The organism is Magnetospirillum sp., from assembly GCA_027532905.1.
Taxonomy (GTDB): Bacteria; Pseudomonadota; Alphaproteobacteria; order CACIAM-22H2; family CACIAM-22H2; genus Tagaea.
This window is the reverse complement of record JAPZUA010000004.1, coordinates 147,672-202,510: the sequence shown is the minus strand read 5'-3', so window position 1 is coordinate 202,510 and position 54,839 is coordinate 147,672. Positions and strand designations below refer to the sequence as shown.

Genomic DNA, 54,839 nt, shown 5'->3' with positions numbered 1-54,839 from the left:
GCCAAGCTGCAGGGGCTCATTCGCAAATTCACGCCCGCACGAATCGTGTGCCTCGGCGACTCGTTCCACGATATACGCGCCGAGGCGCGCATGGCGGCGAACGACGCCGCGTTGCTCAAACGCCTTGTCGCCGCCCACGATTGGGTGTGGGTCGTGGGCAACCACGATCCGGCGATCCCGCCTGCTTTTGGCGGGCGCGTCCTGTCCGAAGTCGTCGAAGACAAGCTTGCTTTGCGCCACGAGCCCGCGGCGCCAAGCGGCTTGGCGCCGGGCGAAATCGTCGGGCATTTCCACCCCAAAGCCGCCGTTTCGACGCAAGCCGGGCGAATCGCGGCACCCTGTTTTGCGCTCGACGGGCGGCGCATGGTGCTGCCGGCCTTCGGCGCCTATGCGGGCGGGCTCGATGTGCTGGACCCCGCTATCGCACGGCTGTTCGGCCGTGCGCGCTTCCGCGTGCTAATGCTGGGGGGCGAACGCCTGCATTTGTTCGGTCGGGAGCGTTTGCTTCCCTTTGCGGCGCACCCGGATACCGCCAAAAAGTCCAATCGGTGATCCATGATGGGGCGGGAAGCGTAAACCCCTCGAAGCCACTTCAAACAAACGGTCTTTCCCGAAAAACAATGTCAGCGGCGCCGATACTCGTTTGGTTTCGTCAGGATCTGCGCCTGACCGACAATCCGGCCCTCGCTGCTGCGGCGGCGACCGGGGCGCCCGTCATTTGCGTCTATATCCGCGACATTGGCGGCGAGGGCGCTTGGGCGCCGGGGGCTGCGTCGGATTGGTGGCTGCATCATTCGCTGGCCTCGCTCGGTGCTTCGCTTGCCAAAATCGGCAGCCGCTTGATCCTGCGCGCCGGTGCGGCCCAAGTTGTGCTCGAAGCACTTGTCGCCGAGACGGGGGCGCAGGGCGTTTATTGGAACCGGCGCTACGAGCCCGCCGCGATCGCGCGCGACTCTGCGATCAAGGCGTCGTTCGAAGCAGGCAACGTTGCCGCCAAAAGCTTCAACGCAAGCCTGCTGTTCGAGCCTTTGACGATCCGCAACAAAAGCGGCGGGCCCTATCGCGTATTCACGCAATTCTGGAAAACATGCATGGCGGGAGATGCACCCCCGCTTCCCATGCCTGCCCCGAAGAAACTCGCGGCCCCATCCGCGTGGCCGATATCGGACGCGCTTGCGGCCTGGAACCTCACGCCGCGCAAACCCGATTGGGCTGCCGGCTGGCAGGATCTGTGGCAGCCCGGCGAAGCAGGGGCCAGTGCAAGGCTCAAGCGGTTTTTGGCCCACGCCGTCGCGGGCTACAAACAAGACCGCAACCGCCCCGATCTCGAAGCCACGTCGCGCCTGTCCGCACATCTGCATTTCGGCGAGATCGGGCCGCGCCAATGTTTCCATGCCGCCCAAGCCGCGGCTGGCGGTACGGCGGGTGCGGACACGTTCCTGTCCGAACTCGGCTGGCGCGAATTCGCGCACCATCTGCTGTTCCAGCATGCCGATCTGCCGGAAGCGCCGTTGCGCGCCGATTTTCGCCTCTTTCCCTGGGCTGACGACGCGGCGAAGCTGCGTGCTTGGCAACGCGGCCAGACGGGCTATCCGATCGTCGATGCCGGCATGCGCGAGCTGTGGCAGACCGGCTGGATGCATAATCGCGTGCGCATGATCGTGGCTTCGTTCCTGGTCAAGCATCTGCTGCTGCCCTGGCAGCAGGGCGAGGCGTGGTTCTGGGACACGCTTGTCGATGCCGACCTCGCCAACAATGCGGCAAGCTGGCAGTGGGTCGCGGGCTGCGGGGCGGATGCCGCGCCCTATTTCCGGATCTTCAATCCGATCCTGCAGGGTGCCAAGTTCGATCCCGATGGCGCTTACACCCGCCGCTTCGTGCCCGAACTCGCCGAGCTGCCGACCGAATATTTGTTCGCACCCTGGGAGGCGCCCGCTTCCGTGCTGACGAAAGCGTGCCTGCGTCTCGGCACCGACTATCCGCTGCCGATCGTCGATCACGCCAAAGCGCGCGCCCGCGCGCTTGCCGCTTTCCAAACGCTGAAGGCGGCGGCTTAGCATGGAGCGCCTCAACATCGCCGTCGTCGGCTCCGGCATTTCGGGTTTGAGTGCGGCCTGGCTGCTCGCCAAGCGCCATCGTGTGACCTTGTTCGAAAAGCAGGATCGCCTCGGCGGCCACACCAACACGGTGCACACAAAAGCGCGCGCCGAAGACGGCTCGGTGCGCGACGTCGCCGTCGATACCGGCTTCATCGTCTACAACGATGCGACGTATCCCGACCTCATCGCGCTGTTCAAGCATCTGGGCGTTGCCGCACGCCAATCGGACATGTCGTTTGCGGCCTCGATCGACCGTGGGCGCATCGAATATTCGGGCGGCACGCTTGCAGGGCTCTTCGCGCAGAAGCGCAACATTCTGCGCCTCGACCATTGGCGCATGCTGCGCGACTGCATGCGCTTCTTCCGCGAGGCGACCGCGTTGTGTGCGGCCGAAACCGACGATCCGCGCGATCTCGGCACGTTCTTGGCGCAAGGCGGCTACAGCCGCGCCTTCGTCGAAAACCATCTGCTGCCGATGGCGGCAGCGATCTGGTCGTGCCCAGCCAAGGCCATGATGGATTTTCCGGTCGTGAGCCTGGCGCGCTTCTTCCGCAACCACGGCCTGCTGCAGATTTTTGACCGCCCGGCCTGGCGCACGGTGCAAGGCGGCAGCCGCACTTACATCGGCAAATTGCTCGAAGATGCGGGCAGCGCTTTGACGCTCGCCCCCGGTGCGGCCGCGATCGAAGCGGGCTCCGACGGCGTACAGGTGCGCGACGCGAACGGGCAGCGTCATCGCTTCGATCGCGTGGTCTGTGCGGCGCATGCCGACGAGACCTTGGCGCTGCTCGCCAACGCCACACCTCTCGAAAAAGAGATTCTCGGCCGTTTCCGCTTCCAGTCCAACCGGGCGATTTTGCATCAGGACGATTCGCTGATGCCCAAGCGTAAGGCCGCGTGGTCGAGCTGGAACTATCTCGCCGAACGTCGCGGTCGCGGGCTCGACGGCGAAATGGCCGTATCGGTCACCTATTGGATGAATCTCTTGCAGGGGCTCGATGCGGCCGTGCCGCTGTTCGTGTCGCTCAATCCGCTGGCACCGCCGGCGATGGCCAAGACGCTGGCGACGTTCGACTACATGCACCCGGTGTTCGACGAAGCGGCGATGGCCGGGCAAAAGCGCTTGGGCGAAATACAGGGCAAGCGCGGGCTTTATTTCTGCGGTGCTTGGACCGGCTACGGCTTCCACGAAGACGGCTTGCGTTCGGGCCTCGATGTTGCAGAATCGCTGGGCGTCAAGCGGCCCTGGGCAACAGCCCAGGCAAACGCGGCCGACTGAAAGAGCCCGGGGAAATGCCAGAAAACTGCCTCTATTTCGGCAATGTGTTGCATGCGCGGCTGCGGCCGTTCCGGCATCGCTTTGCCTACGGCGTTTTCTCGATGCTCGTCGATCTCGATGCGCTGCCGACCCTGGCGCGCGGCTCGCGCCTGTTCGCCTACAACCGGCCCGGCTTGTTCGCGTTCTACGACGCCGACCATGGCGCGCGCGACGGCAGCAAGGTACGCGAATGGGTGCAAGCGCATCTGGACAAGGCGGAGCTCGGGGCGGCGGGTGCCAAAATCTACGCGCTGTGTTTTCCGCGCGTGCTCGGTTACGTGTTCAATCCGCTTACGGTCTATTTCTGCTACGCCGCCGACGGCCGTTTGGCGGCGATGCTGTACGAGGTCAAGAACACCTTCGGCGACCAGCACGGCTATCTCATCCCCGTCGCGGCCGACCGTGCGCCGACCGCACCCGTGGTGCAGCAGGCGGCCAAACATTTCCACGTGTCGCCCTTCATCAACATGGCGCAGCTCTACCGTTTTCGCGTCGCCGAGCCTGAGGAAAAACTCACGCTGCTGATCCGCGAAGACGCCGCCGACGGCGAGTTGCTGGTCGCAAGCCAGACCGGCCGGCGCGTTGCATGGACCGACCGCAATCTATTCCGCGCCTTCGTGCGCTATCCGCTGCTGACGTTCAAAGTGATCGGCGCTATCCATTGGGAAGCGCTGCGCCTTTGGCTGAAAGGTGCCCGCTACCATGCAAGACCAGCCGCTCCCGCAATCCCTGTCGAAATCGTCGTTCGCCATGCTGAAATCTGAAATTCCCGGCCTTGCCCTGCGCACGCTGCTCGCGGCCGGCGAGCATATCGAGATCGGCTGCCTGACCGTGACCTTGCCCGACGGTTCGCAGCGCGTGTTTCGCGGGCCGAAGCCCGGCCCGCAAGCCGAGCTTGCGATCCGCACGAACCGGGCGGCGCGCCAGATCCTGTTCGGCGGCAATGTGGGGTTTGCCGAGGCCTATATGGACCACGGCATCGACTCGCCCGACATGGCGGCGATGCTCGAGCTTGCCGTGCTGAACGAGACGGCGATCGACCCGATCCATTATGGTACCGCGAGCCGCATCGGCCCCATCGTCGGCTATGTGCGCCGCCTGTGGCACGCGCTGCGCGCCAACACGCGCGCGGGCTCGCAGCGCAACATCGCCTACCATTACGATCTCGGAAACGCGTTCTATGAACGTTGGCTCGATCCTTCGATGGCCTATTCCTCGGCCGTCTATCCGACGGGCGTGGCCGATCTCGAAGCCGCCCAGCAAGCCAAGTTCAAGCAGATGGCCACGATGATGGCGGTAACGCCGGGCCAAAAAGTGCTCGAAATCGGCTGCGGCTGGGGCTCCTTCGCGGCATATCTCGCCAAGGAATACCAAGCCAAGGTGACCGCGATCACGGTCAGCCGCGAGCAGCTTGCCCACACGCAAGCCAAGGTCCAGGCCGAAGGGCTCGGCGATCTCGTCGAGACGCGTTTCGTCGATTATCGCGACGTCGAAGGGCGCTACGACAGCATTGCGTCGATCGAAATGTTCGAGGCGGTCGGCGAGAAATACTGGCCTGCCTATTTCGGCAAGCTGCACGATTGCCTGCAGCCCGGCGGGCGTGCGGCGTTGCAGATCATCACGATCGCCGACCAGTGTTTCGAGCGCTACCGCAACGGCGTCGATTTCATCCAGCGCTACATCTTCCCGGGCGGCATGCTGCCCTCGCCCACCGCCCTCAAGCGCGAATACGAGGCGGCGGGCTTGCGTCTCGAGAAGCAGAGCAATTTCGGCGAAGATTACGCGCGCACGCTTGCCGAGTGGAATCGCCGCTTCCAGGCCGCATGGCCCGAGATCGAGCCGCTCGGCTTCGACGGGCGCTTCAAGCGCATGTGGGAGTTCTATCTCGCCTATTGCGAGGCGGGCTTCCGCGGCCGCTCGCTCGACGTCACACAGGTCGCCCTTGTCCGCGCGTGACGACAAAAAACTTCCTGCCTCGCTGCTTGCCGCCTATGCATTGCCGGCATTGCCTGCGGCGATGCTGGGCTTGCCGCTGCTGATTTTTCTGCCCGCCTACTATGTCGAAACCACGACCCTGAGCTTGACCGCCATCGGCGCCGTGCTGCTGGTCGCACGGCTGTGGGACGTCGCCGTCGATCCGGCCATCGGGGCGCTCTCCGACCGCACGCATACGCGCTTCGGGCGGCGCAAACCGTGGATTCTTGCGGCATTGCCGTTCGTGCTTGTCGGCAGCTTCATGCTGTTCGATCCGCCGACGGAGGCGGGGGCGGGCTATCTGCTGCTGTGGCTGCTCGTCGTCTATCTCGGCTGGTCGATGGTGCAGATCCCGCACCAGGCGTGGGGGGCCGAGCTTTCGAGCGACTATGCCGAGCGCAGTCGCATTGCCGCGTGGCGCGAGAGCCTTACCGTCGTCGGTGTGGCGATCGCAGCGTCGCTGCCCACCGTGGCGGTGCAGACCGGGCTCCTGCATCCTGGCGATTCGCCGGAAGGGTTTGCGCTGCATGCGCTCGTCGTTGCCTGCGCCATCCTGCTGCCGATCGCGGCGTTTGTGCTGCTGCGCTATGTGCCCGAGCCCAAGGCCGTTGCGGCCGCTAGCGGTTTCGATTTGCGCGCGGGCTGGCACTTGCTGCGCGACAATGGCCCGTTCCGCCGCCTTGTCGTTGCATATCTGGTGAATGGCGTTGCCAACGCGCTGCCCGCCACGTTGTTTCTGCTCTATGCGGGCAGTGTGCTGGGAGCGGGCGACCAGTCGGGCGCTTTCCTGCTCGTCTATTTCGTGAGCGGCATAGCCGCCGTGCCCTTGTGGCTGCGCGCGGCTAAATTGTGGGGCAAACATCGCGCCTGGAGTGCGTCGATGGTGGCCGCGTGCGGCGCTTTCGCATTCGTGCCGTTTTTGGGCAATGGGGACACTGCGGCGTTCCTTGCGATTTGCCTGCTCACGGGCCTGTGCTTCGGTGCGGACTTGGCCTTGCCCGCCTCGATGCAGGCCGACGTCGTCGATGTCGACACGGCCGGCGGCGGGGGCCAGCGCACCGGGCTCTATTTCGCCATTTGGTCGGTCGCGACCAAGCTTGCGTTGGCCCTCGCACCAGCCTTGGCGTTTCCGGCCCTCGATGCGGCAGGGTTCGTCGCGAACGATCCAACAAGCCCTGGGCATGTTATGCTGGCATTTCTTTATGCGGGCGTGCCGGTCGTTTTCAAGCTCGGGGCCGCCTATCTCATTTGGAATTTCCCGCTCGACGCAGCTGCGCAAGTGCAGTTGCGTGCGCGCATTGCCGAAAGGGTCGGTGCGAGATGATCCGCCGTTTTCTTGTATTGCTAGCGACGACGCTGGCGTTGATGGGGTGCAGTGGCATGAAGATCGAAGATTTCGCGGGCAAGACGCCCGTCTTGAAGATCGACGAGTATTTCCTCGGCCGCACGCGCGCCTGGGGCATTTTCGAAGACCGCTTCGCCAATCTGCGCCGCGAATTCACGGTCGACATCGAAGGCAAGTGGGAGGGCGACGAATTCGTCCTCGACGAGCACTTCGATTATGCCGACGGCGAGAAGGACCGCCGCGTGTGGCGCTTGCGCCGCGTCGGCTCCGATCGCTGGGAAGGGCGCACCGAAGACGCGATCGGCGTGGCTTTGGGCCACCAAGTCGGCAACGCGTTCAGTTTCAAATACAACATCAATCTCAAGATGGGCGAACGGCGCTTGGCCGTGCATTTCGACGATTGGATGTATCTGCAGCCCGACGGCCTGTTGCTCAACCGCGCCTACGTGACCAAATGGGGTTTCGATATCGGCTCGGTCACGCTCGCCTTCAGGAAGGTACCTTGAGGCGAGCCTGGACGAGGCGGACGAGCCAGCCGATGACGGGCAGCTTGGCGTAGACCTCGCGGCTCGCGTCCCAATGGTCGATATGGGCGCAAATACGCCCGTCCGGCGCGAAGCGGATTTCGCTCATGCCGTCGAACGCAAAGCCGTTTCCCTGGTCGTAGTGCCATAGGAGATAGGCGCCTGCGGCCCCGCGCGCTTTGTCGCGCACCGTGAAGCGCGGCATGCCGTGGTCGAACGCCATGGCGAGGGCCGCGCGCATCTTGTCCACACCGGTCACGTCGTTGAACGGATCTTTGAAGCGCACGTCCGGTGTGACGAGGGCGTCGAGCGCATTGAGATTGTCGCGTCGGATGGTTTCGAAAAACGCGACATAGGCGTCGAGTCTGTCCATCACGCGCCCGTCATGCGCCGCACGAGTTTGAAATAGAGCCCGTAGGGCAGCATGCGCAGAAATTTGAGCAGGATGGCAAAGCGGCGCGGGAACACGATTTCGAAGCTGTTGCCGGCAAGGCCTGCCACGAACGCATCGATCGCGTCGTCGATCTCCATCAAGAACGGCATCGGGAAGTCGTTTTTGTCTGTGAGCGGTGTTCGCACAAAACCCGGGTCGACGAGCTGCAGCTTGATGCCGAGCGCATCGCATTCGAGCTTCAGCCCTTCGCACATATTGATGAGGGCGGCTTTGGTGGCCCCATAGGCCGAGGCGGTCGGCAGGCCCGAATAGCCCGCGACGGATGCGACGACCGCGATATGGCCGCGCTTGCGTGTGCGCATGGCGGCAAGCGTGGGGGCGAGCACATTGACCGTGCCCATGAGATTGATCTCGACGAGTTGGCGGAACGGGGCCACGGCAAAGTCGGCGGCCCCCATCGGCAGATGCGTGCCCGCGTTGAACACGGCAAGTGCGAGCGGCCCGATCTCGGCCTCGATCCAGGCGACGGCGTTTTCGCAGGCGTCTTTGTCGGTCGCGTCGAGGGCAAGCGGCACAATGTTCTTGCCGCCCTCAGCGGCCAGCGCGTCGAGGGCAGATTGATTGCGCGCCGACGCCACGACCGTGCGGCCCTCTTTGGCCAAGCGCAAAGCAAGGGCGCGGCCGATCCCCGACGATGCCCCCGTGATCCAGACGATTTCGCTCATGTCAGGCTTTTACGCGCAAACTGCCGCGACCGCCATCCACCCCGACGATCTGGCCCGTGATCCAGCCCGCTTTGGGGCCGAGCAGAAAGGCGCCGAGATTGGCGGCATCCTCGGGCGCGCCGATGCGGCCCAGCGGATGCATCGCATCCATGGCTTTTTCGAGCGACGGGTTCGACAGAAACGCCGCCGCCATCTTGCTGCGGGTGAGGCTGGGCGCGATGCAGTTCACGCGCACATTGGGGGCGAGTTCGGCCGCCAGCGACAGCGCAAGCGCTTCGACCGCCCCTTTGGCCGAGGCGATTACGCTGTGCTGCGGAAAACCTTGGCCGGCCGCCACGCTCGAGAACAGCAGCACGGATCCTTTGGCCTGCGCCAACGCCGATTGCGCTGCTTTGGTCGCAAGCGCTGGCCCGATCACGTTGAGGCGGTAAGCGTCGGCGAAATCGGCGGCGGAAGCGCGTGCCAGCGGCTTCAGCACGATCGAGCCCACGCACCAGGCAAGTCCGGAAATCCCGGAGCCATCGGCGGATGCAGCCGCAACGGCACCGGCGATGCTGGCATCGTCGAGCGCGTCGAACGGGCTCGTCGGCGCGTTCAGTTCCTGGCCAAGGGCGGCGAGAGCGGGGGCGTCGCGCGCAGCCAGATGCAGGCGTTGGCCGTCGGCCGCAAGGCTGCGCGCCAGCGCCTGGCCGATGGCGCCGGTGGCACCGAAAACGAGAATGGGAGCTTGGTTTGTCATCCCAATTACATGGCGTGGCGGGCTGGAAAAACCATGGGTTTGGCGCTATAGTGTTGCGCATGGAAAAGACCCGTCGCGCCTTTTTGTCGTGTGCCGCCGTTGCGGCGACCGCAGGCTTGGTTGCCCCGCGCCAGGCCCTCGCTTTACGCGTCGAAGATCTCGATGTGCCGCGCCAGCGCCTGATCCTCGATGCGTGCGAAACGCGCAACGCCCATCAGCGCGTATTGGCCGACCTGATGGCCGAGCTCGAAGGGCGGGGTGTGGGCGAGGTGCAGGCGCGCGAAACCGCCCAGCAGATGAATTGCCCGTTCTGCGGCTGCGGGCTTGCGGCTGCCGTCGCCGGCGAATTGCCGGACGCGCAGACGGCCCCGCGTTTTTAACCTCGGCGCGTTTCTAATTCCGTCGTTTTAGGGTTCAGCGCTCGCGCGGTCGGCCGGCATAGGTGCCGGTCTGCGGCCAGATCATTTCGAGGCCGATCGGCTGGTCGCCGGGCAGCTTGCGCAAGATGGCCTTGAGGCCGATCGCGTCGGCGTAGCGCTCGGCTTCCGATTCCGCGTGGCCGCGAATGCGCCGGCGCGTGGCTCCCGGCAGCCGGTCGAATGCGGTGCGCGCAAGCTCGAAATTGAACGGGCTTTCGTCGTCGGCAGCCGTGCGGATCGCGCGCGCCACGTGATGGTCCGGCCCCAGCAATTCGCCGACCGATTTGGACAGGATGAAAATTGCACGCACGCGTTCGCGCGGGCGGCCAGCTTGGGAATGGGCGGCGGAAGCTTGGGCGCGGGGGGCTGCGGGAAGTTCTGCCATCGGACGGATCGCCTTGTTGGGCCGGTCCTGCGGCAGTTGCCGTCAGGCCCGGGTCAGTTGAGTTCTGCGCGCAGCTTCTGGCGCAACACGTCGATGGGCACGCGCCGCCCGTCCATGTTGGCGCACCAGAAGGTCCACCCGTTGCATGCCGGCGCCCCCATCACGGCCGCCCCAACCTGGTGGATGGAGCCGCGATGGTCGCCCGACGCGGTCGACGCGGAGAGCGTGCCGTCGGCCCGGATGCGCGCCGACCAGCGACCGCTAGCATCGCTTAGAACCTCGCCCGACCGCAAGAGGCCTCGTTCCACGAGCCAACCGAACGGAATGCGCGGCTCCTCGCGTTTGGCGCGCACATTGAGGAAATCCGGATCGTCGGGCCGCGTGTCGCGGATGCGCGACGTCGCCACGTCCACATAGGTTTCGTCGCGCTCGAAGCCGACGAAACGGCGGCCGAGGCGCTTGGCGACAGCCCCCGTCGTCCCGCTGCCGAAGAACGGATCAAGTACCGTTTCGCCGGGGCGCGTGGACGAGAGCACAGCGCGATACACAAGCGATTCGGGCTTTTGCGTCGGGTGCGCCTTTTTGCCGTCGGCCCCTTTGATGCGCTCCGGGCCGCCGCAGACCGGGATCAGCCAGTCCGAGCGCATCTGGAGCTCTTCGTTGAGCGCTTTCATGGCTTCGTAGTTGAACGTGTATTTGGATTTCTCCGAGCGGGCGGCCCAGATCATCGTCTCGTGCGCGTTGGTGAAACGCCGGCCGCGGAAATTCGGCATCGGGTTGGTCTTGCGCCACACGATGTCGTTGAGGATCCAGAAACCGAGATCCTGCAGCATCGCACCCACGCGGAAGATGTTGTGGTAGCTGCCGATGACCCAGATGGCCCCGTCGGGCTTCAGCGCTTTGCGCGCAGCCGAAAGCCATGCGTGGCTGAATTCGTCGTAGGCGCGAAAATCGCCGATCTGGTCCCAGGCGTCGTCGACCGCGTCGACCTTTGAGTTGTTTGGCCGATGCAGATCGCCCTTCAGCATCAGATTGTAGGGCGGGTCGGCAAAGACCATATCGACCGAGCCCTCGGGCAGCTCGGCCATCTGGGAAATGCTGTCGCCGACGCCGATCAGGCCTTCGGGGAATTCGATGCGCTTGGGCTTGTTCATGGGGCCGCATCCTGAGTCAATGCGGATTCCCGGGTCAACAGATAAACGAATCAGAGGCTTAGTTGGCCCTGCGCCAGGGGCGCGAAACTCAATCGGTGGTGGGGCGAGGGGCCGACAGCCACAATGGATTCGAGGTGGGTTTTGGCGCCGTAGCCCTTGTTGCTGGCCCAGCCATAGGCGGGATAGCGCCGGTCGAGCTTGGCCATGATGCGGTCGCGCACTACTTTGGCGAGAATCGAAGCCGCCGCCACCGACAAAGATTTGCCGTCGCCGCCCACAAGACCCTGCATGCGGCACGGCCAGTCGCGCGGGAGTTGATTCCCGTCGATAAGCGCCGCGTCGGGCATGAAGGGCAGATGGGCGAGTGCGCGGCGCATGGCCAGATGCGTGGCGCGCAGAATATTGAGCCGGTCGATCTCGTGCACGCTGGCGGCCCCGATGCCGAAGGCAAGGTGCCCCAGATGGCGCTGTACGCGCAATTCGGCAAAGGCCGCCTCGCGCTTTGCCTCGCTCAGTTTTTTCGAATCGTCGAGCAGGCCCGAAAGGGCGGGCGGCAGGGCCGTACCCGCAAACGCGACAGCGGCCGCGACCACAGGCCCTGCCAACGGCCCGCGCCCCGCCTCGTCGATGCCGGCCACGCGCCCGCCCAGTTTGCGTTCGTATCGAAGATCCGGCACGTCGAGTCTCTGCCTCCTTGCTTGGCCCGCACTATACGCCGAACAGCCTTTTGGCGATCGCGGTCGAATGTCGACGCGATGGAGTTTTGAAAAGGGCGCTACGCATCGCCGGGCGTGCCTTTGAGCGCCAAGTCGATGCGTTGGTGGCGGCTTTCGTTGGCGCGCGGATTGGCGGCCCCCCAGCGCGTGGCGCGGCGGAAATCGCGGAAGCGCTCGATATCGAGCGGGATTGTCGGCGCCACGCTGCGCATCTTGCCGTCGGCCCCTTCGAAAGCGACCGTGCGGCCGGCAAGGAAGGCTTCGAGCCGTTCGGTCGAGCCGGTGCCGAATTGGTGCAGATGGCAGCCAAACTCGATCTGGCCGCGCAGGCTGCGCGCGAATTTGGCGGCCCCGGGGCTTGCCGTCGCAATCACGCGGCGCACGGCGAGGCCAATGCGCACAAGCTTCAGCCGCTCGAAACGCGCGAGGATTGCGGCCGCCCCAGGCCACGCCAGCAGGCGCATGCCGATGCGCTCGGCCTGCGCGCGTTCGGCTTTGTTCATCTTCTCGGTTGTCTTTGCGAACAGTCGCTCGATATCGACGCGCACGGCAGGGGCGTCGGGCCCAGGCGTATCGAGATCGAGCAGGCGGGCGCGCGCAAAAGCCGCGAGGTTCACGCGCAATTCGGCCTGCTGGCTCAGATCCATCTGCAGGCGGCCGAGCGACAGGCCGCTCGCCCCATTGTCGAGTGCCACGGCCTGGCCAGCCCGGCCGCCCTCGGCCAACGCCAAGGTCGGCTCGAGCCAGCGCACAAACAGCGGATGCAGGCCGATCCGCGGGTTGGCGCTGCTCGAATTCGTGTTTTGTTCGAAAATACGATCGCCACTGCCGTGGCTGGCGCCATAGGGGCCAATTGGCCCCGGCGGACGCTGTCCGCGATCAATCCGGGCGATGAGATTTGCTTCGACTTTGTTGGTTTCTTTTGCCACAATGTTCTCCTAATTTGATATACAGAAAAATATCCGATCTAGGATTAACAATCAAATTATTTTTGTGAAAAGTGGGCAAAGAGTTTTGACCCGCTGCAGGGCGGCCTATATAAATCGTGCCATTCGCACAATTCGGTACGCCTCGGTTCGATTTGCCATGGGATTGCGTCCTGGCAGACAGGGTCGATTTTTGCGTGCCGCCGCCAGGAGACTTCCGATGTCGTTGCCCTTGATGCCCAAAGCCACCGCCGTGTGGCTGGTCGAAAACACCGCGCTGAGCTTCGAGCAGATTGCCGAGTTCTGCGGCATGCATTCGCTCGAAGTGCAGGGCATTGCCGACGGCGAAGTGGCGATGGGGATCAACGGTCTCGATCCGATCGCCAACAACCAGCTCACGCGCGAGGAGATCACGCGCGCGGAAGCCGACCCCGCCGCCCGCCTCGAACTGCTGAAGGTCGATCTGCCGATGCCGGTGCAGCGGCCGAAGGGGGCGAAATACACGCCCGTGTCCAAGCGTCAGGATCGCCCGGCCGCGATCGCGTGGCTGCTGCGCCACCATGCCGAACTCGGCGATGCGGCGATCGGCAAGCTCGTGGGCACCACGAAGCCGACGATCCAGAAGATCCGCGACCGCAGCCATTTCGACATGGCCAACATCAAGCCGACCAATCCGGTCGTGCTCGGCCTGTGCAGCCAGGACGCGCTCGACGAAGCGATCGGCCGTGCGGCCCGTTCGGCCGAGCGCGCGCGCAAAGAGCAGGAACGTGCGGCCAAGCGTGCGGCCAAAGCCGCAACCGACGCGGCTGCCGCGAAGGCCGAAGCGTAAGCTTCAGACTTCCTTCGCGTAGCCTGCGTTTTTGAGGCTCGCGCGGATTTCGTCCAGGATTGCGGGATCGTCGATCGTCGCGGGCGGCTTGTAGCTCTGCGCGTCGGCGATTTTCTGCATCGTCCCGCGCAGGATTTTGCCCGAACGCGTTTTGGGCAGGCGCTTGACGATCACAGCCTGCTTGAACGCCGCGACGGGGCCGATCTTGTCGCGCACGAGGGCGACGATTTCGGCGGTGATCGCAGCGTCGGGTTTGTTGACGCCCGATTTGAGCACGACGAAGCCGAGCGGCACTTGGCCCTTCAATTCGTCGGCAACGCCGATCACGGCGCATTCGGCGACGTCCGTGTGGCTTGCCAGCACTTCTTCCATCTGCCCGGTCGACAGGCGATGGCCCGCCACGTTGATCACGTCGTCCACGCGCGTCATTACGTAGAGATAGCCGTCTTCGTCGATATAGCCGGCATCGCCGGTTTTGTAGCAGCCTGGATATTCGACGAGATACGCATCGATAAAGCGCTGCTCGGCGTTCCACAAAGTGGGGAACGTGCCCGGCGGCAGCGGCAGGCGGCATACGATGGCGCCGATCTCGCCGGCTGCCAGCGCATGTCCGTCGGTGTCGAGCACGGCCACGTCCCAGCCAGGGACGGGCTTGGTCGGCGAGCCGGGCTTGATCGGGAAGAGGGCCCCCGTACCGGTCGGAATGCCGAGGCAGTTGGCGGCGATGGGCCAGCCGGTTTCAGTCTGCCACCAATGGTCCACGACCGGGCGCTGTAGCTTCTGCGTGGCCCAGTCGAGGGTGGCCGGATCGCAGCGCTCGCCCGCGAGGAAAAGTGCGCGAAAGCCCGATAGATCGTATTTGGGGATGAGCAGCCCCTCGGGATCCTCTTTGCGGATCGCGCGGAACGCCGTGGGGGCCGTGAACAAGGTTTTGACGCCGTGGCTCTCGATCACGCGCCAATAGACGCCCGCGTCGGGCGTGCCGACCGGTTTGCCTTCGAACAGCACGGTGGTGCAGCCCGCGAGCAAGGGTGCATAACAAATATAGGAATGGCCGACGACCCAGCCGACGTCCGACGCGGCCCAGAAAACCTCGCCGGGCTTCATGTCGTAGATCGCTTGCATCGAATAATGGAGGGCCACCGCGTGCCCGCCATTGTCGCGCACCACGCCCTTGGGCGCACCGGTGGTGCCCGATGTATAGAGGATATAAAGCGGGTCGGTCGCGAGTACGGGCACGCAATCGGCCGGTGCGGCGGCGGCGACCGCCTCGCTCCAATCGCGGTCGCGGCCTTCAACGAGGGTGCAGGCGAGTTGCTTGCGCTGCAGGATGAGGCAGGCGGCTGGCTTATGCTTGGCGATCGCGATCGCCGCGTCGAGCAGCGGTTTGTAGGGCACCACTTTGGCACCCTCGATGCCGCACGAGGCCGACAGAATGGCCTTGGGCGTGCAATCGTCGATTCGCACGGCAAGCTCGTTTGCCGCAAAACCGCCGAACACGACCGAATGCACCGCACCCAGGCGCGCGCAGGCCAACATCGCTACCAGCGCTTCGGGCACCATCGGCATATAGACGATCACGCGGTCGCCTTTGGCGACACCCGCTTCTTTGAGCGCACCCGCAAGGGCGGCGATTTTCGCCTGCATCTCGGCATAGGTGAAACGCGCGATCGTCCCGGTCACGGGGCTGTCATAGATCACGGCAAGGCGCTCGCCGTTGCCGGCGGCGACATGGCGGTCGATCGCGTTCCAGCATGTGTTGAGTTCGCCGCCCGGAAACCAGCGTGCAACCGGTTTGGCATCGGCATCGAGCACGCGGGCGGGCGGGCGAATCCAGTCGATGCCTTTGGCGATCTCGCCCCAGAATCCTTCCGGATCGCGTCGCGAACGGCTGTGGATTTCCGCATAGGTCGCCATCGGTCGCGTCTCCCTCGTGCTTTTGTGCGCTTTCTTGTTTTGCGTCTCGAACCTTGCCCGGAACTGCCGCAATTGGGAAGGGCCGGGCTGCCCCCCGAAATCGAGGTGCGGCATAGCGCCGCAGGGGGTGCGCAAAAGCGCGGTTTTTGCCTTGTTTTCTGCGGTTTGGCGCCCGGATCGCCGCGATCGGTGGGCACCCAAGCGGGGGGCCGTATGCGCTGTTGAGATTGCCACGCTATGTCGTGTACGTTGACCCCGGTTCGTGGGGAGTCCGGTTCGCCGGTGCCTTGCGGCCAGAACGCAAAAAAAACGTCGATCCGGCACTCATCCGAAACAATAGGCAGGCCATGTTCTCGACCGCTTCGATCCGATCGCGCGCCGCTCGTCTTCTTTTGCCGCTTCTGCTGCTGGCATTTCCGGCCGAAGCGAGCCAGCCGCTGCCCTGGCAGCTCGGCATGCAGCCGGCCGCCACGCCGGTCAAAGAATTCATCGGCTCGTTCCACAACATGCTGCTCGTGATCATCACGCTGATCACGATTTTCGTTTTGGCGCTGCTGCTCTACACGATCGTGCGTTTTCGCGCCTCGGCCAATCCCACGCCGTCCAAGACCACGCACCACACGATGCTCGAGGTCGCCTGGACGCTGGTGCCGGTGCTGATCCTCGTCGTGATCGCGGTCCCGTCCTTCCGCCTCATCTATTTCGCCGACAAGGCGCCCAACGCCGACTTCACGCTGAAGGTGACGGGCCACCAATGGTACTGGAGCTACGAGTATCCGGACCACGGCGCGTTCCAGTTCGACAGCTACATGGTGGCCGACGCCGACCTGAAGCCGGGCCAAGCGCGCCTTCTCGAGGTCGACAACCGCACCGTCGTGCCGGTGGGGGCCACGGTGCGCGTCGTGATCGCGGGCGCGGACGTGATCCACTCCTGGTTCGTGCCGGCCCTCGGCGTGCAGAAATACGCGATGCCGGGGCGTTTGAACGAAATCTGGTTCCGCGTCGACAAGCCCGGCGTCTATTACGGCCAGTGCAACCAGATCTGCGGCGTGAACCACGCCTTCATGCCGATCGCCGTCGAGGCAGTCGATCCCCAGACTTTCGAACGCTGGGCAGCCGAAGCCAAGCGCCGCTTCGCCGACAGCGGCCTGCCGCCTTTGTCGGTGGCCGACGTTCTGGCCCTCGAAGCGCCGCGCATGGCGCTGAACCAAGCCAAGTAAGCCTCGTCTTTCTTTTCGCCTCTCGAACTCTCGCGCCAAGGACACCATTGCAATGAGCGCAACCGCACACGCAGCTGGACACGACGACCATCACGACCACACCCCCACGGGCTGGCGGCGCTGGGTCTATTCGACCAACCACAAAGACATCGGGACGATGTATCTGTTCTTCTCGATCGTGGCGGGTCTCCTCGGCGGGGCAGCCTCGATCCTGATGCGTCTCGAGCTTGCACATCCAGGCGTGCAGTACGTGGCCGACGGTCACCAATGGAACATGATCATCACCGCGCACGGCCTGATCATGGTGTTCTTCGTCGTGATGCCCGCCTTGATCGGCGGGTTCGGCAACTGGCTGATCCCGATGATGTGCGGGGCCCCCGACATGGCCTTCCCGCGCATGAACAACATCAGTTTCTGGCTGCTGCCGCCCGCCTTCCTGCTGCTGATCGGCTCGGCCGTTCTGGGCGGCGGTGCGGGCGTGGGCTGGACGATCTATCCGCCGCTGTCGAACGCGCAGTACCATCCGGGTGCCGCGATGGACATGGCGATCTTGAGCCTGCACGTGGCGGGCGCTTCCTCGATCCTGGGCGCGATCAACTTCATCACCACGATCTTCAATATGCGCACGCCGGGCATGACGATGCACCGCATGCCGCTGTTCTTGTGGGCGATGCTGCTGACGGCGTTCCTGCTGGTGCTGTCGCTGCCGGTGTTGGCCGGTGCCATCACCATGCTGTTGACCGACCGCAATTTCGGCACGCATTTCTTCGATCCGGCCGGCGGCGGCGATCCGGTGCTCTTCTTGCACCTGTTCTGGTTCTTCGGCCACCCGGAAGTCTACATCATGATTTTGCCGGCCTTCGGCATCATCAGCCACGTCGTGTCGACCTTCTCGAAGAAGCCGATCTTCGGCTATCTCGGGATGGCCTACGCGATGACGGCGATCGGCGTGGTCGGCTTCGTCGTTTGGGCGCACCACATGTACACGGTCGGTCTCGACGTCGATACGCGCGCCTATTTCACGGCCGCGACCATGGTCATCGCCGTGCCCACGGGCGTCAAAATCTTCTCGTGGATCGCCACGATGTGGGGCGGGTCGATTGAGTTCAAGGTGCCCATGCTGTGGGCCGTGGGATTCATCTTCCTGTTCACGCTGGGCGGTGTGACGGGCGTGGTGCTGTCGAACGCAGGTGCCGACATCGCACTCCACAACACCTACTACGTGGTGGCGCATTTCCACTACGTGCTGTCGCTGGGCGCCGTGTTCGGCATCTTCTGCGGCTTCTATTATTGGTGGCCCAAAATGACCGGGACGATCTTCCCGGAAAGCTGGGGCAAGCTGCATTTCTGGCTGACCTTCATCGGCGTGAACCTCACCTTCTTCCCGCAGCATTTCCTGGGTCTCGCGGGCATGCCGCGCCGCATTCCGGACTATCCGGACGCGTTCGCGGGCTGGAACCTCGTGTCGTCGTGGGGCTCCTACCTTGCCTTCGGCGCCACGCTGATGTTCGTCGTGATGACGATCATGGTGCTGCGCTCGGGCAAGCGCGTCACGGAAGCCAATCCGTGGGGGCCGCATGCCGACACGCTCGAATGGACGGTGCCGTGCCCGGCCCCGCACCACACGTTCGAGGAGCTGCCGAAATTCAATCCGGCAAGCACGCACTAAGCAACGGACAGGGAAAACACGGCAATGTCCGCAGACGGTGGCTACGAAGCAACGCTGAATCCGGCGCTTGACGCGCCCGGGCTTGGCGCGTCCACCGCTTCGGGCGGCGTTGCCGATTTCGTGGCGTTGCTGAAGCCGCGCGTGATGAGCCTTGTGGTGTTCACAGGCCTCGTCGGGCTGATGCTGGCACCACCGAGCCTGCACCCGTTTGAAGCTGCGGTTGCGGTCGTGTGCATCGCGGTTGCCGCCGGAGCGGCCGGTGCGATCAACATGTGGTACGACGCCGACATCGACGCGTTGATGCGGCGAACATCGACCCGGCCCATTCCGGCGGGCCGCGTCGATCCGTCGGAAGCCTTGGCCTTCGGCGTGGTGCTTTCGATCGCCTCGGTCGTGACGATGATCTTGGCGACCAACTTGGTCGCGGGTGCTTTGCTCGCAGGCTCGATCGCGTTCTACGTGTTCATCTACACGATGTGGCTAAAGCGCAGCACGCCGCAGAACATCGTGATCGGCGGGGCTGCCGGCGCCTTCCCGCCGATGATCGGGTGGGCGGCTGCGACCGGCGACGTGACCCTCGCCCCCATCGTGCTGTTCGCGATCGTGTTCATGTGGACGCCGCCGCATTTCTGGGCGCTCGCTTTGTTCGGCTGCCGCGACTACGCGAAGGCTGGCGTGCCGATGCTGCCCGTCGTCGCGGGCAAACCCGAGACGCGCCGCCAGATCGTGATCTATTCGGTGTTGATGGCCCCGCTCGGCGTCGCACCCTATGCGCTGGGGCTGGTCGGCCCGATTTATGCGGCGGCCGCAACCGTGTTGGGGCTCGTTTTTGTCGCCGGTGCCTTCGCCGTGTGGCGCGACGGCAAAGCCGACGGTGCCGACGCGCCGGATTTTGCCGAGCCAGCCGCACGCCGCCTGTTCGGCTATTCGATCGTCTATCTGTTCTTGCTGTTCGGCCTCATGATCTTCGACCGCGTTCCCTACGCGAACGGGAGCTTCTGATGGACGAAGCGCCCAAGGTCGCCCCCGATTTCGAAAAGCGCCGCCGTGCCAAGAACGTCGCGATTGCGCTGACGCTCGCCGGCTTCTGCGCGCTGTTCTACGCCATCACCGTCGTCAAGATGATCAAATGAGCACCGAACCCGTCCCCGGCACTGCCGCCCAACAGCGTCGCGCGACCGGCCTTGCCGTCGCCGGCATCGGCCTTGGCATGCTGGCGCTGGCCTTTGCGGCCGTTCCGCTCTACCGGCTGTTCTGCCAGATCACCGGCTTCGGCGGCACGCCGCTGGTTGCGACCGCAGCCCCGGCCCAACTCGGCACGCGCCAGGTGACGGTGCGCTTCGACGCCAATGTGATGGGCGGACCGCAGGCTTTGGGCTGGCGCTTCCAGGCACCCTCGTCGGTCAAGGTCACGACCGGCGAAGAGCATCTGATCTTCTACACGGCCGTCAATCGCGGCGCTGAAACCACGACCGGCACGGCGACGTTCAACGTGACGCCGCTGAAAGCCGCGCCCTATTTCCAGAAGATCGCGTGTTTCTGCTTCACCGAACAGACGCTCTCGCCCGGCGAAACGATTTCCATGCCGGTGTCCTTTTTCGTCGATCCGGCGATCGAAACCGACGTCAATATGCGCGACGTGACGACCATTACTTTGTCCTACTCGCTGTACCGCGCGGCCGACCAGGCGAAACTGGCGGCAGCGACACCCAACTGAGGAACCACGATCATGGCCCAGACCTCCGCACACGGGAGCAAGCACCCCTACCATCTGGTCGAACCGAGCGGCTGGCCGGCCTTCGGCTCGCTGTCCGCCCTGGTGCTCGCCGTCGGCGCTTTGCTTGTGATGCATCCCGACCTGTTCGGCGCAAGTTCGGAGGCCTTCTTCAAGGCTTTGGGCCCGTGGAAGCTGGTGCTCGGCTTCGCAATGGTGCTGTTCACGATGTACGGCTGGTGGCGCCAGGTCATCCACGAAAGCATGACCAAGGGCCTGCATTCGCCGGTCGTGCGTTTGGGCCTGCGCTACGCGATGGTGCTGTTCATCGCGTCGGAAGTGATGTTCTTCGTCGCGTTCTTCTGGTCCTACTTCCACTTCTCGTTCTATCCGGCCCTGCACACGATCGGCGGCGTGTGGCCGCCTAAGGACATCATCACGTTCGATCCGTGGGATCTGCCGTTCCTCAACACGCTGATCCTGCTGGCCTCGGGTGCGACAGTCACCTGGGCGCACCATTCGCTGATCGAGGGCAACCGGCAGGGTCTGATCTGGGGTCTCGTTGCGACGGTGGCGCTCGGCATCGCGTTCACGGCCTGCCAAGTCTACGAATACAGCCACGCCGCCTTCTCGTTCGACGCCAACATCTATTCGTCGGTGTTCTTCATGGCGACGGGCTTCCACGGCTTCCACGTGCTCGTCGGTACGATTTTCCTGGCCGTGTGCCTCGTGCGCGCGATCAAGAACCAGTTCACGCCCGAGCGCCATTTCGGCTTCGAAGCGGCGGCTTGGTACTGGCACTTCGTCGACGTGGTGTGGCTGTTCCTGTTCGCGGTCATCTACGTGTTTGGCGAAGGTCCCGTCAGCCTGCCGGGCCACGGCCCGTGGTCGAGCTGATCGGCCTGCTCGCCGCTCGCAGCCTAGGCGTCGTCGATGTTTGACCGGTTCTTCGCCGGCTTCCAGCCGCGCCTGGTGCCGACTCTGCTGAGCCTGCCCGGCGTGGTGATCCTGTTCGGACTCGCGGGCTGGCAGTTCTCGCGCCACATCGAACGCGGGGCCGAAAACGATTTTCGCGCGACCCGTCTTGCTTTGGCGGCCGTCGACGTCGATGCCGCCATGGCCGATCCGGAGGCCCATCGCTTTCGCCGTGTGACGGCCGAGGGAACTTTCGCGCACGACAAGGAACTCTATGTCTATGCGCGTTCGCAGCGCGGCAACGAAGGCTTCTATGTGGTGACGCCGCTGCTGCGCGAGGGCAAGCAAGCCGTGCTCGTCAATCGCGGCTGGGTTCGCAAGGAACTGCGCGATGCGTCCCTGCGGACTGCGGGCCAGCTCGGCGGCGTGCAGCGCATCGAGGGCATTCTGCGCGACGAGCCGCGCCGCGGCCCCTGGATGCCCGACAACGAAATCGCCTCGAACCAGTGGTTCTGGTTCGATCTGCCGGCGATGCAGAAGGCGGCGTCTTTGCCCGCCATGCTGCCCGTCTATGTCGAGGCCGATCTTGAGCCGCGCAATCCCGGCGGCTGGCCGCGCGGCGGTCAGACCCAGACGCAGTTGCCGCGCCCGCATCTGCAGTATGCGTTCACGTGGTTCTGCCTCGCGATCGCCTTGGCGGCGGTCTATCTCCTCTCGCAAAGGCGCAAGCCGTGAACGCGTACGCGCATCTCGAAGCGCGCTTCAAACGCATGAATCTGGTGCGTGACGCGATCGCGATGCTGGAATGGGACGCCGCCGCCATGATGCCGGACGGCGGCTCGGACGCGCGCGCCGACCAACTCGCGGCGCTCAAGCTCGTCGTACACGAGCAGGCGACGTCGCCCGCCCTTGCCGAATGGCTCGATGCAGCCGGCGAAGGGCAGGGGCTCGACTTGTGGCAACGCGCAAATTTGCGCGAGATGAAGCGCAGCTTCGTGCACGCGACGGCTTTGCCTGCAGATCTCGTGGAGGCGCAGTCGCGCGCGGTCTCCACATGCGAGATGCGCTGGCGCACCGCACGCAAGGAAAACGACTTCAAAGGCCTGCTGCCGGATTTGCAGCGCGTGCTCGATCTTGCGCGCGAGGAAGCGCAGATCAAGGCGCAGAAATTCGGCTGCAGCCTCTACGACGCCTTGCTCGACGCCTACGAGCCCGGCGGCAAGTCCGCCGCGATCGACGCGATCTTCGCCGATCTCGCGGCGTTCCTGCCGGGCTTCATTGCTGCAGCACTCGAGCGCCAGGCGCGCAAGCCCGCCCCCATTGCTTTCGACGGGCCGTTCCCGGCGGATGCGCAGAAGAAGCTTGCCGCCGAGCTTATGGCGGCCGTCGGTTTCGATTTTGCGCATGGCCGCCTCGACACGAGCCACCATCCGTTTTGCGGCGGCGTGCCGGACGACGTGCGCCTCACCACGCGCTGGGACGAGGCGGATTTCGCCAAGGGCCTGATGGGCGTGATGCACGAAACCGGACATGCGATGTACGAGCGCGGCCTGCCGCTCAAGTGGCGCCATCAACCGGTGGGCTTTGCGCGCGGCATGAGCGTGCACGAGAGCCAATCGCTGCTCGTCGAAATGCAGGCCGCGCGCAGCGACGCGTTCCTGGCTTACCTCGCCCCCAAGGCGGCGGCAGCCTTCGGCAAATCGGGTCCGGCTTGGACGGTCGAGAATTTCGCGCGCGTCTATCGCCGCGTACAGCGCGGCCTCATCCGCGTGGATGCCGACGAGGCCACGTATCCTGCACACGTGATCCTGCGCTACCGGCTCGAGCGCGCGATGATCGAGGGCCGCTTGGCGCTCCGCGATCTGCCGGGGGCGTGGAACGACGGCATGCGCGAACTCGTGGGCACCGTTCCGCCCGACGACCGCGACGGCTGCCTGCAAGACATCCATTGGCCCGGCGGTGCGTGGGGCTATTTCCCGACCTACACGCTGGGAGCCATGACGGCCGCCCAATTGTTCGACGCCGCCAAGCGCGCGGACTTGGATATCGTGCCGTCGATCGGCAAGGGCAATTTTGCGCCGCTGATGGCGTGGCTGCGCAAAAACGTGCACGAACAAGGCTCGCATCTCGACACCGATGCGCTGCTCGTGAAGGCCACCGGCAAGACGCTGGACGCCGAAATCTTCAAAGCGCACCTTAAGGCGCGCTATCTCGACGCCTGACGCGCGCCTTATCGACGGAGACGAAAAAGCTCGTGCGCTACATTTCGACCCGCGGCCAAGCGCCTTCCCTTGCTTTCGACGACGTGCTGCTCGCAGGCCTCGCGCGCGACGGCGGGCTATACGTGCCGGAAGCCTGGCCGCAATTCTCGCAAAGCCAATGGCGCGCGTTGCGCGACCGGCCTTATGCCGAGATCGCGGCTGCCGTGCTGCGACCGTTCGTCGGCGGCACCATTGCCGACCGCGATCTTGAGCGCCTTGCAGCCGAGACCTATGCGGGCTTTGGCCATCCGGCGGTCGCCCCCTTGAAGCAGCTTGGCCCCGGCCTGTGGACGATGGAATTGTTCCACGGGCCCACGCTTGCTTTCAAAGACTATGCGCTGCAACTCGTCGGCCGCCTGTTCGACCATGTGCTGGCCGCCAAGGGAACGCGCGTGATGGTCGTGGGGGCCACGTCGGGCGATACGGGGCCCGCAGGCATTGCCGCGTGCATGGACCGGGCGGCCGTCGATATCGTGATGCTGCATCCCAACGGGCGCACCTCGCCCGTGCAGCGCCGCCAGATGACGACGGTGCTGTCGGCCAATGTGCGCAACATTGCACTCGAGGGCACCTTCGACGATTGCCAGGACGCGGTGAAAGCCCTGTTCAACGATCTCGAATTCCGCGACCGCTACAATCTCTCGGCCGTCAATTCGATCAACTGGGCGCGCGTGGCCGCCCAGATCGTCTATTACGCGCATGCGGCGTTGTCGCTGGGCGCACCCGATCGCGCCGTCGATTTCTGCGTGCCGACCGGCAATTTCGGCAATATGCTGGCGGCCTATGGCGCCAAGCGCATGGGTCTGCCTGTAGGCCGCATGATCGTTGCGACCAACCGCAACGACATCATGGCGCGCACGGTCGCCACGGGCCGCATGGCGCTTGAAGCCGTCGCCCCCACCGTATCGCCATCGATGGACGTGCAGATCTCGTCCAATTTCGAGCGGCTGATGTTCGAACTCAACGCGCGCGACGGGGCCGCCACCGCCGCCATGATGGCGAAGTTCCGCACCGACGGACGCTTGGAATTTGCCCCCTCACAGCATGCCGATCTTGCCGCCGAGTTCGACGCCGGGGCCTGCGACGAAGCGGCCACGCTTGCCGAAATCGGCGAAACCTATCGCACCACGGGCGAACTCATAGATCCGCACACGGCCGTTGCGCTGCATGTGGCGCGCAAGGCCAAACGTTCCGACAACCCGGTCGTGGTCGCCTCGACAGCACATCCGGCGAAATTTCCCGATGCGGTCGAGCGTGCGGCCGGCGTGCGCCCGGCTTTGCCGCCGCGTTTGGCCGATTTGTTCGAACGGCCCGAACGCGTCGAAGTGCTGCCCAACGATCTTGCGCGCGTCAAACAGGTCGTGGCCGATCTCGCAGCGAGGGCACGATGAGCGTACGCGTCGAAAGCCTTGCCAATGGCCTGCGCGTGGCGAGCGACCGCATGGATCAGGTCGAAACCGTTTCGGTCGGCATCTATGTGGGTGCCGGAACGCGCCACGAGCCGGCGGCCTTGAACGGTGTCGCGCACATGCTCGAGCATATGGCGTTTAAGGGCACGGCCCGGCGCGACGCCAAGGCGATCGCCGAAGAGATCGAAAATGTCGGCGGCTTTATGAACGCGCATACGGGGCGCGAGCAGACCGCCTATTACATCAAATGCCTCAAGCAGGATTTCGACCTCGCCCTCGACATCCTCGCCGACATTTTCCTGAACTCGTCCTACGACCCGGCCGAGTTCGAACGCGAGCGCGGCGTGATCCTGCAGGAGCTCGGCCAAGTCGAAGACACGCCCGACGACGTGATCTTCGACCGTTTCCAGGAAACGGCTTATGCGGGCCAGGCGCTTGGCCGGCCCGTGCTGGGGACGGCCGATATCATCCGCAAATTGCCGCGTGCGGCCGCCCTCGATTGGCGTGCGGCGATCTATGCGCCGAGCAATGTGGTGCTCGCAGCAGCGGGCAATTTCGACCCCACCCATCTCGCCAACCGTGCCGATGCGCTGCTGGGCGCTTGGCGTGCGAACGGTGCCGCCCTCAACGAAGTGGCGCGCTACACCGGCGGCGAGTTCCGCGACGACAGCGATCTCGAGCAAGCGCATCTGGTGATCGGTTTCCCCGGCGTGGGTTTTGCGGATCCCGACTATTGGGCCGTGCAGGTCTTGGCGACGATGCTGGGCGGCGGCATGTCCTCGCGTCTGTTCCAGGAGATCCGCGAAAAGCGCGGCCTGTGCTATTCGATCTCGGCGCATGCCGCCTCGTTCGCCGACGGCGGCATGTTCGATATCTATACAGGGACCGGCGAAACCGAGATGGCCGAACTCATTCCGGCCCTTGTCGACCAGCTGCGCGGTGCACGCGCCAAGGCCAGCGACGCTGAATTGCGCCGCGCCAAAGCGCAGATGCGCGCAGGTCTGCTCATGTCGCTCGAAAGTACGAATGCGCGCATGGATGCGCTCGGCGCCAATCTGCTGATCTTCGGGCGCGACATCACGCCCGAGGAAGTGACCGCAAAGGTCGAGGCCGTCGCGCACGAGGATCTGATGCGCGTGGCCGCGCGCATCTTCGCCGGCCGCCCGACCTTGGCGGCTTTGGGGCCGCTCGCCAATCTCGAAAGTCTCGAAAAAATCGCGGCCCGAATCGCCGCGTAAGATTCTAGGCGTGGCCCGCTTCGCCCGAGAGGCGGCTCAAATCCACACCGAGCCGACCGATCGCGCGCTGCCACAGCGTGTCGAGCCCCTGGTCGAAAACGAGATCGGCATCGGCCGGCACGGTGAGCCAGCCATTGCGCTGGATCTCACCTTCGAGCTGGCCTGCCGACCAGCCGGCACAGCCCAGGGCCAGCAGCGAACGCTGCGGCCCGTCGCCGATGGCGAGCGCTTTCAGAATGTCGATCGTCGCCGTAAGGGCGATGCCCGGCATCACACGCATCGAGCCGTCGTGCATGTAGTCGTCCGAATGCAGCACGAAACCGCGGCCCGATTCGACCGGCCCGCCCGAGCGCAGCAGGATTTGGCGCGTGCGCGGGCTGCTCGGGATTTCGAGCTGCTCGAGCAGGTCGGGGAAGCTCATCTGTTCGAATGGCCGGTTGATGACGAGGCCCATGGCGCCGTCGGGATTGTGCGCGCACATGTAGATGACCGAGCGCTCGAAGCGGGAATCGGACATTGAGGGCATCGCGACCAGCAGGTGCCCCGCGAAGAAGGTCGGAATCTCGATGCGTGTGCGCGCCATATCCAATATAGAATAGCACAGCTTCGGGCGAATTTGCAGGCTTGCCGAGGGACTGAATTGACGCGTTTCAGACTGTGGATATTGCTGGCTCTTTCGCTGCTCGCACACCCCGGTGCGGCGTTTGCGGCTGCGTCCGATTGGGTGCGCCATCCCGAGATCGCTTTGCGTCTAGTTGCCGCCAATTCGGGCACGGGCACGCAAGGCGCCGTCGGTTTGGGGCTCGAGATGCAGTTGGCTCCGGGCTGGAAAACCTATTGGCGTTCGCCTGGCGATGCCGGTCTGCCGCCGACAATCGACTGGGCGGGCTCGGACAATCTCGCGAACGCGGCACTGCGCTTCCCCGTGCCCGAACGCTTCACGCTGTTCGGGCTCGAAACCTACGGCTATGGCGGCACGGTTATCCTGCCGATCGAGGCGGTGCTGCATACGCCGGGCGAGGCGTTGCGCGTGCGCGCAGGCGTGGACGTGCTGGTGTGCGAGGTCGTGTGCATTCCCTATCGCGCCGAACTTGCCCTCGATCTTGCAGCCGGGCCCGGCGTGCCCTCGGACCAGGCGCATGATTTGGCGCGCTTTGCCTCGTCCGTTCCGCCGGTCGATGCGGCCGGTGCGGGCGTCAACGGTTTGGCGATCGAAGCGGCCGATTTAAGGGCGGGGCCACCGGCGTCGCTGCTTGTGCAGGTGCGCGCCGAGCCGTCTTTGTCGGTCCCCGATCTTTATGTCGAAGGCCCGCCGGGCTGGAGCTTTGCCAAACCCATCGTGCAGTTTTCCGACGGGGGCAGGCTTGCGACGATGATCGTGCCGGCCGCAGCAGGGCCGGGCGCAGAAAAACTTGGGCCCGGTGCCAGCGCGACTTTCACGCTGGTTGATCGCGGCCGTGCCGTCGAGCGCACGCTGACGCTCGGAACGGCCCCGCCGGCCGCTTTGTCGGGCTCGCTTCTGGCGATGTTGGCGGTCGCTTTGTTGGGCGGCCTCATTCTCAATTTGATGCCGTGCGTTTTGCCCGTGCTCGCCATGAAGCTTGCGGGGCTCGTGTCGCACGCGCGCGAAGACCGGCGTGCGACGCGCCTCTCGTTCCTGGCAACCGCCGCCGGGATCGTTGTGGCGTTTGCGATATTGGCCGCAAGTCTCGTTGGCCTCAAAGCGGCGGGCGAGGCGGTGGGTTGGGGGTTGCAGTTCCAGCAGCCTTGGTTCTTGGCGGCGATGGCGCTCGTCCTCGTGGGCTTTGCCGCCAATCTCTGGGGCTGGTTCGAAATCCCAATGCCGGCCGCCTTCGGGCGCGTGGGCGACCCCAAATTCGGCGGGTCGTTTGCGACCGGCCTGTTTGCAACATTGCTTGCGACACCGTGCTCGGCACCCTTTGTCGGCACCGCTGTCGGGTTTGCGCTGGCGCAAGGGCCTGTCGAGATTTTCGCGATCTTCATGGCGCTGGCCCTTGGGCTCGCGGCCCCCTATCTCGCCGTCGCGGCCGCACCGGGCCTCGCCCAGGCTCTGCCGCGCCCCGGCCGTTGGATGGGCGTGCTGCGTGCGGTGCTGGGCCTCGCCCTTGTCGGCACGGCCGTATGGCTTGCAAGCGTGCTGGCGGCCCAGCTTGGGTTTGCGGCAGCACTGGCGCTGGCTTCTGCCCTGGTGGGTCTCGCACTCGGGCTGTTTTTGTTGCGCGCGCGCCGCCACGTGCGGCAGCGCGTGTGGCTCGCAAGTATTTGCGTGTTCGTGGCCGTCGCGGTGCCGCCGCGTCTGGCAACGGCACCGGCAAGCGCATTGACGGCGGATCCTGCGATCGCATGGGTCGCGTTCGACCGCACCGAAATCGACCGCGCGGTCGCATCCGGCCGCGTGGTTTTCGTCGACGTGACGGCCGATTGGTGCGTGACCTGCCAAGTCAACAAGCGCCTCGTGGTGGTGCGGGCTCCCGTGCTCGACCGGCTGCAGAGCGCTGGCGTGGTCGCGATGCGCGCCGATTGGACGCGGCCCGACGCCCGCATTTCGGCCTATTTGGCGAGTTTCGGGCGCTACGGCATCCCGTTCAACGCCGTCTACGGGCCGGGCGCACCGGGCGGCATCGCACTGCCCGAATTGCTGAGTGCCGACGCCGTGCTCGCCGCCCTCGCCCAAGCCGCCGCCCCCGTTGCAATCTCGCGAGCACCCCTCTAAATCCTAGTCCCGTACCCTTTCCCCGACAGCCGCCCCCTTAGGGGGCGAAAGGACATTCCCATGACGATCAAGGCAGGCGACAAGGTTCCGGCAGTGAAGCTCAAGTCGATGACCAAGGACGGCATCAAGGACTTCACGACCGACGACATCTTCAAGGGCAAGAAGGTCGCGATCTTCGGCCTGCCGGGCGCCTTCACGCCGACCTGCTCGGCCAAGCACCTGCCGGGCTTCGTCAACCATTACGACGCGCTGAAGGCCAAGGGCGTCGATACGGTCGCGTGCGTGTCGGTCAACGACGCGTTCGTGATGGACGCTTGGGGCAAGGCGCAGAATGTCGGCGACAAGGTCATGATGCTGGCCGACGGCAACGCCGATTTCGCCAAAGCGCTCGGCATCGAGATGGACGGCACGGGCTTCGGCATGGGCCTGCGCATGAAGCGCTTCTCGATGTACGTGGTCGACGGCGAAGTGAAGACTTTCAACCTTGAAAAGCCCGGCGCTTTCGAAGTTTCGAACGTCGAGACGATGCTCACGCAAGTCGGCTGATCCGCCGGCCTTTTCGCGTATCCAACGCCGACCGTGCCCACCGCGCGGTCGGCGTTTCTTTTTCTAGTTGCCGCGCGTGGCGGCAATCGCACCGCGCGCGAGCGCGTCGGCGCGTTCGTTTTCGGCGTGGCCGGCATGGCCTTTGATCCAGCGCCATTCGACGTCGTGCGGCTCGGCCGCCGCGAGCAACGCCTGCCATAGATCGACGTTTTTGACCGGCTTCTTGTCGGCGGTTTTCCAGCCGGTGCGCTTCCAGCCATGCACCCATTTGGTGATGCCGTCGCGCACATAAACGCTGTCGGTCCACAGCCGCACGCGCGCGGGCCGTTTGAGGGCCTTCAGCGCTTCGATCGCTGCCATCAGTTCCATGCGGTTGTTGGTGGTCGGGTTTTCGCCGCCCGACAATTCTTTTTCGATGCCGCGAAAGCGCAACAAGGCACCCCAGCCGCCGGGGCCGGGATTGCCGCTGCATGCACCGTCGGTGAAGATTTCGACCGTACCGTCCGCAGTGCTGTCGTCCGGACTCACTTGGGCTCCAGCAGGATTTCGGCCTCGACGTCGATTCGCACGCTCGTGCGCCCGGGCTCGGCGACGGGTGCGGGGGCCGCATCGGCCATGGCGGCGGCACGCAATGCCATGCGCGGCTGCGGCATGGCATTGCCGGTTTCGCCGATGCGGATCGTGCGGATCGCAGCCACGCGCCGGTCGAGGGCGGCTGCCACGCGCGCGGCGCGCGCCTGCAGCCGTACGAGCGCTTCCTCGGTCAGCGCGTCTTGCGCGGCACGGGCAGCCTCGCGCGTGAGATCGAAGCCCATGCCCGAAATCGCGAGGCCGGTTTCCTGCAAGCCGCCGACGAGGGCGAGCAGCGAAGCCGCATCGCTCGAAATCAGATCGAGTGTGGCGACCGCGCGCCAGCGCACCGGTCGGCCCTGCACGCGCTCTTCGTTGGCCCAGGCCCCGCCGGTTTGGACAGTCACGCCCGCAACGGTTTTGGCGCGTGCGACGGCGGCTTCCATGCGCCGGTTGACCTCGGCTTGTGCGGCAGCTGCCGTGGCGGCGTTTGCCTCGGCGCGCAGCGACACGGTGAGCCGGTTTTGCACAATTTCGCGCTCGGCCGACTCGGTTAAAGTGAGCACGGTCTGCGCATCCGCCGTGGCGGCGAACGCAAGCAGCAGCAGGGCTGCGATCAGGTGCTTCACGCGGTCTCTCCGTTTTCGATGCCGTAGGCGGCAAGATTGCCGGCCCCGGCATGGAAACGCAGCTTTCGCGCATATTCGAGCGGGTCTTTGGGTTTGACGAAAGCGCCTGGCGGATGGTTGAGCCAGTCGTAAAGGCGCGTCAGCAGAAAACGCAGCGCCGAGCCGCGCGCGAAAATCGGCAGGGCGGCGAGCTCTTCGGGCGAAAGCTTGCGCGTGCGCACATAGCCCGCCACGAGGCGGCGTGCCTTGGTCGCGTTGAAAGCGCCGTCGGCTTCGAAGCACCAAGCGTTGAGGCAGATCGCCAGATCGTAGGCGAGGAAATCGTTGCACGCGAAATAGAAGTCGATCATGCCCGAAAACGCGTCGTCGAGAAAAAACACGTTGTCCGGAAACAGATCGGCGTGGATCACGCCGAAGGGCAGGTCCTTGGGCCAGTTGCGCTCGAGATATTCGAGCTCGCGCGCGAGTGCGTCGGCCAAGCCCGCTTCGACCGTGTCGGCGCGCGGTCGGCAGGCTTCGAAGAGCGGCCGCCAGCCCGCCGGTCCCAGCGCGTTGGCGCGGGTCAGCGCAAAATCCTGCCCGGCCAGATGCAGGCGTGCGAGAGCGTCGCCGACTGGTGCGCAATGCGCGAGGGTTACGCGCCGCGGCCACACGCCCGCAAGGAAACTCACGATCGCCGCGGGCCGGCCGCACAATTCGCCGAGCACGGCCCCGTCGGTGCGGTGGATCGGCGTGGGGCACGCAAGGCCCTTGGCCGCGAGATGGTCCATGAGGCCGAGGAAAAACGGCAGATCCTCGCGCTTCACGCGCTTTTCGTAGAGGGTGAGGATGTAGCGCCCCTGCGTCGTCTCGACGAGGAAGTTCGAATTTTCCACGCCCTCGGCGATGCCGCGATAGCCCCGGAGTCCGCCGATCGCGTATTGGCCCAGAAAGGCCGCGAGTGCGTCGTCGTCAACCTCGGTATAGACGGCCATTCCGCGCGCTCAATCTTCGAGGATGCGCGGCAGATTGAAATGCACGTCTTCGCGCGCCGTCACGACCTCTTCGATCGTCACGGCGTAGCGCGCCCGTGCGGCAGCCAGCGTCTCCTGCACAAGGATCTCAGGTGCAGATGCGCCCGCCGTTATGCCCATGCGCCGCAAGGGACCGAGGGCGTCCCAGTCGATGTCGGCCGCACGCTGGACGAGATGCGCGTTGCGGCAGCCGGCTTTGCGCGCCACTTCGACGAGGCGCATCGAGTTCGACGAGTTGGGCGAGCCCAGGACGAGTACTGCATCGGTATCGGCGGCCATCGCCTTGACGGCCGATTGGCGGTTGGTCGTGGCGTAGCAGATGTCGTCCGAGCGCGGCGGGCGGATCTGCGGATAGCGGCGCTGCAATACCGATACGATCCCGGCCGTATCGTCGACCGACAAAGTCGTCTGGGTCGAAAAGGCAAGCTCGCGGTCGGCGGGCAGTTCGACGCGCTCGGCCTGTTCGACGTCTTCGACGAGCGTGATAGCACCTTCCGGCAATTGACCGAGCGTGCCGACCACTTCGGGATGGCCGTCGTGCCCAATCAGCACAATATGGCGCCCGGCTTTGTAGTGATGCTCGGCCGCCGAATGCACCTTGCTGACGAGCGGGCAGGTGGCGTCGAGATAGAACATAGCGCGCCGCTCGGCCTCGGCGGGCACGGCTTTGGGCACGCCGTGGGCCGAGAACACGACCGGCCGGTCGCTCGGCACGGCGTCGAGTTCGTCCACGAAAACGGCTCCTTTGGCCTCAAGCGCTTCGACGACAAAGCGATTATGGACGATTTCGTGGCGTACGAAGACGGGTGCGCCGTATTTTTCGAGCGCGCGTTCGACGATCAGAATGGCCCGGTCCACGCCCGCGCAGAATCCGCGCGGGGTAGCCAGCAGGACGGTCAGCGGCGCTTGTGCGGTCATGGCGGTTTCTCTAGTGTCGGGAAGATAGTTACACCGGAGTCGCGCAGCAGCGCCAGCCCCGGTTTCCGGCCCCCAAACCGACCAGGAAGACTGCAATGACCGCTCCCAACGTGCCCCAGAAAGCGCCCTATCCGATCGACGTCGAAGCCGGCAAAGCCTATTGGTGGTGCAGCTGCGGGTTGTCAAAAAAGCAGCCTTTCTGCGACGGCAGCCATGCGGGCTCCGGCATGCAGCCGATGAAGTTCGAGGCGACGGAATCCAAGAAACTCTTTTTCTGCGGCTGCAAGGCCAGCAAGAATCAGCCCTTCTGCGACGGCGCGCACAAAAACCTCCCGTGATGCCGCCTGTGCGCATATTGGCGGCAGCCGGGTTGGCGCTATTTGCCGCTGCCTGTTCGGGCGAGCCGCCGACCTCCGTGGTCTGCCCGCGGCCGGGCATTTTGCCCGACGCCAATACCGTCGCCGTGTTCCGCGACGGCAGCGGGCGCGATATTACCGACATGCTGGTCCAGTCGCAGATCGTCGAAGTGCGCGTCGATTGCACTTATGCAACGCGCGGCAGGCGCCCGTCTGTCACGCTCGAACTGCAGATCGCGATTGCGGCCGAGCGCGGGCCCGCCGATCGCACGCGGCGCGCCGCAGTGCCTTATTTTGTCGCGATCGTTGATGCCGAGCGCAACGTCGTCGCCAAGGAGACGTTTACGGCGGCCTTCGAATGGACCGACAACCGGCCGCGTGTGGGCCGCGTCGATATCTGGGAGCCCTATATTCCGCTCCAGCGGAATATGGACGGGCCGAGCTACCAGGTGCTGGTCGGATTCCAGCTGACGGCCGACCAATTGGCCTGGAACCGCAGCCAGCGCCCGACACGCTGAGATTTATCCCCAGTTTTCGGACGCCGCCGATGGTCCGTCTGTGCGATCCGCCTTGACCGGGCGCCTACGCAAGCTATGGTATTTGCTGCGATCCGCGGACTGCCATATCCGCGAAACGCCTCCCACGCGGGAGAGAGCCCCGACCGGCCATCGTCCCGGTCCTGGTTGGGGACGCCGAAGGAGCAACCGCCCCGGAAACTCTCAGGCAAACGGACCGCGTGGCGAGCCGTAACTCTGGAAAGTGAGCCGCACCTGTGGGTGCCGCTCCACCGAAGAGGTAAGTCCGCCGACGATCGCGGACGATTCTTTCAGGTCCAAGGACAGAGGGGGCATGCGCTGGCGGAATAGACCGCCCCGGCGCATGCGTTGTCCCGTCCTTGGCAGAGTGTGCGTGGGAGTACGTCGCGTGGCCGAATCCGAAAAGCTGCAAAAGACGCCGCTGCATGCGCTGCATGTGGCCCTCGGCGCCAAGATGGTGGAATTCGGCGGCTACGACATGCCGGTTCAGTATCCGGCTGGCATCCTCGCCGAGCATCTGCATACGCGAAACGCCGCAGGCCTCTTTGACGTGTCGCATATGGGTCAGGTCACGCTGCACGGCCCCGATGCGGTGACCGCCCTCGAGACGCTGGTGCCGGGCGATCTTGCGATCCTCAAAGAAGGGGCCATCCGCTATTCGATGTTCACCGACGAGGCGGGCGGCATCCTCGACGATTTGATGATCACGCAGCGCGGCTCGAACCTGTTTCTGGTGGTGAATGCCGGCTGCAAGCTCGCCGACATCGCGCATATGCGCGCGAAAATCGGCAGCCGCACGAATGTCGAATACCACGAAGACCGCGCCTTGTTGGCCCTGCAGGGGCCGGCGGCGGCAGCCGTGATGGCGCGCCTTGCCCCCAACGCGGTCGGCCAGAAATTCATGACGTTCCGTACGGGCGATGTGGCCGGCATCCCGTGTTTCTTCACGCGCTCGGGCTATACGGGCGAAGACGGTTACGAGATTTCCGTCCCCGCCGCCCGTGCGGCCGACCTGGCGACGGCCTTGTTGGCCGAGGCGGAAGTGAAGCCCATCGGCCTTGGGGCGCGCGACTCGCTGCGCTTGGAGGCCGGACTTTGCCTGTACGGCCACGATATCGACACCACGACGTCGCCCATCGAGGCCGATCTTGCCTGGTCGATTTCCAGGCGTCGGCGCACGGAGGGCGGATTTCCGGGGGCAGCGCGCATCCAACGGGAATTGGCGCAAGGCCCCGCACGCCGCCGTGTGGGCATTCTGCCCGACGGGCGCGCACCTGCGCGCGAAGGCACGGAAATCGTCGATGCGACCGGTGCGAAGATCGGCACCGTCACGTCGGGCGGTTTCGGGCCCAGCGTCAATGCGCCGATCTCGATGGGCTATGTCGCGAGCGCTTTTGCAGCCCCCGGCACGCCTATCGGCCTCGTCGTGCGCGGCAAGACGCTGCCCGCGCGCGTCGCCCCCATGCCCTTTGCCCCCCATCGCTATTTCCGCGGATAAGCCGCCGCAGATACGCCCCCTCAAGGAGTTGCCCCATGTCCGAACTGCGTTTCACCAAAGACCATGAATGGATCCGCGTCGAAGACGGCGACGTCTACGCGATCGGCATCACGGCGTTCGCGCAAGGCCAGCTTGGCGACGTCGTGTTCGTCGAATTGCCGGAGATCGGCAAGAAGGTCGCAAAAGGCGGCCAGGCGGCCGTGGTCGAATCGGTGAAGGCGGCGTCCGACATCTACGCGCCCGTCTCGGGCACGGTCGTGGCGGCGAATGATGCGCTTGCGGGCGAGCCCGGCCTCGTCAACACCGATCCGACCGGGGCCGGCTGGTTCTTCAAATTGAAGGCCACCGAAACGGCCGAATTCCAGGATCTGATGGACCAAGCCGCCTACGACGCGTTCGTCGCGTCGCTGGGCTAAGGGAGCATTTCGCCATGCGCTATCTGCCGCATACTGCCGAAGACCGCCAAGCGATGCTGGCGACGATCGGTTTTGCCAACGACGAGGCGCTGTTCGTCGATGTGCCGGCCCATGCGCGGCTCTCCGGACCCGTCGCGGGCTTGAGCCTCACCAAAAGCGAGATCGAGGTCGAGCGCCATCTTCAGGCCCTCGCCGCCAAGAATCGCCCGGCGGGTTCGATGGCGAGTTTCCTTGGCTGCGGTGCTTATCGCCATCACGTGCCGGCCTCGGTCGACTACATCATCCAACGCGGCGAGTTCCTGACGAGCTACACGCCCTACCAGCCCGAGATCGCGCAAGGCACGTTGCAGTATCTGTTCGAGTTCCAGACCCAGGTCGCTTTGCTGACGGGCATGGAAGTCGCCAACGCGTCGATGTACGACGCGGCCACTTCTTGCGTCGAAGCCGTGATGATGGCCAACCGCATTACGCGGCGCGGCAAGGCGATCCTGTCGGGTGCGCTGCATCCGCATTATCGCGAAACGGTCGAAACGCACGGCCGCTTCTCAGGCTTCGCGGTCGAGGCGTTGGCGCCGTCGCCCGACGGGCTCAAGGGCTTGGCAGAACGCATCGACGCCAAAACATCGTGCGTCGTCGTGCAGTATCCCAACGTGTTCGGCCGGCTCGAGGATTTTTCGGCCCTTGCTGCCGCCTGCCAGAAAGCGGGCGCGCTGCTCGTGTGTGCCGTGCCCGAAATCCTGTCGATGGGCGCCGTAACGCCGCCCGGCGACATGGGGGCCGACATCGTCGTGGCCGAGGGCCAGTCGATTGGCAACCCGCTCAATTTCGGCGGCCCTTACGTAGGGCTGTTTGCGGCCAAGGAAAAATACGTACGCCAGATGCCGGGCCGTCTGTGCGGCGAAACGGTCGATGCCGACGGCAAGCGCGGCTGGGTGCTGACCCTCTCCACGCGCGAGCAGCATATCCGCCGCGAAAAGGCGACGTCGAACATCTGCACCAATTCGGGCCTGTGCGCGCTCGCCTTCACGGTGCATCTGTCGCTGCTGGGCGAGCAGGGGATGGCGCAACTGGCCGCCCTCAACCACGCACATGCAAGCCTGCTTGCCGACAAGCTCGGTGCGATCAAGGGCGTCGAGCTTTTGAACGACGCTTTCTTCAACGAGTTTGCGCTGCGCCTGCCGCGCGATGCGGCAAGCGTGGTCGATGCGCTCGTGGCCAAAGGCGTGCTTGGCGGCGTGCCCGGCGGCCGCCTGTGGCCGGGCAATGCCGACATGGCCAATCTGCTGATCGTCGCCGCGACCGAAACCAACACGCAAGCCGAGATGGACCTGTTCGCGTCCGCTCTTGCCGCCGAACTTGGGGGGGTGCTGTAACATGGACAAAAGCCAGGGCCGCCTTGCGGCCGTTCCGTCGGCAGGCGAAGCGCTTGCACCGGTTGTCACGCATTCCGGCCATCGCGGCCTGATGCTCGAAGAGAAGCTGATTTTCGAACAGGGTGTGCCGGGGCGCATCGGCGTCGACGTGCCGGCGGCACCCGCTGCCAAATCGCGCCTGGGCGCTTTCAAGCGCAAAGCGCCGATCGGCTTGCCGTGCCTGTCCGAGCCGCAGGTCGTGCGCCATTTCACACGCCTGTCGCAGAAGAACTACGGCATCGACAGTGGCCTGTTCGCGCTGGGCTCGTGCACGATGAAGCACAATCCGCGCCTCAACGAAAAGATGGCGCGGCTGCCGGGTTTTGCCGACATCCATCCGCTGCAACCTGTGCAGACCGTGCAGGGTGCGCTCGAACTCATCGACGAGCTTGCACACTGGCTCAAGACGCTGACCGGCATGCCGGCCGTGGCGATGAGCCCGGCGGCAGGTGCGCATGGCGAGCTTTGCGGCATGGTCGCGATCTGGTCGGCGATCCAGGCGAAGGGCGAAGGCGCCACGCGCACGCGTGTCCTCGTCCCTGAGTCCGCGCACGGCACCAATCCTGCGACCGCGGCCCTGCTCGGCTTCACGGTCGATCCGATTCCGGCCGATGCGCGCGGGCGCGTCGATCTCGCCGCGTTCGAAAAGAAGCTCGGGCCCGACGTGGCCGCGATCATGCTGACGAACCCCAACACCTGCGGCCTGTTCGAAAACGACATCCGCAAGATCGCCGATCTCATCCATGCGGCGGGCGGCTATTTCTACTGCGACGGTGCCAACTACAACGCCATCGCCGGCCGCGTGCGCCCGGCCGATCTCGGCGTCGACGCGATGCACATCAATCTGCACAAGACCTTTTCGACCCCGCATGGCGGCGGCGGCCCGGGCTCGGGGCCGGTGGTGCTCTCGGCCCTGCTCGCACCCTATGCGCCGCTGCCCTACGTGGTGCACGGGGCGAACGGTTTCGCGCTCGTCGAAACTGCGACGGGTGCAGCCAAGCCCTTCGGCCGCCTAAAGGCCTTCAACGGCCAGATGGGTATGTTCGTGCGCGCCCTTGCCTACATGTTGAGCCATGGGGCCGACGGCATTCGCCAAGCCTCGACCGACGCGGTGCTGAATGCCAACTACATCCTGGCACGCCTGCGCGATGTGATGAGCCCGGCCTTCGACGGCGGCCCGTGCATGCACGAAGCCCTGTTCGACGACACGTTCCTCAAAGACACCGGCATTTCGACGCTCGATTTCGCCAAGGCGATGATCGACGAGGGCTACCATCCGATGACGATGTATTTCCCGCTCGTCGTGCACGGGGCCATGCTGGTGGAGCCGACGGAGTCCGAGAGCAAGGAATCGCTCGATGCGTTCATCGACACGCTGCGCTACCTTGCGGTCGAAGCGCGCAAGCCCGGTGCCGCCGCCTGGTTCCAGGCGGCCCCGCGCTTGACGCCGCGCCGGCGCCTCGACGAGACGCGGGCGGCGCGTGCCCCTGTGCTGCGTTGGAAACCGCCCGTCAAAACGGCCCAGGCTGCGGAGTAGGGTGCGGACAAAAGCGCTCTATCTACACGCAAGCATCGGAAAACAAGCCTGTTTTCCCGTGACTTGTGCAGTGCAAACAAGGATAGTCCCACGGTAACGGGAAACCGAAAACCGGGGGACGTGATGAATCGCGAGCAGGAAGTCCGTCTGCAGGAAGGTCTGCGCGAGGCCGACGGCAATGTCGGCGCCGCGGCACAGATCGAGCGCCTGATTGCCGCGATCGACATGTGCCGCGCCTGCCCGTCGCGGGCCCAAGGCCGCCGCTGCGCCGGTTGCGCGCTTGATGCAACCGACGCCGCTGCTACTGACGCCAGCGTCTGACCCTTAAAGCACTTTGAGCCCGGCTTTGCGTCGGCCAAACCATTCGAGATAGGCGGTATCGGTCGTCTCGAATTCAAGATGCAGGCGCTCGGGTTCGGCCCAGCGCACGACAAACCGTTGCACCGACGGCAGTCCGTCGAAACGCAACGTGCCTTTGCCGCCCTCGGACAGCTTGAGCGTCGTGATGACGCAGGCCCCTTGCTCGGACGCATCTGTAAGCTTCGCGTCGTGCCGTTTGCCGGCAGCGTCCGTAAGTTCGATATCGGCCTTGATCGCATAGCGCGGGTAGGCGCGTCGGTCGGCTTCGACAGTCGAGGTGCGCACCACGCGCACGAGCGTGTCGCGCAGGCTTGCGATCTCTTCGGTGACCGAGGCGACGGCGGAGCGCACGTCGGCGGCACTCGATTCGACCGACCCAGCCTGGGCGCTGACGCGGCCGATTTTGGCGGCGACTTCGCGCGAGGCTTCGGCCGTCTGCACGACATTGCGCGCAATCTCCTGCGTGGCCGCCCCCTGCTCTTCCATCGCGGCGGCGATGGCACCTGCGACTTCGTCGACCTCGCGGATGCGCTCGCCGATCTCCGTAACGGCGGCAACGGCCGCTTGGGTTGCGGCCTGGATTTCGCCGACTTGGCGGTCGATGTCTTCGGTCGAGCGTCCGGTTTGGTTGGCGAGGTTTTTGACCTCCGAGGCCACGACGGCAAAGCCCTTGCCCGCGTCGCCCGCACGGGCGGCTTCGATCGTGGCGTTGAGGGCCAGGAGATTGGTCTGGCCCGCGATCTGGCCGATGAGCTTCGTCACTTCCGAGATTTTGGCGACGGCATCGGAAAGCGACTGGATCGTCGCGCGCGCATTGTCGCCGCTGGCGACGGCCTGTTTGGTTACGCTTGAGGCGCGCGCGATCTGCGCCGAGATCTCGCCGATCGAGGCGGTGAGCTCTTCGGCCGCCGACGACACGGTCTGCACGTTGACGAGCGCTTGTTCGGAAGCCGCGGCAACGGCCTGCGAATCGTTCGACACTTCTTGGGCAAGCCGCGTCATGCCGTCGGCGGCAGAGTCGGCTGCGCGCGTGTTGCGCGAGATCGTTTCGACGGCCGCCGTCGTTTCGCGCTCGACCGTTTCGGCCATGCCGCGCATTGCGGCTTTCTTGGTGGCTTCCGCTTCCGCGCGCGCGACGCCCTGCTGGGCCTTGAGGCGTTCGTTTTCGATCGCGTTGTCTTTAAAGATTTGGACGGCCTTGGCCATCTCGCCGATTTCGTCGGCGCGTTCGCGAGCCGGAATTTCGAGCGTGGTGTCGCCGTCCGCAAGGGCGCGCATGGATCCGGTCATGGTGCGGATCGGGCGGATCATGCCGAAAATGACGCCGCCCACGCCGACGATCGCGACCAGCATCACGAACCCCGAGACCAGCCACAATACCAGCACGAAGGTGCCTTCCTGGGCGTCGGCGTAGGCTTCAGTCGCTTCGTTCATTTTTTCGGTCGCAGCGACGGCCGCGTCGATGCCCGCGCGATGGCGCGCATAGGCGGCCTGCAGGCCGCTATAGGCCGTCTGTGCGCGCGGTGCATCGCGTGCTTCGAGTGCCGGAATCAGCTGCTCGTCGACGATCTTCCAGAATTCTACGCCCGGCTGGTGCGCCTCGACCGTCAGTTTGCGGCGCACGTCGGCGTCGATGTCGGTCGAAGGGTTGCGCCAGAAAGCTTGACGCGTGTCGTAGTCCTGCTTGAGCTTGGCGAGCGCTTGCTTGTGCGCGGGCACGTCGCTGCCTGGCTGCATCGCAAGAGTCGCTTCGAGATAGGCTTCCAGCACATAGGCGGGAGGGGGCAGGATGTCGGCGACGAGGTCTTTGCCGAGCACGACGCGCTCGTAAACCGGACCGCCGACCTTGAGTTTGCGCAAGGCCGTGTCGCTCGTCAGTACGGTTGCGGCAAAACCGACGATGACGAGGAAACCGAGAATGTTCGCCAGCGTCGCCAACTTGAGTTTCAAGCCCATTTGAAGGTGTCCTTCGTCTGTGTCATGCGCAGATTACAAAAACTGATCGTATAATCTTGTTTTACTTTACATACTTATCGAATTCTTTGCAATTGTTCTGGTTCTGAGCCGTGCGACCTCTGTCTCCCGACCCCAGGAACAAAAAACCCCGCCCGGCCGGACTGCGGCGGGGCGGGGTTCTTCGGCGGCCAAAGGGCCGAAACGCGTCAGTTCAGGCGCGCGGGCAGGGCTTGGATCGCTTGGCCCGCGATCGCGTCTTGGCGGCCAGCATCGAGGTTCTTTTCGAGAAGTTTGGACGTCGCCGCGATCGCCAGATCGACCGCCGCACTGCGCACGTCCGACGTCGCCTGCGCTTCGGCTTGGGCGATGCGCTCGAGGGCGAGCGTTTCGCGGCGCTTGAGCGACGTCGCAAGGTCAGCCTCGGCTTTGGCGGCGAGGCGCGCAGCTTCTTCCTTGGCAGCTGTAACGATCGCGTCGGCCTGGGCCATCGCGTCGCGATGCTTGGCCTGGTACTCGGCCAGCAGCTTTTCGGCTTGCGCACGCAGATTGGCGGCTTCGTCGAGATCCTTGCGGATGCGCTCGGCGCGCGCATCGAGCCCGCCGATCACGACCGACTTGGCCGGGCCCCAGGCGAGATAGAACAAGGTGAGGATCGCCAGCGTGATCCAGAGATATTCGCTTTGCAGAATGGCCATGGCTGTTTCCTTAGGCGCGCGCGGCGGCGGCGGCGGCTTTGGCGTCGGCTTCGCTCACGGCGAGGCCGCCGATCTTGCGGGCAACATCGACGGCGATTTCGGCGGCGAGCGCTTCGACGTTCGAAAGTGCCGTCGCGCGCGATGCGGCGATCGTGGTTTCGGCCGCCTTGATCTTGACGCTCAAGGCCGCGTTGAGCTCGGCCGATTTGGCGGCGGCTTGCTTGGCGAGTGCCGCTTCGGTTTCGAGGCGCACGGCCTGGGCCTTGGCGCGGCTTTCGGCAAGCGCTTTTTCATAGGCTGCGATCATCGCGTCGCTGTCGCCCTTGAGGGCGGCTGCCCGGTTGAGGTCGCCCTCGATCTGCTTCTCGCGGCCTTCGATCGCGGCCCCGAGCTTCGGCAGCACGTTGCGCGACAGCACGCGGTAGAACACCGCGAACACGACGACCAGCCAGAAAATCTGGCTGGCGAACCAGGTTGGATCGAATTGCGGCATCGACAGCCCCGAGGCGAGAAGAAGAGGGGCCGGGCGGGCCGCGGAAGATGCGGGCCCGCCCGGCAGGAACGCTTGTTAGGAGACGAAGATCAGGATCGCGATGACGAAGGCGAGCAGTGCGATGAATTCCGTCACGGCGAAGCCGATATAGGCGAACACCTGCACATTGTCCTTGGCGGCCGGGTTACGGGCGACCGCGGCGATCAGGCTGGCCCACACCGAGCCCACGCCGATGCCCGCACCGATCATGCCGATCGCGGCCAGGCCCATGCCGATGAGTTTTGCTGCTGCTGGTTCCATCGTCCTATTTCCTTCTTTTCTACGAGTTTACTGGTCGCTCGCCGCTTTCCGTCCGCCGGTCCACTTTTTTCGGGGCAGGCGGAAGGCGACCGCGCTCAGTGCAGGTGGATCGCGTCGTTCAGATAGATGCACGACAGGATCGTGAAGATGTAGGCCTGCAGCGCCGCCACGAAAAACTCGAGGGCGGAGATGCCGACCAGAACCGAGAAGGGCACCACGCCCGGGATCACGAAATAGGCGCCGAGGCTGATCACGAAGCCCGCGAAGATCTTCATGATGATGTGGCCGACCGTCATGTTGGCGAACAGACGCACCGACAGCGAGATCGGCCGCGCCATGTACGAGATCACTTCGATCGGGATCAGGATGGGGGCGGTCGCAAGCGGTGCGCCCGACGGGAAGAACAGGTGGAAGAAATGCGTGCCGTGGCGCGCGAAGCCGATGCCGGTGATGACCAGGAAGATGAGCAGCGCCATCGTGAAGGTCACGACGATGTGGCTCGTGAAGGTGAACGAGCCTGGGATCATGCCGGCCAAGTTGCCGAACAGCACGAAACAGAACAGCGTGAAGAAAAACGGGAAGTACTTCTTGCCTTCGTCGCCGACATTCTCGCGCACCATGCCCGCGATGAATTCGTACATGAGCTCGCCCATCGACTGCAGGCGGCCCGGCACCAAACGCGCGCCGTTGGCCGAGGCCAGCAGGAACAGGGCGGCCGCACCGGCGGCCAGCGTCATCCACAAGGCGGAGTTCGTGTAGGCAAGATTGAGGCCTGCCACTTCGAGCTGCACGAGCGGCTTGATCTGGAACTGGTCAAGGGGGCTGGACACGGGGTTCAAATCTCCGATGGCGTTGCAGGCAAACTCGGGCAGGCAAACTCGGGCAGACAAGCTCAGGCGGGTGGTCCGGGCTTTGCGGCCTGGTCGTCCGCAACTTTTTTCTGGGCGGCGGTTGCCACCCGGATCACGTTGCGCATGCCGGCAGCAGCCCCCAGCATGAAAAACGCGAGCGTCAGCCAGGGACTTGTCGAAAGCCACCGGTCGAGCACATAGCCCATCCCGGTGCCGACCGCCAAGGTCGCCAGCAATTCGACCGAGATGCGAAAGCCAAGACCCAACTGACCGGTCTTGGCACCTGCAGCGGCGGCCGAACGCGTTGCCGATTTCTCCCGGCGTTGCTGCACGGCCGCAACCTTGGCCGTGAAGGCTTCAAGCTCGCGGTTCCGGTCGTCGGAATCGGCCATGCTCGAAGCTCCGGTGAAAACGGCGGAAAAGACACGGAAATCCGCACCTTTCCACCCGTCTGACGGCGCGGACAATAGGGATGGGACTTGGCTCTGTCAAGCGCCTTTAGAGAACGTCAAGTGCTTGATCCGCCATTGGAAAAAAGGCCGCGTCAGGCGGTCGCCCGCAGCCTTTCCGCACTGCGAAGATCGACCGAGACGAGGGTCGAGATGCCGCGCTCGGCCATCGTCACGCCGAACAGCCTGTCCATTTTCGACATGGTCAAGCGGTGGTGGGTTACGACGATGAAGCGCACGCCGCTCGAACGGCCGATTTCGTCGAGGAGCTTGCAGAAGCGATCGACGTTGGCGTCGTCGAGCGGGGCGTCGACTTCGTCCATCACGCAAATCGGGGCGGGGTTCGTGAGGAACACCGCGAACAGCAGCGCCAAAGCCGTCATCGCCTGTTCGCCACCCGACAGCAGCGTGAGCGACTGCAGCTTTTTGCCCGGCGGGGAGGCCATCACGTCGAGCCCGGCTTCGAGCGGGTCGTCGTTGACCTGGCCGTCGGCCCCCATCACGGGGCTCAAGGTCAGGTGCGCGCGACCGCCGCCGAACAGGCGCTGGAACAGATCCTGGAAATGGCCATCGACCTTCGTGAAGGCTTCGCGCAGGCGCTCGCGCGCTTCCTTGTTGAGGCTGCCGATGCCCTGGCGCAGTTTGCCGATCGCCTGCACCAGGTCGTCCTTTTCGTTGGTCATGCCGGTGATCTGCGCTTCGACCTCTTCGGCTTCCTGCTCGGCGCGCAGATTGACGGGGCCCATATTGTCGCGCTCTTTGACGAGCCGCTCGAGGCGACGTTCGATGTCGCCGATCGCGGGCAGATCTTCATCGGCTTCGACCATGCCGGCGGCAAGCGTTTCTTCGGGCGCGCAATCGAGCCGCTCGCGGATCGTTAGTGCGAGCTGCTCTTGGGCTTGCGTCTGCTGCTCGCTGTGGGCTTGGCCACGCACGCGGTCTTCGCGCGCTTCGACGAGGGATGCTTCGACGGCTTTGAGCGCGCGTTCGGCATCGCGCACGGCCGTCTCGGCGGCGGCGAGCTGGTCGGCGGCGTTGCGGCGCAGCTGCGCCATTTCCTGCGTCTTGTCGGCCAGGCTCGCACGGTCGGCGGCGATCTTGGCGGGCCGCTCGGCAAGGTCGAGACGCTCGCTTTCGGCCAGTTCGTGGCGCTCGACCAAGGTCGCGATCTGGCGCTGGGCCGAGTCGGCACGGCTTTCCCACGCCTGCTGCTCGTTGCCGATGCTCAAGCGGCGGCGCGCGCGGTTTTCGCGCTCGCGTGCGAGGCGCTGTGATGCCGTTTCGCGCTCGGCCAAAAGCTGGCGCGCCTGGCTCAAAGCCTGGCGGTCTTCGGCAAGCTGGGCACGCGCTTGGGCGGGATCGGGGATCGCATCGAAGCGCTCTTGCGCACCGGCCCGGCGCGCATCGAGTTCCTGGCGGTCGGCGAGGATGCGCGCGATTTCGGCGCCGAGCAGACCAAGCTTGGTCGACTCGGCTTCGGTTTCGCGCGTGAGGCGTGCGATGTCGCCGCGCGCGGCTTCGATCGCATTGCCCGCACTACGCGTCTGCTGGCGCGCTTGCTGGTCGGCGGTCTCTGCCGTCTTGGCAGCCGCTTGGGCCGCACCGTAACGCGTGCGGGCACCATCGGCGATTTCGCGTGCGCGCGTGCACTCATCTTCGAGGGCCGCAAGACGATTGCGCATCGTCAGCAATTCTGCGGCCTGCGAAGGGGCCCCTGCTGCCTGCACGAAACCGTCCCAGCGCCAGAGGGCACCCTCTTTGGTGACGAGGCGCTGGCCTTGCGCGAGTTGTGCGGCCAGGGCCGCACCTTCGGCTTCGTTTGCCACAACGCCGATCTGCGACAAGCGGCGCGCCAAAGCGGCGGGCGCTTCGACGTAAGACGCAAGCGCAACCGCCCCGACGGGCAGCGGCGGCGGATTGCCCGCGATGTCGAGCACCCGCCATTGGCGCGGCGCCGCCGCATCGAGACCGGCCGACAGGTCGTCGCCCAGGCCCGTACCGAGGGCGGTTTCGAAACCGGGGGCGACTTTGAGCGCGTCCATCACCGGTGCAAACGGCCCGGCATTCTTGGTGATTGCCCCGACCGCGCGCGCAATGCCCTGGCGCTCGCCGTCGAGCTTCGAGAAGGTCTGGTCGGCCTCGCGCAGTGCTTCGCGCGCGGCGAATTCCTCTTCTTGGGCCGCACGACGCGCACCTTCGGCGTCTTCGGCAGCCGACATGGCGGCTGCCAATTGCGCTTCGGCCTCGGCCAAGCGCGCATCGAAGGCGGCGCGCTTTTCATCGGACCCGGCAAGCTGCGCTTCAAGCTTGGCTTTGTCGGCTTCTTGGGCCGCCAAACGCTCGCCAATGCGCGCCAAGCGCGCTTGCGCATCGCCGATTTCGCGCTGCAGAGCAGCCCGCTCGCTTTCGGCCTTGGCGACGGCTTCGGTCGCGCGCGCAAGGGCTGCGTCGCGCGTTTCGACCGTGTCGCGTTGGCTGGCGATTTCGTCGCCGAGTGCAGCTGCTTCGCCGTCGGCGCGGGTGTCGGCCTCGGCCAATTCGCCAAGCTCGGTTTCGAGGCGCGTGCGCGCATTCTGCGTGTCGGCGAGCAGGTTTTCTTCGCGCTGCTTGTCGCGCGTAAGCTGTTCGAGCAGCACGTCGAGCTGGGCGATCTGTGCGAGCGTGCGGCGCTCTTCGTCGGCGAGCTGTTCGCCCGCCACTTCGAGGCGCGTGAGAGCGGCGGCGGCTTCCTGCTCGTGCTGGCGCAAGTCGGGCAAGGTTGCCTGCGCTTCGGCCAGCACCGTCGATGCGGCGGCCGCGCGCGTCGTAATGTCGATCACCAAAGCTTCGGCAGCAGCGAGCTTTTCGGCCGCAGCTTGCGTGTCGGCGATCTGCTGCTGCCAACGCAGATGGAACAGGATCGCCTCGGCGCGGCGCACGAGGTCGCTCATGTTGCGATAGCGGGCCGCTTGGCGCGCCTGCTTCTTGAGGCCTTCGAGCTGCACGCCGAGCGTCGTCAGCACGTCGTCGAGACGGGCCAAATTCTGCTCGGCTGCTTTGAGTTTTAGCTCGGCCTCGTGGCGGCGCGAATGCAGACCCGTGATGCCGGCCGCCTCCTCGAGGATCTGGCGGCGTTCGGTGGGCTTGGCCTGGATGATGGCGCCGATGCGTCCTTGGCTCACCAACGACGGCGAATGCGCGCCCGAGCCGACGTCCTGGAAGAATAGCTGCACGTCGCGCGCGCGCACTTCGCGCCCACCGATGCGATAGGCCGAACCCTTTTCGCGCTCGATGCGGCGCACGACGTCGAAATCCGCCATGTCGTTGTAGGCGGCGGGCGCTTTGTGAAGCGGGTTTTCGACGAGCAGCGCCACTTCGGCGACGTTGCGCGCGGGCCGGCTCGACGTGCCTGCGAAGATCACGTCGTCCATTTCGCCGCCGCGCAAAGCCTTTACGCGGTTTTCGCCCATCACCCAGCGCAGCGCTTCGACGAGGTTCGACTTGCCGCAGCCATTGGGGCCGACAATGCCGGTCAGCCCCGGTTCGATCGCGAACTCGGTCGGTTCGACGAACGATTTGAAGCCGGACAGGCGAAGCTTGACGAACTGCATCGACGGTACTCCTTAGGGCGTAGCTTTACTTGACGAGCGGGGCGAGGATCCGCTCGAGCTCTTCGAAAGTGGGCGCACCGCGCTGCACCTGGCCGTTGACGACCAGGGTCGGCGTGGCTTGGACGCGATGCTCGCGCTCGCCGGTCATGGCTTGCGTCAGCACGGCGTTCTGGATTTCGACATTGGCAAGGCACGCGTCGATCGCGGGCTCGCTCATGCCGCCGGTGCGCGCGAGGCGCCGCAAAGCGGTCATGGCCTGCTCGGCCGAGCCGCGCGTCCAATTCGCCTGCTCGGCGAAGAACACGTCGAGATAGGTGAAATAGCGCTCCGGCCCGCTGCAGCGCGCCAGCATGGCGGCGTTGAGGGCGAGCCGGTCGAGCGGGAAATCGCGGAACACGAAACGAACCTTGCCGGTTTCGACGTATTTTTCCTTGAGGCGCGGCAGCACGTCGGCATGGAAGCGCGCGCAATGCGGGCACGTGATCGAGGCGTATTCGATGATCGTGACCGGCGCGTTGGCAGCTCCGACCACAAAATCGAGCCCCTCGGCACGCGGGCCCTGCTGGGCCTGGGCAGGCGCCGAGACGAAGGCCGCGAAAGCGGCGAAAAAGGCGACGATTGTCGAGATATGCTGGTTTTTCACGGTTCCACCCACAAGATGTTGTGACACTAACGACTCGAAGTGCGACTCCTCAAGGCCTGAATCCCGATGGGGATAACTCGGCCTATATCACCGGGAAATTTGGGCTTTTCCGCGGCGTTTGCCCACAAGGCCCGCACCGAGCCGCGCAAGGGCTGCCTGCAGCTCCGGTGCCGCGACCGACTCGATAGCGGCGGCAATGCTTGTTTTCTGGGCTTCCGAAAGCGGCATGGGGGCCACCGCCGCCGAAATCGGGCGTTCGGGCATCGGCCCTTGGATAAAACGCAGTCTCTCGACCGCTTTGAAGCCCGCAAAACGATTGATGCGCTCGAGTAGCAAGGGGGCGAGATGCTGCAATTCCATGGCCGCCCCGCCCGAAACGCGGATTGTCAACGTGCCGGCCGAAGGCGGTGCCGCAACGCCCTTGGGCGGGCGCGGCGGCGTCGAAAGTTTTTCGGGAAGGCATGAGCCCGCGAGGGCGGGGCCCACGATCTCGCCCCATTCGGCCACGATCGTGGCAAAGGCGGGGCCGCGCCGCTTCAGCGCTTCTTTGGTGACTTTGGGAACTTGGGCGGCGATTGCCTTGAGTGCCATGGGGCGCAGTCTAAACTGTGCCCGCCCCGACTCCAACGCCGGAAGATTCAGCAAATAATGAACGCGCTCGCCGCCGCCCTGCTGGCTTGGTACGACCGCCACCGACGCGCGATGCCGTGGCGCGCTTTGCCGGGTGCGACGCCCGATCCCTATCGCGTCTGGCTTGCCGAGATCATGCTGCAGCAGACGACCGTCGCGACGGTGGGCCCATATTTCCAGAAATTCGTGCGCGCCTGGCCCGATATCGGCGCGTTGGCGGCGGCCCCGCGCGAGACCGTTCTCGAAGCTTGGGCGGGGCTTGGTTACTACGCACGCGCGCGCAATCTGCACGCATGCGCGCAATATGTGGTGCACAATCTCGGCAGCGTTTTCCCCGACACCGAAGAAGGGTTGCTCGAATTGCCGGGCGTCGGGCCTTATACGGCCGCCGCCATCGCCGCGATCGCGTTCGATCGCCCGGCCGCCGTACTCGACGGCAATGTCGAGCGCGTATTCGCGCGCGTGTTTGCGGTGGCGACACCGCTGCCCAAAGCAAAGACCGAGCTTCGCGCGCATGTGGCCGATGCGGTCCCGCCAGAGCGGCCTGGTGATTTTGCGCAAGCGACGATGGATCTCGGCGCCACAATCTGCGCACCGCGCAAACCGAGCTGTCTTTTATGTCCGCTCAAACTTGCGTGCTTGGCGCATCGCGCGGGCGAGGCCGAACGCTATCCCGTCAAAACGCCGAAGCCCAAACGGCCAACGCGGCGCACGATCGCGTTTGTGCTGACCGACCGCAGCGGTGCGGTGTGGCTGCGCCGACGCCCGGATCGCGGGCTGCTCGGCGGCATGATGGAAGTCCCGTCGACCGAATGGCGGGTTGGCGCTGCCGGCGAAGCGGCAGCGCGCAAGGCCGCCCCGGCCTCGGCGGCGTGGCATGCGCTGCCGGGCAAGGTGCGGCACGGCTTCACGCATTTCGAGCTTGAAGCCGTCGTGTGGCGCGCGAACGTGCGGCGCAGCGACGTTTCCGGCGGGCAGTGGGTTGCAGCCGAGGCCTTAGCCGCTCAGGCGTTACCGACCGTGATGCGCAAACTCATCGCGCACGGTTTGCAGAAGAACGCCGTCAAGAAGCCTTGAGGCACCCGGCCAAATCGTCGGCGAGTTTGGTCAAGATCGCTGCGTAGGCGTCTTTGCCGGAGGCAATCCCAACGCCGACATAGTCGATCGTCGCCACGCGCGCCGACGTCCCCTCGACGACTGTCGCAACGAGGCTCGGCTCGAATTGCGGTTCGGCGAATACGCAGATCGCTTGCGCGCGGCGTATGCGCTCGCGGATGCGCTGCAGGCGTTGGGCGCCCGGCCGGCGTTCGGGACTGACCGTGATCGAGCCCGCGGGCGTCAGGCCATAGCGCGTTTCGAAATACTGCAAGGCGTCGTGGAACACGATGAAGGGCTTGCCGGCAAGCGGGCGCAGCGTCGCTCCGAGCTTCGTGTCGAGCGCTTCCAGATTGGCCGTCACGCGCGCGGCATTGGCGCGATAGCGCTGCGCGTTGGCGGGATCGATCTCGGCCAAGGCTGCGGCCGTCGCACCGGCAAGCACGATCGCATTGCGCGGATCGAGAAAAAGATGCCCGTCGTTGCGTGTTTCGGCGTGTGCATGGCCGTGCGCATGCGAATGGCCTTCCCACGGGCCACCTTCGCGTGCGGCCAGCAGCACCGTGCCGGGCAGGTCGGCCCACAGGATCTGGCGCGTCTTGGGGCCGAGGGCGCGGAGTGCACGCGCCATCTGAGATTCGAAAGCGGGGCCCACCCACACCACCAGATCGGCGGTTTCAAGCAGGCGCGCATCGCCCGGGCGCAGCGCATAGACGTGCGGCGACGCCCCGCCTTTGACGACCGTTTCGGGCGTTGCGATGCCGTCCATCACGCCTGCCACGATCGACTGGATCGCCGGGAAACTCGCGACCACGCGCGGTTGGGCACCAAGCGGCGTGCCGAGCAGACAGAGCATTGCAGCCAAGATCGGAAGGAAGCGCATTTTGCCTCGTCAATGAAATAGTATAACAGAGGCATCGGTTATAGTATAACAATACCATGAAACGCAACGCCCCTGCACGCGACCCCGGCAAACACGATCATCGCAAATGTGTGCACACCGCCTTGTCCACGGCCGAAGCCGTGTGCAAAGCGCGCGGCGAAAAGCTCACGCCCGTGCGCAAGCGCGTGCTCGAACTCGTGTGGGCGAGCCACCGGCCGGTCGGCGCCTACGCGCTGCTCGACAGTCTGCGCGCCGACGGGCGCTCGGCCGCTCCGCCCACGGTCTATCGCGCGCTCGAATTTCTGTTGGCCCTAGGCCTCGTGCATCGCGTGGAATCGTTGAACGCGTATTTGGGCTGCGCGCATCCGGCTTCCGACCATGCGGCGCAGTTTCTGATTTGCCGTCAGTGCGGAACGGCGGCCGAGCTCGAAGAATCCGATATCGCAACCGCGATCGACCGCCATGCCAAGCGCGCGGGCTTCGCGGTCGAGCGGCGGACGGTCGAAGCCATGGGCCTTTGTGCGGCGTGCCAGACCGCGTGACCACTCTCATTGATGCGCGCGGTCTTGCCAAAGCCTACGACGCACGACGCGTGCTGTCGGACGTGGACATTGCCGTTGCACAAGGCGAGATCGTCACGCTGATCGGTCCCAACGGGGCCGGCAAAACCGTGCTCTTGCGCATATTGTTGGGGCTTGAGGCGGCGGATGCCGGGAATGTGGTGCGCAAGCCCGGTCTCACGATCGGCTACATGCCGCAGAAGATCGAAATCGACGCCAATCTGCCGCTTAGTGTGGCGCGATTTGTGGGCTTGGCCGGGCGTTACACAAAAACAGAGATCGCCGCTTCACTCGCCGAGACGGGCATTGCCGCTCGGCTCGAGGCACCCATCCAAGCCTTGTCGGGCGGCGAGTTCCAGCGCGCGTTGCTGGCGCGCGCGCTGCTGCGCCGACCGCAGCTTCTGGTACTCGACGAGCCGGCCCAGGGCGTAGACGTGACGGGCCAAGACGCGCTCTACGATCTTTTGGCGCGCGTCGTGGCGCGACATGGCTGCGGCGTGCTTCTGGTGAGCCACGATCTGCATCTCGTGATGGCGCGCGCCGACCGCGTCGTGTGCCTGAACGGCCATGTGTGCTGCACCGGAAAGCCTGCTTCGCTGGGCAACGATCCTGCTTTTGCAGCTTTGTTCGGCGCGCGCGGGGCGGCGAGCGTTGCCGTCTATCGCCACAGCCACGACCACGAACATGCGGTGTGCGCCGATCCCGCACACGATCACAGCCCGCAGGGGCACAGCCCGCATGGACATCGCCATGGATGATTTTGTGTGGCGCGCCTTGGCGGCGGGGCTGGGGCTGGCCGCGATCGCAGGCCCGCTCGGCAGTTTCGTCTTGTGGCGGCGCATGGCGTTTTTCGGCGATGCGCTTGCGCACTCGGCCTTGCTCGGCGTGGCGCTGGGCTTCCTGCTGCATGTCGACGTCAATCTCGGCATGGTCGCGATGTGCGTCGCGTTTGCACTCGCGTTGACGGGATTGCTTGCACGCTCGCGGTTGGCACCCGATACGCTCCTTTCGATTTCGGCCTTTACGGCGCTGTCGGCTGGGCTCGTGGTGCTGTCGTTTCTCGACAACGTGCGCGTCGATCTGATCGGCTATCTGTTCGGCGATCTTTTGGCCGTGGCGCCGAGCGATCTCATCTGGATCTGGGGCGGCGCTTTGGTGGCGCTTGGCGGCCTTGCCGCACTTTGGCGCCCGCTTTTGGCGACGACGGTGCACGCCGATCTTGCGGCCGTCGAGGGCACGCGCGTGGGCCACGTGCGGCTTTGTTTCGTGCTGCTGCTCGCCCTCGTCGTGGCCGTCGCCGCCAAGATCGTCGGCGCTCTGCTCGTGACGGCGCTGCTGATCATCCCGGCCGCGGCAGCACGGCGTTTTGCGCGCAGCCCCGAGCAGATGGCGATCGGGGCGGCAGCGATCGGTGCGCTCGCCGTCGCGGGCGGGCTCGGCGCTTCGCTGCTGCTCGATACGCCGTCGGGGCCGTCGGTGGTGCTGACCGCAAGCCTACTCTTTGCGCTGAGCTTGCTTTAGCCCTGCCGCATGCACGGCCACGGCGACGGCCGTCAGCAGTACGACCGAGCCCGCCTGATGGGCGGCAGCCAACGGGATCGGGACCCATAGCAGCAACGTCGCAATGCCGAGGGCGACTTGCGCTGCCCCTGCAAGCGCCATCGCGATTGCCGCGCGCGGCACTGATTTGAACAGCCGCCACGCGAGCAGACTTAGCGCCACGAGGCTCGCAATGCCGAGCCAGCGATGGTTGAACTGCACCGTCGCATGGTTTTCGAACAGGTTTCTCCAGAAGGGTGCGATGTCGCCGTAGCCGGGCGGAACCAAAGCGCCGTCCATCAGCGGGAATGTATTGTAGGCGAGCCCCGCATCGAGCCCGGCCACGAAGGCACCGGCCATCGCGGTCGTGAAGACGAGGGCCAGCACAGCAAAGCCGGCCGGGCTGCCCGGGCTCGGGCCGAAGCGCAGCCCCAACGCGGTCCACAGCAAGCCCAAATACAAAGCGAGCGCCAAACTCAAATGCGTGGCGAGACGATATTGGCTGACCGCCAGCATGTCGGGCTTGAGGCCGCTTGAGACCATCCACCAGCCGATCAACCCTTGCAGGCCGCCGAGGCAGAAAAGGGCAAACAATTTCACCGCCTGGCGTCCGCGCAATTGGCCGCGCAGCACGAACCAGAAAAACGGCACCGCAAACACGATCCCGATGAGCCGGCCCCAGAAACGGTGGAACCACTCCCAGAAATAGATCGTCTTGAAAGCCTCGAGGCTCATGCCGGCATTCATGAGCCGGTACTGGTCGATCTGGCGGTATTTGTCGAACTCGGCCTGCCATGCCGCTTCGCGGAGCGGGGGTAGGATGCCCGAGACCGGGCGCCATTCGACGATCGACAGGCCGGATTCGGTCAAGCGCGTGATGCCGCCGATCACGACCATCGCAAAAATCATCGCGCAGCACGCAAATAGCCAGTGCGCGATCGTGCGATCGGCGGTCTTTGCGGACGCGCGCAGCAAGGCGCTGGCAGGGGCGGCGATATCGATCATGCCAGGGACATAGACCCAAAAGCCACGCGCCGCCAGTGTGTCCGGGCTTGACTTTTACAGCCCCGTCGCGAGAAACGTACGCACACAAACAAAGCTCCCGAGGCCCATGAAGACAGCCGCGCGTCGCCTTGCCGTTGCCAAACCGCTCGCTGCGCCTGCCGTCGCCGGCGCACCGCTGCGTTTGGAGTCGGACTATGCGCTCGAGCAGCATATCGGCCATTTGCTGCGCCGCTCGCACCAGCGCCACGTGGCGAATTTCGAAAAGGGTCTGGGGGCACTCGATCTCACGCCAACGCAGTTCGCGGCGTTGGCCAAAATCGGCGAGCGCGGCGAAGTGTCGCAGAATCTGCTCGGCCGCCAAACGGCGATGGATCCGGCGACGATCCAGGGCGTCATCCAGCGGCTGATGGCGCGCAATCTGATCGAGCGGCGCGCCGACCCCTCGGATCGCCGCGCCACGCTGCTGCGTTTGACCCCTGCGGGCCTGGCCCTTACCAAAAACGCGATCGTGAAGGTCGAAGAGGTTTCGCAAACCACGCTCGCCCCGCTCGATGCGCGCGAGCGAGCGACCCTTGCGTTGCTGCTGCAGAAACTCTCCGGTCTTGTCTGATACGACGGATTTCCAAGGACGCAAAAACCCGATGAGCGCTTTTTTCGATGCCGAAGTTCTGACCGTCCACCATTGGACCGAACGGCTTTTCTCCTTCACCACGCGACGCGAGCCGACCTTCCGCTTTCTGAACGGCCAGTTCGTCATGATCGGCTTGCCGATCGGCGGCAAGCCCTTGATGCGTGCCTATTCGGTGGTCAGCGCCAATTACGAAGAGCATCTCGAATTCCTGAGCATCAAAGTGCCCGACGGCCCGCTCACCCAGCATCTGTGCAAGATCGTGCCCGGCGACAAGATTTTGGTCGGCCGCAAATGCACGGGCACGCTGGTGATCGACAATCTGGTGGCCGGCCGCAATCTGTATCTCGTAGGCACGGGTACGGGCTTGGCGCCGTTCATGAGCATCATCCGCGATCCGGCCACGTACGAAAAATTCGAGCGCGTCGTGCTGCTGCATGGCTGCCGCGAAGTGGCCGAGCTTGCCTATGCCGACCTGATCGAAAAAGAACTGCCGCAGCACGAGCTGATCGGCGAGCTCGTGTCGCAACAGCTGCTCTACTACCCGACCGTCACGCGCGAGGGGTTCCGCAACCAGGGCCGCGTGACCGATCTGATCGATGCAGGCAAAATCGAGCAAGATTTGGGTCTGCCCGCACTCGATGCGGCCCACGACCGCGCGATGATCTGCGGCAGCCCGTCGCTGCTGGCCGATTTTGTGGCAATCCTGCAGGCGCGCGGGTTCGTCGAAGGCAACTCGGCCAACGCCGCAACATATGTGGTCGAGCGCGCCTTCGTCGAAAAGTGACGCGCGTTTAGTGCAGCGTTGCGAGATGCGCGTTGAGCCGGAACTCGGCCGGTCGGATCAACGTGCTGTGCGCGACGCGCACCTTGAACAGGCGCCCGTCGAGGTTTTTCTCCCAGAAATCGAGAAACTTCTGCAGGACTGGAAATTTCGGCGCTAGATCCAAATCCTGCCAAACAAACGTCTGCAGCACCGAGGGATGGTCCGGCATGCGATAGAGGATCTCGGCTGTGGTAAGCCGGTAGTCTTCGAGTTGACGCGCAAAATCCGACATGATCTTACACCTCCTGTTCGATAGCCCTAGTCACGCGGGCCATGCAACA

59 protein-coding genes and 1 riboswitch (1 of these 60 only partly in view) are annotated in these 54,839 nt (G+C 65.0%); of the genes, 34 read left to right on the top strand and 25 right to left on the bottom strand.

The window, feature by feature from the left end; translation table 11 throughout:
- The 7 genes from pdeM to O9320_14785 all read left to right on the top strand — a co-directional run.
- Positions 1–552, top strand: partial view of a ligase-associated DNA damage response endonuclease PdeM gene (gene pdeM, locus O9320_14815; protein ID MCZ8312115.1) — the 3' portion only. It extends 171 nt beyond the left edge of the window; 552 of the gene's 723 nt are visible here — the last part of the coding sequence; the start codon falls outside the window, past its left edge; it ends in the stop codon at positions 550–552.
- Positions 553–620: 68 nt separating this feature from the next.
- Positions 621–2,057, top strand: a complete 1,437-nt coding sequence (locus O9320_14810) for a deoxyribodipyrimidine photo-lyase (GenBank protein ID MCZ8312114.1) — start codon at positions 621–623, stop codon at positions 2,055–2,057.
- Between the two features lies 1 nt (position 2,058).
- Positions 2,059–3,378 carry an FAD-dependent oxidoreductase gene (locus tag O9320_14805; GenBank protein MCZ8312113.1) on the top strand — a complete coding sequence of 440 codons (1,320 nt, stop codon included), beginning with the start codon at positions 2,059–2,061 and terminating at the stop codon, positions 3,376–3,378.
- A gap of 14 nt (positions 3,379–3,392) precedes the next feature.
- On the top strand, positions 3,393–4,181 hold the full coding sequence (locus O9320_14800) for a DUF1365 domain-containing protein (protein MCZ8312112.1): 789 nt from the start codon (positions 3,393–3,395) through the stop codon (positions 4,179–4,181).
- Positions 4,168–5,373 (top strand): cyclopropane-fatty-acyl-phospholipid synthase, encoded by a 1,206-nt coding sequence (locus tag O9320_14795; protein ID MCZ8312111.1) that lies wholly within the window; start codon positions 4,168–4,170, stop codon positions 5,371–5,373. The genes O9320_14800 and O9320_14795 overlap by 14 nt, the downstream gene beginning before the upstream one ends.
- Positions 5,360–6,715, top strand: a complete 1,356-nt coding sequence (locus O9320_14790; GenBank protein ID MCZ8312110.1) for an MFS transporter — start codon at positions 5,360–5,362, stop codon at positions 6,713–6,715. The genes O9320_14795 and O9320_14790 overlap by 14 nt, the downstream gene beginning before the upstream one ends.
- Positions 6,712–7,242, top strand: coding sequence for a DUF3833 domain-containing protein (locus tag O9320_14785; protein ID MCZ8312109.1), 531 nt, complete (start codon positions 6,712–6,714; stop codon positions 7,240–7,242). Before O9320_14790 ends, O9320_14785 begins: the two co-directional genes overlap by 4 nt.
- Here the strand turns inward: O9320_14785 and O9320_14780 are convergent.
- From O9320_14780 to O9320_14770, 3 genes are read right to left on the bottom strand one after another with little or no spacing between them, the layout of a single operon-like run.
- A complete protein-coding gene (locus O9320_14780) occupies positions 7,226–7,633 on the bottom strand; it encodes a nuclear transport factor 2 family protein (GenBank protein MCZ8312108.1) in 408 nt (135 codons plus the stop codon). The two genes, O9320_14785 and O9320_14780, sit on opposite strands and share 17 nt — an antisense overlap.
- A complete protein-coding gene (locus O9320_14775) occupies positions 7,633–8,379 on the bottom strand; it encodes an SDR family NAD(P)-dependent oxidoreductase (protein ID MCZ8312107.1) in 747 nt (248 codons plus the stop codon). The genes O9320_14780 and O9320_14775 overlap by 1 nt, the downstream gene beginning before the upstream one ends.
- Position 8,380: 1 nt before the next feature.
- Positions 8,381–9,118 carry an SDR family NAD(P)-dependent oxidoreductase gene (locus O9320_14770; protein ID MCZ8312106.1) on the bottom strand — a complete coding sequence of 246 codons (738 nt, stop codon included), beginning with the start codon at positions 9,116–9,118 and terminating at the stop codon, positions 8,381–8,383.
- A 59-nt stretch (positions 9,119–9,177) separates the two neighbouring features.
- On the opposite strand from O9320_14770, the gene O9320_14765 reads away from it, so the two are divergent.
- Complete coding sequence (locus O9320_14765; GenBank protein ID MCZ8312105.1) at positions 9,178–9,498, top strand: hypothetical protein; 321 nt, start codon at positions 9,178–9,180, stop codon at positions 9,496–9,498.
- Positions 9,499–9,532: 34 nt separating this feature from the next.
- Here O9320_14765 and O9320_14760 read toward each other — a convergent pair whose 3' ends face one another.
- The 4 genes from O9320_14760 to O9320_14745 all read right to left on the bottom strand — a co-directional run bounded on the left by O9320_14760 (position 9,533) and on the right by O9320_14745 (position 12,721).
- Positions 9,533–9,922: a hypothetical protein gene (locus tag O9320_14760; GenBank protein ID MCZ8312104.1), complete on the bottom strand. Its 390-nt coding sequence runs from the start codon at positions 9,920–9,922 to the stop codon at positions 9,533–9,535.
- Between the two features lie 53 nt (positions 9,923–9,975).
- Positions 9,976–11,076, bottom strand: a complete 1,101-nt coding sequence (locus O9320_14755) for a DNA methyltransferase (protein ID MCZ8312103.1) — start codon at positions 11,074–11,076, stop codon at positions 9,976–9,978.
- Positions 11,077–11,126: 50 nt separating this feature from the next.
- Positions 11,127–11,753 (bottom strand): ribonuclease HII, encoded by a 627-nt coding sequence (locus O9320_14750; protein MCZ8312102.1) that lies wholly within the window; start codon positions 11,751–11,753, stop codon positions 11,127–11,129.
- A 98-nt stretch (positions 11,754–11,851) separates the two neighbouring features.
- Positions 11,852–12,721 (bottom strand): hypothetical protein, encoded by an 870-nt coding sequence (locus O9320_14745; protein ID MCZ8312101.1) that lies wholly within the window; start codon positions 12,719–12,721, stop codon positions 11,852–11,854.
- 217 nt (positions 12,722–12,938) lie between these two features.
- On the opposite strand from O9320_14745, the gene O9320_14740 reads away from it, so the two are divergent.
- Positions 12,939–13,547, top strand: a complete 609-nt coding sequence (locus O9320_14740) for a DUF1013 domain-containing protein (protein MCZ8312100.1) — start codon at positions 12,939–12,941, stop codon at positions 13,545–13,547.
- Positions 13,548–13,550: 3 nt separating this feature from the next.
- Here the strand turns inward: O9320_14740 and O9320_14735 are convergent, their stop codons facing one another.
- Positions 13,551–15,464 (bottom strand): propionyl-CoA synthetase, encoded by a 1,914-nt coding sequence (locus O9320_14735; GenBank protein MCZ8312099.1) that lies wholly within the window; start codon positions 15,462–15,464, stop codon positions 13,551–13,553.
- A gap of 347 nt (positions 15,465–15,811) precedes the next feature.
- Between O9320_14735 and coxB the strand changes: the two genes are divergently transcribed.
- Genes coxB through O9320_14685 form a run of 10 tightly spaced genes read left to right on the top strand, consistent with a single transcriptional unit; the run spans position 15,812 to position 25,890 of the window.
- On the top strand, positions 15,812–16,684 hold the full coding sequence (coxB, locus tag O9320_14730) for a cytochrome c oxidase subunit II (protein ID MCZ8312098.1): 873 nt from the start codon (positions 15,812–15,814) through the stop codon (positions 16,682–16,684).
- 52 nt (positions 16,685–16,736) lie between these two features.
- Entirely contained in the window at positions 16,737–18,353 is a 1,617-nt protein-coding gene (ctaD, locus tag O9320_14725) for a cytochrome c oxidase subunit I (protein ID MCZ8312097.1), read from the top strand.
- A gap of 24 nt (positions 18,354–18,377) precedes the next feature.
- Positions 18,378–19,355 (top strand): heme o synthase, encoded by a 978-nt coding sequence (locus O9320_14720; protein ID MCZ8312096.1) that lies wholly within the window; start codon positions 18,378–18,380, stop codon positions 19,353–19,355.
- A complete protein-coding gene (locus tag O9320_14715) occupies positions 19,355–19,486 on the top strand; it encodes a hypothetical protein (GenBank protein ID MCZ8312095.1) in 132 nt (43 codons plus the stop codon). Before O9320_14720 ends, O9320_14715 begins: the two co-directional genes overlap by 1 nt.
- On the top strand, positions 19,483–20,070 hold the full coding sequence (locus tag O9320_14710) for a cytochrome c oxidase assembly protein (GenBank protein ID MCZ8312094.1): 588 nt from the start codon (positions 19,483–19,485) through the stop codon (positions 20,068–20,070). The genes O9320_14715 and O9320_14710 overlap by 4 nt, the downstream gene beginning before the upstream one ends.
- A 12-nt stretch (positions 20,071–20,082) precedes the next feature.
- The gene (locus tag O9320_14705; protein MCZ8312093.1) at positions 20,083–20,964 is read left to right on the top strand and encodes a cytochrome c oxidase subunit 3; all 882 of its coding nucleotides are present in this window, start codon (positions 20,083–20,085) and stop codon (positions 20,962–20,964) included.
- Between the two features lie 36 nt (positions 20,965–21,000).
- On the top strand, positions 21,001–21,717 hold the full coding sequence (locus O9320_14700) for an SURF1 family protein (protein MCZ8312092.1): 717 nt from the start codon (positions 21,001–21,003) through the stop codon (positions 21,715–21,717).
- Complete coding sequence (locus O9320_14695; GenBank protein MCZ8312091.1) at positions 21,714–23,204, top strand: carboxypeptidase M32; 1,491 nt, start codon at positions 21,714–21,716, stop codon at positions 23,202–23,204. Before O9320_14700 ends, O9320_14695 begins: the two co-directional genes overlap by 4 nt.
- A 32-nt stretch (positions 23,205–23,236) precedes the next feature.
- Positions 23,237–24,634 (top strand): threonine synthase, encoded by a 1,398-nt coding sequence (thrC, locus tag O9320_14690; GenBank protein MCZ8312090.1) that lies wholly within the window; start codon positions 23,237–23,239, stop codon positions 24,632–24,634.
- On the top strand, positions 24,631–25,890 hold the full coding sequence (locus tag O9320_14685) for a pitrilysin family protein (protein MCZ8312089.1): 1,260 nt from the start codon (positions 24,631–24,633) through the stop codon (positions 25,888–25,890). The genes thrC and O9320_14685 overlap by 4 nt, the downstream gene beginning before the upstream one ends.
- Before the next feature lie 4 nt (positions 25,891–25,894).
- On the opposite strand, the gene O9320_14680 is transcribed toward O9320_14685, so the two are convergent.
- Positions 25,895–26,473 carry a YqgE/AlgH family protein gene (locus O9320_14680; protein MCZ8312088.1) on the bottom strand — a complete coding sequence of 193 codons (579 nt, stop codon included), beginning with the start codon at positions 26,471–26,473 and terminating at the stop codon, positions 25,895–25,897.
- Between the two features lie 57 nt (positions 26,474–26,530).
- Between O9320_14680 and O9320_14675 the strand changes: the two genes are divergently transcribed.
- Positions 26,531–28,624, top strand: coding sequence for a protein-disulfide reductase DsbD family protein (locus O9320_14675; GenBank protein MCZ8312087.1), 2,094 nt, complete (start codon positions 26,531–26,533; stop codon positions 28,622–28,624).
- A 60-nt stretch (positions 28,625–28,684) separates the two neighbouring features.
- Positions 28,685–29,170, top strand: coding sequence for a peroxiredoxin (locus O9320_14670; GenBank protein ID MCZ8312086.1), 486 nt, complete (start codon positions 28,685–28,687; stop codon positions 29,168–29,170).
- Between the two features lie 63 nt (positions 29,171–29,233).
- Here O9320_14670 and rnhA read toward each other — a convergent pair whose 3' ends face one another.
- From rnhA to ispH, 4 genes are read right to left on the bottom strand one after another with little or no spacing between them, the layout of a single operon-like run.
- Positions 29,234–29,698 (bottom strand): ribonuclease HI, encoded by a 465-nt coding sequence (gene rnhA, locus O9320_14665; GenBank protein MCZ8312085.1) that lies wholly within the window; start codon positions 29,696–29,698, stop codon positions 29,234–29,236.
- The gene (locus tag O9320_14660; GenBank protein MCZ8312084.1) at positions 29,695–30,369 is read right to left on the bottom strand and encodes an SIMPL domain-containing protein; all 675 of its coding nucleotides are present in this window, start codon (positions 30,367–30,369) and stop codon (positions 29,695–29,697) included. The genes rnhA and O9320_14660 overlap by 4 nt, the downstream gene beginning before the upstream one ends.
- Complete coding sequence (locus O9320_14655; protein MCZ8312083.1) at positions 30,366–31,343, bottom strand: homoserine kinase; 978 nt, start codon at positions 31,341–31,343, stop codon at positions 30,366–30,368. Before O9320_14655 ends, O9320_14660 begins: the two co-directional genes overlap by 4 nt.
- A 9-nt stretch (positions 31,344–31,352) precedes the next feature.
- Positions 31,353–32,300 (bottom strand): 4-hydroxy-3-methylbut-2-enyl diphosphate reductase, encoded by a 948-nt coding sequence (ispH, locus tag O9320_14650; GenBank protein MCZ8312082.1) that lies wholly within the window; start codon positions 32,298–32,300, stop codon positions 31,353–31,355.
- Between the two features lie 95 nt (positions 32,301–32,395).
- Here ispH and O9320_14645 point away from each other — a divergent pair, with 95 nt between their 5' ends.
- The 7 genes from O9320_14645 to O9320_14615 all read left to right on the top strand — a co-directional run bounded on the left by O9320_14645 (position 32,396) and on the right by O9320_14615 (position 38,376).
- The gene (locus O9320_14645) at positions 32,396–32,638 is read left to right on the top strand and encodes a CDGSH iron-sulfur domain-containing protein (GenBank protein MCZ8312081.1); all 243 of its coding nucleotides are present in this window, start codon (positions 32,396–32,398) and stop codon (positions 32,636–32,638) included.
- Positions 32,638–33,174 (top strand): hypothetical protein, encoded by a 537-nt coding sequence (locus tag O9320_14640; GenBank protein ID MCZ8312080.1) that lies wholly within the window; start codon positions 32,638–32,640, stop codon positions 33,172–33,174. Before O9320_14645 ends, O9320_14640 begins: the two co-directional genes overlap by 1 nt.
- A gap of 117 nt (positions 33,175–33,291) precedes the next feature.
- Positions 33,292–33,401, top strand: a riboswitch (glycine riboswitch).
- A gap of 179 nt (positions 33,402–33,580) precedes the next feature.
- Positions 33,581–34,690 (top strand): glycine cleavage system aminomethyltransferase GcvT, encoded by a 1,110-nt coding sequence (gcvT, locus tag O9320_14635; GenBank protein ID MCZ8312079.1) that lies wholly within the window; start codon positions 33,581–33,583, stop codon positions 34,688–34,690.
- Between the two features lie 35 nt (positions 34,691–34,725).
- Complete coding sequence (gcvH, locus tag O9320_14630) at positions 34,726–35,106, top strand: glycine cleavage system protein GcvH (GenBank protein MCZ8312078.1); 381 nt, start codon at positions 34,726–34,728, stop codon at positions 35,104–35,106.
- Positions 35,107–35,120: 14 nt separating this feature from the next.
- On the top strand, positions 35,121–36,479 hold the full coding sequence (gene gcvPA, locus O9320_14625; protein MCZ8312077.1) for an aminomethyl-transferring glycine dehydrogenase subunit GcvPA: 1,359 nt from the start codon (positions 35,121–35,123) through the stop codon (positions 36,477–36,479).
- A gap of 91 nt (positions 36,480–36,570) precedes the next feature.
- Positions 36,571–38,055 (top strand): aminomethyl-transferring glycine dehydrogenase subunit GcvPB, encoded by a 1,485-nt coding sequence (gcvPB, locus tag O9320_14620; protein MCZ8312076.1) that lies wholly within the window; start codon positions 36,571–36,573, stop codon positions 38,053–38,055.
- 123 nt (positions 38,056–38,178) lie between these two features.
- Positions 38,179–38,376, top strand: coding sequence for a hypothetical protein (locus O9320_14615; GenBank protein MCZ8312075.1), 198 nt, complete (start codon positions 38,179–38,181; stop codon positions 38,374–38,376).
- A 3-nt stretch (positions 38,377–38,379) separates the two neighbouring features.
- Here O9320_14615 and O9320_14610 read toward each other — a convergent pair whose 3' ends face one another.
- The 9 genes from O9320_14610 to O9320_14570 form a co-directional block, all read right to left on the bottom strand.
- Entirely contained in the window at positions 38,380–40,371 is a 1,992-nt protein-coding gene (locus O9320_14610; protein MCZ8312074.1) for a methyl-accepting chemotaxis protein, read from the bottom strand.
- Between the two features lie 206 nt (positions 40,372–40,577).
- Entirely contained in the window at positions 40,578–41,066 is a 489-nt protein-coding gene (locus O9320_14605; GenBank protein ID MCZ8312073.1) for a F0F1 ATP synthase subunit B, read from the bottom strand.
- Between the two features lie 10 nt (positions 41,067–41,076).
- Complete coding sequence (locus tag O9320_14600) at positions 41,077–41,559, bottom strand: F0F1 ATP synthase subunit B' (GenBank protein ID MCZ8312072.1); 483 nt, start codon at positions 41,557–41,559, stop codon at positions 41,077–41,079.
- A 75-nt stretch (positions 41,560–41,634) separates the two neighbouring features.
- Entirely contained in the window at positions 41,635–41,859 is a 225-nt protein-coding gene (locus O9320_14595; GenBank protein MCZ8312071.1) for an ATP synthase subunit C family protein, read from the bottom strand.
- Between the two features lie 95 nt (positions 41,860–41,954).
- On the bottom strand, positions 41,955–42,689 hold the full coding sequence (locus tag O9320_14590; protein ID MCZ8312070.1) for a F0F1 ATP synthase subunit A: 735 nt from the start codon (positions 42,687–42,689) through the stop codon (positions 41,955–41,957).
- A gap of 62 nt (positions 42,690–42,751) precedes the next feature.
- A complete protein-coding gene (locus tag O9320_14585; GenBank protein MCZ8312069.1) occupies positions 42,752–43,102 on the bottom strand; it encodes an AtpZ/AtpI family protein in 351 nt (116 codons plus the stop codon).
- 152 nt (positions 43,103–43,254) lie between these two features.
- Entirely contained in the window at positions 43,255–46,749 is a 3,495-nt protein-coding gene (locus O9320_14580) for an AAA family ATPase (protein ID MCZ8312068.1), read from the bottom strand.
- A 25-nt stretch (positions 46,750–46,774) separates the two neighbouring features.
- Positions 46,775–47,392, bottom strand: a complete 618-nt coding sequence (locus tag O9320_14575; protein MCZ8312067.1) for a DsbA family protein — start codon at positions 47,390–47,392, stop codon at positions 46,775–46,777.
- 87 nt (positions 47,393–47,479) lie between these two features.
- Positions 47,480–47,983, bottom strand: coding sequence for a DciA family protein (locus O9320_14570; protein ID MCZ8312066.1), 504 nt, complete (start codon positions 47,981–47,983; stop codon positions 47,480–47,482).
- Between the two features lie 57 nt (positions 47,984–48,040).
- On the opposite strand from O9320_14570, the gene mutY reads away from it, so the two are divergent.
- The gene (mutY, locus tag O9320_14565) at positions 48,041–49,099 is read left to right on the top strand and encodes an A/G-specific adenine glycosylase (protein MCZ8312065.1); all 1,059 of its coding nucleotides are present in this window, start codon (positions 48,041–48,043) and stop codon (positions 49,097–49,099) included.
- On the opposite strand, the gene O9320_14560 is transcribed toward mutY, so the two are convergent.
- Positions 49,086–50,000: a zinc ABC transporter substrate-binding protein gene (locus tag O9320_14560; protein MCZ8312064.1), complete on the bottom strand. Its 915-nt coding sequence runs from the start codon at positions 49,998–50,000 to the stop codon at positions 49,086–49,088. The two genes, mutY and O9320_14560, sit on opposite strands and share 14 nt — an antisense overlap.
- 56 nt (positions 50,001–50,056) lie before the next feature.
- On the opposite strand from O9320_14560, the gene O9320_14555 reads away from it, so the two are divergent.
- The 3 genes from O9320_14555 to O9320_14545 are packed head-to-tail and all read left to right on the top strand — an operon-like array spanning position 50,057 to position 52,081.
- Positions 50,057–50,542 carry a Fur family transcriptional regulator gene (locus O9320_14555; protein MCZ8312063.1) on the top strand — a complete coding sequence of 162 codons (486 nt, stop codon included), beginning with the start codon at positions 50,057–50,059 and terminating at the stop codon, positions 50,540–50,542.
- The gene (locus tag O9320_14550; protein ID MCZ8312062.1) at positions 50,539–51,318 is read left to right on the top strand and encodes an ATP-binding cassette domain-containing protein; all 780 of its coding nucleotides are present in this window, start codon (positions 50,539–50,541) and stop codon (positions 51,316–51,318) included. Before O9320_14555 ends, O9320_14550 begins: the two co-directional genes overlap by 4 nt.
- On the top strand, positions 51,299–52,081 hold the full coding sequence (locus O9320_14545) for a metal ABC transporter permease (protein MCZ8312061.1): 783 nt from the start codon (positions 51,299–51,301) through the stop codon (positions 52,079–52,081). Before O9320_14550 ends, O9320_14545 begins: the two co-directional genes overlap by 20 nt.
- Here O9320_14545 and O9320_14540 read toward each other — a convergent pair.
- Positions 52,055–53,104 (bottom strand): COX15/CtaA family protein, encoded by a 1,050-nt coding sequence (locus tag O9320_14540; protein ID MCZ8312060.1) that lies wholly within the window; start codon positions 53,102–53,104, stop codon positions 52,055–52,057. The two genes, O9320_14545 and O9320_14540, sit on opposite strands and share 27 nt — an antisense overlap.
- A 106-nt stretch (positions 53,105–53,210) precedes the next feature.
- On the opposite strand from O9320_14540, the gene O9320_14535 reads away from it, so the two are divergent.
- Together O9320_14535 and O9320_14530 are read left to right on the top strand one after the other, a co-directional pair.
- Complete coding sequence (locus tag O9320_14535; protein MCZ8312059.1) at positions 53,211–53,714, top strand: MarR family transcriptional regulator; 504 nt, start codon at positions 53,211–53,213, stop codon at positions 53,712–53,714.
- 31 nt (positions 53,715–53,745) lie between these two features.
- The gene (locus tag O9320_14530) at positions 53,746–54,519 is read left to right on the top strand and encodes a ferredoxin--NADP reductase (protein MCZ8312058.1); all 774 of its coding nucleotides are present in this window, start codon (positions 53,746–53,748) and stop codon (positions 54,517–54,519) included.
- Positions 54,520–54,526: 7 nt separating this feature from the next.
- Here O9320_14530 and O9320_14525 read toward each other — a convergent pair whose 3' ends face one another.
- Complete coding sequence (locus tag O9320_14525; GenBank protein MCZ8312057.1) at positions 54,527–54,790, bottom strand: usg protein; 264 nt, start codon at positions 54,788–54,790, stop codon at positions 54,527–54,529.
- Positions 54,791–54,839 lie beyond the last annotated feature (49 nt).

What these genes read in the sequence shown, in the direction of transcription:
- O9320_14810 (MCZ8312114.1), top strand. Translation starts at nt 621, where the DNA reads ATGTCAGCGGCGCCGATACTCGTTTGGTTTCGTCAGGATCTGCGCCTG.
- O9320_14805 (MCZ8312113.1), top strand. Translation starts at nt 2,059, where the DNA reads ATGGAGCGCCTCAACATCGCCGTCGTCGGCTCCGGCATTTCGGGTTTG.
- O9320_14800 (MCZ8312112.1), top strand. Translation starts at nt 3,393, where the DNA reads ATGCCAGAAAACTGCCTCTATTTCGGCAATGTGTTGCATGCGCGGCTG.
- O9320_14795 (MCZ8312111.1), top strand. Translation starts at nt 4,168, where the DNA reads ATGCTGAAATCTGAAATTCCCGGCCTTGCCCTGCGCACGCTGCTCGCG.
- O9320_14785 (MCZ8312109.1), top strand. Translation starts at nt 6,712, where the DNA reads ATGATCCGCCGTTTTCTTGTATTGCTAGCGACGACGCTGGCGTTGATG.
- O9320_14780 (MCZ8312108.1), bottom strand. Translation starts at nt 7,633, where the DNA reads ATGGACAGACTCGACGCCTATGTCGCGTTTTTCGAAACCATCCGACGC.
- O9320_14775 (MCZ8312107.1), bottom strand. Translation starts at nt 8,379, where the DNA reads ATGAGCGAAATCGTCTGGATCACGGGGGCATCGTCGGGGATCGGCCGC.
- O9320_14770 (MCZ8312106.1), bottom strand. Translation starts at nt 9,118, where the DNA reads ATGACAAACCAAGCTCCCATTCTCGTTTTCGGTGCCACCGGCGCCATC.
- O9320_14765 (MCZ8312105.1), top strand. Translation starts at nt 9,178, where the DNA reads ATGGAAAAGACCCGTCGCGCCTTTTTGTCGTGTGCCGCCGTTGCGGCG.
- O9320_14760 (MCZ8312104.1), bottom strand. Translation starts at nt 9,922, where the DNA reads ATGGCAGAACTTCCCGCAGCCCCCCGCGCCCAAGCTTCCGCCGCCCAT.
- O9320_14755 (MCZ8312103.1), bottom strand. Translation starts at nt 11,076, where the DNA reads ATGAACAAGCCCAAGCGCATCGAATTCCCCGAAGGCCTGATCGGCGTC.
- O9320_14740 (MCZ8312100.1), top strand. Translation starts at nt 12,939, where the DNA reads ATGTCGTTGCCCTTGATGCCCAAAGCCACCGCCGTGTGGCTGGTCGAA.
- O9320_14735 (MCZ8312099.1), bottom strand. Translation starts at nt 15,464, where the DNA reads ATGGCGACCTATGCGGAAATCCACAGCCGTTCGCGACGCGATCCGGAA.
- coxB (MCZ8312098.1), top strand. Translation starts at nt 15,812, where the DNA reads ATGTTCTCGACCGCTTCGATCCGATCGCGCGCCGCTCGTCTTCTTTTG.
- ctaD (MCZ8312097.1), top strand. Translation starts at nt 16,737, where the DNA reads ATGAGCGCAACCGCACACGCAGCTGGACACGACGACCATCACGACCAC.
- O9320_14720 (MCZ8312096.1), top strand. Translation starts at nt 18,378, where the DNA reads ATGTCCGCAGACGGTGGCTACGAAGCAACGCTGAATCCGGCGCTTGAC.
- O9320_14715 (MCZ8312095.1), top strand. Translation starts at nt 19,355, where the DNA reads ATGGACGAAGCGCCCAAGGTCGCCCCCGATTTCGAAAAGCGCCGCCGT.
- O9320_14710 (MCZ8312094.1), top strand. Translation starts at nt 19,483, where the DNA reads ATGAGCACCGAACCCGTCCCCGGCACTGCCGCCCAACAGCGTCGCGCG.
- O9320_14705 (MCZ8312093.1), top strand. Translation starts at nt 20,083, where the DNA reads ATGGCCCAGACCTCCGCACACGGGAGCAAGCACCCCTACCATCTGGTC.
- O9320_14700 (MCZ8312092.1), top strand. Translation starts at nt 21,001, where the DNA reads ATGTTTGACCGGTTCTTCGCCGGCTTCCAGCCGCGCCTGGTGCCGACT.
- O9320_14685 (MCZ8312089.1), top strand. Translation starts at nt 24,631, where the DNA reads ATGAGCGTACGCGTCGAAAGCCTTGCCAATGGCCTGCGCGTGGCGAGC.
- O9320_14680 (MCZ8312088.1), bottom strand. Translation starts at nt 26,473, where the DNA reads ATGGCGCGCACACGCATCGAGATTCCGACCTTCTTCGCGGGGCACCTG.
- O9320_14670 (MCZ8312086.1), top strand. Translation starts at nt 28,685, where the DNA reads ATGACGATCAAGGCAGGCGACAAGGTTCCGGCAGTGAAGCTCAAGTCG.
- O9320_14655 (MCZ8312083.1), bottom strand. Translation starts at nt 31,343, where the DNA reads ATGGCCGTCTATACCGAGGTTGACGACGACGCACTCGCGGCCTTTCTG.
- ispH (MCZ8312082.1), bottom strand. Translation starts at nt 32,300, where the DNA reads ATGACCGCACAAGCGCCGCTGACCGTCCTGCTGGCTACCCCGCGCGGA.
- O9320_14645 (MCZ8312081.1), top strand. Translation starts at nt 32,396, where the DNA reads ATGACCGCTCCCAACGTGCCCCAGAAAGCGCCCTATCCGATCGACGTC.
- O9320_14640 (MCZ8312080.1), top strand. Translation starts at nt 32,638, where the DNA reads ATGCCGCCTGTGCGCATATTGGCGGCAGCCGGGTTGGCGCTATTTGCC.
- gcvH (MCZ8312078.1), top strand. Translation starts at nt 34,726, where the DNA reads ATGTCCGAACTGCGTTTCACCAAAGACCATGAATGGATCCGCGTCGAA.
- gcvPA (MCZ8312077.1), top strand. Translation starts at nt 35,121, where the DNA reads ATGCGCTATCTGCCGCATACTGCCGAAGACCGCCAAGCGATGCTGGCG.
- gcvPB (MCZ8312076.1), top strand. Translation starts at nt 36,571, where the DNA reads ATGCTCGAAGAGAAGCTGATTTTCGAACAGGGTGTGCCGGGGCGCATC.
- O9320_14615 (MCZ8312075.1), top strand. Translation starts at nt 38,179, where the DNA reads ATGAATCGCGAGCAGGAAGTCCGTCTGCAGGAAGGTCTGCGCGAGGCC.
- O9320_14610 (MCZ8312074.1), bottom strand. Translation starts at nt 40,371, where the DNA reads ATGGGCTTGAAACTCAAGTTGGCGACGCTGGCGAACATTCTCGGTTTC.
- O9320_14605 (MCZ8312073.1), bottom strand. Translation starts at nt 41,066, where the DNA reads ATGGCCATTCTGCAAAGCGAATATCTCTGGATCACGCTGGCGATCCTC.
- O9320_14600 (MCZ8312072.1), bottom strand. Translation starts at nt 41,559, where the DNA reads ATGCCGCAATTCGATCCAACCTGGTTCGCCAGCCAGATTTTCTGGCTG.
- O9320_14595 (MCZ8312071.1), bottom strand. Translation starts at nt 41,859, where the DNA reads ATGGAACCAGCAGCAGCAAAACTCATCGGCATGGGCCTGGCCGCGATC.
- O9320_14585 (MCZ8312069.1), bottom strand. Translation starts at nt 43,102, where the DNA reads ATGGCCGATTCCGACGACCGGAACCGCGAGCTTGAAGCCTTCACGGCC.
- O9320_14580 (MCZ8312068.1), bottom strand. Translation starts at nt 46,749, where the DNA reads ATGCAGTTCGTCAAGCTTCGCCTGTCCGGCTTCAAATCGTTCGTCGAA.
- O9320_14570 (MCZ8312066.1), bottom strand. Translation starts at nt 47,983, where the DNA reads ATGGCACTCAAGGCAATCGCCGCCCAAGTTCCCAAAGTCACCAAAGAA.
- mutY (MCZ8312065.1), top strand. Translation starts at nt 48,041, where the DNA reads ATGAACGCGCTCGCCGCCGCCCTGCTGGCTTGGTACGACCGCCACCGA.
- O9320_14560 (MCZ8312064.1), bottom strand. Translation starts at nt 50,000, where the DNA reads ATGCGCTTCCTTCCGATCTTGGCTGCAATGCTCTGTCTGCTCGGCACG.
- O9320_14555 (MCZ8312063.1), top strand. Translation starts at nt 50,057, where the DNA reads ATGAAACGCAACGCCCCTGCACGCGACCCCGGCAAACACGATCATCGC.
- O9320_14545 (MCZ8312061.1), top strand. Translation starts at nt 51,299, where the DNA reads ATGGACATCGCCATGGATGATTTTGTGTGGCGCGCCTTGGCGGCGGGG.
- O9320_14540 (MCZ8312060.1), bottom strand. Translation starts at nt 53,104, where the DNA reads ATGATCGATATCGCCGCCCCTGCCAGCGCCTTGCTGCGCGCGTCCGCA.
- O9320_14535 (MCZ8312059.1), top strand. Translation starts at nt 53,211, where the DNA reads ATGAAGACAGCCGCGCGTCGCCTTGCCGTTGCCAAACCGCTCGCTGCG.
- O9320_14530 (MCZ8312058.1), top strand. Translation starts at nt 53,746, where the DNA reads ATGAGCGCTTTTTTCGATGCCGAAGTTCTGACCGTCCACCATTGGACC.
- O9320_14525 (MCZ8312057.1), bottom strand. Translation starts at nt 54,790, where the DNA reads ATGTCGGATTTTGCGCGTCAACTCGAAGACTACCGGCTTACCACAGCC.